Below are 57,671 nucleotides of genomic sequence, written 5' to 3'. Positions count from 1 at the left end.
AGCCTCCGTATCAGATAAGAATTTCAATAACGGAATTTTTACCTCTCCCGATCAATTGATACAGGGCAAAGTATCAGGTGTTCAAATAATAAACAATAATGGGCAACCTGGTGGGGCCATCACAGTTAAGATCAGGGGTAACTCCGCACTCTCCGGTACTGGTCAGCCTTTATATGTAGTAGATGGTGTTCCTTTAGATGGAAGATCCTTACAAGCCGGTAACAATCCGCTGAATTTTCTTAATCCTTCAGACATAGCGTCCATTGACGTTTTAAAGGATGCGTCCGCAACAGCGATATATGGGTCGAGGGCTGCATATGGTGTAATAATAATAAATACTAAAAAAGGTCAAACTGGTTCAACAAAACTTGATGTTGCTATTTCGGCAGGGGTTTCATCCGTTTTGAAAAAAATACGTGTATTAAATGCTGCGGAATACAGGGATGCTATTATTTATTATGGGGTTGACCCTTCTTTTAACAAAGGTGCAGACGTGGATGCCATGGATGAGATTTTGCGAAATGGCCTGCAACAAAATTATTCTATTGCCGGCAGTGGCGGAAATGAAAATGGAAAATATCGTTTTTCGGTAGGGTTTTTAAACCAGGATGGTATTGTGATCAATACAGGTTTTAAAAAATACAGTGCAGACATATCAACAAATTTAAAATTACTTACCAGTAAAAAGTTAGGATTAGATTTTCATTTAAACTCAAGTCAATATTTTCAGAATGTTTCAGCTCTTAATCTTAATACTGGTTACGACGGGATAATTGCAAAGGCCTTAACATGGAATCCTACAGATTCATTAAAAAATGCTGACGGATCTGTTAAAATAGTGCCGGGAGGTTCTGTTAATCCCCTTGTCTTGTCAAAATTCGAAAGAGACAATTTAAAAGTTACTACTCTGTTAGGAAGTATCTCCCCCTATTATAAATTTTCAGATTGGCTTGAATATAAATTACTCGTTAGCATTAATTATAGTTCCGGCATATCACGGTCTTCCGTTAACCAGGCACTTAATGTATATCCTTTTTTTCCGGGAACAGGTCTGGCAACTATAAAGCAAAGCGAACTTACAACTGAACAAATCACAAACACGCTGGACTTTAATAAAGAAATTTTTGAAGACCTCCATTTAAATGCAGTGGCTGGATATGAGTTTATGAAATTTATAAATAAGGGATTTGGTCTTAGCGGTAATGGAGCTCAGCCTGCAGGATTTGGCAATTATGGGCTGGATTATACTAATTATGTTCAATTTTCCGATGTAAATGGTCGCAGCATTTCTTCTTTCATAGATCCATCATCTGAATTAAGATCATTTTTTGGAAGGACCATATTTAATTATAAAGATAAATACCTGTTAACGGCAACATTCAGAGCAGATGGCTCCAGCAAATTTGGATCGAACAACAAGTACGGTTATTTTCCCTCTTTTGCCTTTGCGTGGAATATCAGTAAAGAAAAGTTTTTTAAAATTGACCTGATCAATTCTCTTAAGATGAGGGGTGGATGGGGTAAAACCGGCAACCAGGAATTCCCGCCAGGTTCTTCACAGGCATTATATGCTTTTCAAAATAATGGGAACATTATTCAAATAAATAACCCCAATCCTGATCTGAAGTGGCAATCGGACAGACAATATAATATTGGTATTGACTTTTCAATATTCAATAACAGGATCACGGGAACAATGGATTATTTTAGCAAAACAACTACCAACTTATTATTTCCGAGTCCTCCAATTCAGCCTGCACCTCCAAGCTCTACTGTCAGGTGGATCAATTTAGATGGTGAAATAATAAATAAGGGATTTGAAGTTTTGATAAATGCATCAGTTATCAGGAAAGAAAAATTCACATGGAACTTAGCAGTCAATGCAACGTTCCTTAAAAATAATGTTTCCGGTTTACCCACTTCAGTATACACAGGTGATGTTTCGGGTGTCCCGGTTGAAATAATACAAAACGGGCTTCCTATGGGCGCCTTTTATACCAGAAATTTTTTAGGACTTGATAAATCAACAGGGTTTTCGATTTACGAGGATAATGGTAATACTTTTTACTATGTTGGAGATCCAAATCCTAAAACCTTATTAGGCATCAGCTCAACTTTTCGTTATAAAAAGTTTTCACTAATAGCGAATATGAATGGAAGCTTTGGACATGATATTTACAATGCTACTCTTATGAACTTCCTGAATGTCGGAGGTATTAAGGGAGGAAATATCGCACTATCAGTATACCAGGATCCTGTAAAAGAAGACTTTGCTAATCCGTCACAATCACCTTCGTCAAGATATATTGAAAAAGGCAGTTATCTAAAAATGAGCAACCTGACGATTTCTTACGACGCAGGAGATCTGGCAAAAACCTTTAAAAGAACGAACGTGTACATAACAGCGCAGAACCTATTCCTGATAACGAAATATTCAGGATTTGATCCTGAGGTTAACATAGATAGAAAGATTAATGGAATACCCTCTTTTGGTATTGACTTTGCCCGTTATCCTTCGTCAAGATCATTCATTTTAGGAATAAACTTTTCTTTATAACCATGTTGAATAAAATGTATGAAAACCGGGAGATCAGCTTTTATCATATTCATTTCAATTGTATTCATATGTAGTTGTAAAAAACTAAATGAAACAGTTGGCGGGAATCTTACCATCGGGCAGGTGGCAAATAATTCTGCTGCTGAATTGTTGCGCGGTGTATATGGATCACTGGAACCCACCTTCACCGGTCACTTTGAAATATTTGCGTTATCCGATATTACAACAGATGAAGCAATAGTACCCACACGTGGCAACGATTGGGATGATAATGGAATGTGGCGTGCACTGCACCAGCATAAATGGGATCCAGGTCATGCTTCAATACGTGATTGTTTCAAAAGCCTGGGCGGAGTTGTTTTTGCTGCAACAGACATGCTTCAATATAATCCTACTACTCAGCAAAGGGCTGAAGCAAGATTTCTCCGGGCATTCGCCATGTACTGGCTGTTGGATCTGTTTGACCAGGTTCCTTACCGGGAATCGGGAGAGAATGTCATTCAGCCAGCTAAGGTTCGTATTGGGCTAGATGCGCTTACCTATATTATCAGTGAAATAAATGATGTACAGTCCGATCTGCCGGATTTTCCGCCCGCAGGTAAAGCAAATAAATATGCCGCAAAAGTGCTGTTGATGAAATGTTATCTTAACAAAGCTGTCTATAAAAACAGGGCCAATCCTTCATTTGAGCCAGCAGATATGAACAAAGTGATAAGCCTCGCAGATGAAATAATCAACAGCGGTAAATTTTCTTTCAGTGATAATTACTTTGATAATTTTTCTCCCGTTAATGGTATGAAGATCCATGAAAATATTTTTACACAATTAAGTAATGCCGATGGTGGCTATAAGCTGCAATTTGCATGGCATAATGCCCTCCATTATACACAGGGTGGTTTTAATGGCTATACCACCTTATCCAAGTTTTATAACAAATTTGAGTCCACCGATAAAAGAAGAGAAGCTGTTTATACATATCCTGGCTCTCCTGGTAATCCCGGTAACAGAGTTAATGTTGGATTTCTGATAGGCCAACAATACGATCTCTTCACAGGTGATTCACTTTCTGACGGGACTCTTCCGGTTATTTTTACTCCCGAGGTAAAAAATATTGAGCCGGGACCAAACCTGGATATGCCGGGCATCAGGCCAATAAAGTACGCACCGGACTATTTGAATTTCTTTTTTTGGGGCAGCCCCGCGAGGAATGAATTTGTTTATTTCCGTTTTCCCGACGTATTGTTGATGAAAGCTGAAGCCATATTGAGAGCAAGGCCGGGCGATGCTGATGCTGCACGTGCTATTGTAAATACGATCCGTACACATCCGTCAAGAAACGCCACTGCTCTTTCTTCGATAAACCTCGATGTTTTATTTGATGAACGCGGAATGGAACTGTGGTGGGAGAACTGGCGAAGGCAGGACATGATTCGCTTCGGTAAATATCTTAAGTCCTTCCAGGAAAAAGAGGATCCGAGCGAAACGAAATATTTATTGTTCCCAATTCCCTATGAACAATTAGCGGTTAATCATAACCTGGTACAAAATGATGGATATTAGAACAGGTGTCTGAATTTTAGATACCGGATTTGTTATTTCAATACCTGGTGTTTAAATCGAAGTAATATTGAAATTGTAGATTGATTTAAATGACAAGCAATGATTTTTTTTTATAAGTCTGGGATATTTTGCCTGTTTATACTTTTTAGTTTTAAACAAAGTAGCAATGCCCAAAACGAAAGTTTACGTTTTGAACATGTAGGTATTGAAGAAGGTCTTTCAAATAACAATGTATCGGCCATTTTGCAGGACAGCAAAGGATACATCTGGTTCGGTACAATGGATGGTTTAAATAAGTATGATGGGTATTCTTTTACGAAATACCAGTTTGATCCGTTTGATTCCAGTTCCCTTTCTCAAAATACTATATACACTATCTGGGAAGATAAATATGGTTTTATATGGGTTGGCACGTATGAAGGCCTGTGCAGGTTTGACAGATCTACTGAAAAATTTACTCGTTTTAAACCTGACCCAAATGCAAAATTTTCTGACCCAAATATTTCTGCGGTTAACGAAGACCGCGATGGAATGATATGGGCCGGAAGTTTTATGGGTGGCTTGTGCCGCTTAGATAGGCAAAAGGGAATTTTTGTGGATGAGCGTTTTGAAATACTTTGGGTGAACTGTATTTATAAAGACAAGGCTGGTACATTATGGGTAGGCAATCCAACAGGGCTGCACAGAATAAATTTAACTGCTAAAAAAGCTGGCAAACTTTCCGGAGTAAGTTTCACTCATTACCAATATGACCCAAGTAATCCGAATAGCTTAAGCAGTAATCATGTAAGATCCATTTTCGAAGACCATGAGGGTATAATGTGGCTTGCAACTGATAAGGGTTTAAATAGTTTCGACAAAAAGACAGGTTTATTTAAACGTTACCTGCATGATTTGAAAAATATTCATAACAAGATGGCCAATCTGATAAAAGAAGACCAGGAGGGAAATTTATGGATTGCTACAGATAAAGGGCTAAATAGGCTTAGCAGTGACCGCAGTGTTTTTACAACTTATTTGCATGATTCAAACGATAGCCATAGCTTAAGTTCTGATATTGTTATTTCATTACATATTGACAGCGCAGGAATTTTATATGCTGGTTCATGGGGAGGAAAACTTAGTAAAGCAAACCTGAATCCTAAACCTTTCGGGCTCATACGTCGGGATCCAAACAATTTAAACTCTTTAAGTAATAATGCAGTTACCTCAATAATAGAAGATTCATCCGGGATTATTTGGATAGCCACTTATGGTGGAGGATTGAATCGTTGGGATAGAAAAACCAATCGATTTGCTCATTTCAGGCGTAACCCCGCCAGCCCTAAAACAACATTGAAGTCTGATAGCATTACGGCCCTATTTGAAGACAGGCATGGACATCTTTGGGTATGCAATGGAGATGTGTTATCTCAATTAAATAAACAAACCGGCAAATTCATTCACTATAACACCAAAGACGAGCACACCCGATTTATTTTTTCTATTGCTGAAGACCGGGAGGGGTTCCTTTGGTTAGGAACAGCGAACGGCCTTAAGCGTTTTGATGAAAAAAAAGGTGAGTTTCTGCATCATTATTATGATCCTGCAAATACAACAAATGGTATTAGTGATGGAGCGGCTATAACTGTTTGTGCCGATTCAAGGGATAATATATGGGTTGGCAACGGCAGCAAGGCAACGGATAGATTTAATAAGCGAACCGGCCGCTTCGAGCATTATAGATATATTCCGGGGGATTCTACCAGCATCAGTCAAAATGTTGTGAAGACTATTTTCGAAGATTCAAAAGGAAATCTTTGGCTCGGAACTTTATCGGGAGGCTTGTGTTATTTCGATTATCAAAAAGAAAAATTTACAACCTTCACCGAAAAACACGGGCTTCCTGCTAATAATGTGTATTCCATTTTAACAGACAACAAAGGCCAGCTTTGGGTAGGTACTTCTAATGGTCTTTCACGATTTGATCCTGGTACAAAAATTTTTACCAATTATGACTACAAAGATGGCTTGCAAAGCAACGTTTTTGTCGCGGTTGATAAAACGACTATGAGTAAGGGTGCTTGCTTTAAAGCCAGCGACGGTACCTTATATTTCGGCGGTAACAATGGATTTAATTTTTTCGATCCCCTCCAGATTAAAGCGAATAGTTATGTAGCACCTATCGTTATTACCCAATTTAAACTTTTCGATACGCTGGTAAAAGGTGCTATCGAATTAACAGAAATTGTTTTGAAGCACAATCAAAATTATTTCTCTTTTGAATTCTCCTCTTTAAGCTATTACAATCCATCCAAAAACCAATATGCGTATAAACTGGAAGGGGTTGATAAAGATTGGATATATAGCGGATCGAGACGTTACGCAGCCTATACCAATATTGACCCGGGTACCTATACCTTTAGAGTAAAAGGAACCAACAATGATGGCGTTTGGAATGAAAACGGCACTTCGATTACCATTATAATTAAACCTCCATGGTGGAATACCTGGTTATTTAGAGTAGTTGCCACCCTTTGCCTGGTTGCTTCATACTATGGCTTAATTCGCTGGCGCATACATCAAAAATTCAAGCAGCGTTTGCAACAAAGCGAAAAAGAAAAACAAGTAGCAGAACTCCAACAACAAAAGACTGAATTAGAAATGCAGGCCCTTCGTGCCCAAATGAATCCACATTTTATTTTTAATTCACTTAATTCAATCAATCGTTTCATCCTTCAAAACAATAAAGCACGGGCATCGGAATATCTTACCAAATTTTCAAGATTAGTAAGATTGATTTTGCAAAATTCACAGCAAGCATTGATTTCTTTGGAAAGCGAATTGGAATCACTGCAATTGTATCTGGAACTGGAAGCACTACGATTTGATTATCATTTTGAATTTAAGATCACTATCGAAGATGAGCTTGATACTGACATCATTAAAATTCCTCCGCTGATCATTCAGCCTTATGCTGAAAATGCCATCTGGCATGGGCTGATGAATAAAGAAGAAAAAGGGCATTTGGAAATTAAATTGTTTCAGGAAGAAGATTCATTGTGTTGCCGGATCACGGATGATGGTATTGGCAGAAAAAAAGCTGCGGAATTGAAAAGTAAATCTGCATCCATCCATAAATCCATAGGAATGCAGATAACGGCCAGCCGGATAGAGATGCTGCAGCATAAAAAACAATTGGATACATCTATCAAAATAACTGACCTGGTACTGGCCGATGGCAGCGCAGATGGTACGGAAGTGATTATTAAAATGCCTTTGATGTATGAGGATATGTAATAAGCATCAATAATTTATAAACTGATATTATTTTGTTTCAATGATAAATAAAATATTTTTTTTGCCTCTTTTCTTTTCCCTTCTGCTATGCGCATGCGGCAGGCAGAAGAAACATCAAAGCAGTTTTGATTTCATTCCGCCTGAGGTTGTTGAAGCCAAAGGATACGTTGTATCTCAGGATAAAATGGCCCCACCTGAAATTACTCCTGCGAAAGAAATAAAAAGCAAAGCGGTTAGTAAACCAAAATTGACAAATATTAATTCAAACATATCTCCCGTAGGTAAACCACGAATTGTAGCGGCAGGTGCGCCAAAAATATGCACTCCGGGCCAGGCTGGTTTTGCATTGCCAACGATTGTACCTGCTATTGACAGCCCTTTTAAAGCAGGCATTCCCAAAGTAACGATTGCAGGAGTCCCTCAAACAAGAGAAAATAACCCTGCCAGCTTCAGTATATTGAAAGTAGAGCAGGGGCTTAAAAGCAATTGGATATTTCCCATCATCCAGGATAAGGCGGGTAATTTGTGGATTGCCTGCTATGAAGGTGGTGTATCTAAATACGACGGAAGATCATTTACTAATTATACCGCCGCCCAGGGATTGTGCAGTGATAATATCTGGAGCATACTGGAAGACAGCAAGGGAAATATTTGGTTTGGTGGTTTTGACGGCGGAGGTCTAACCAAATTCGACGGGAAATCTTTTACAAGCTACAAAAACACGCAGGGACTTAGTGATAGCTGTGTCATAAGTATATTGGAAGACAAAAAAGGAAATCTCTGGTTCGGTACGAGAAACGGCGGGGCCAATGAATACGATGGTAAAACATTTACCCACTATACAACCAAACAAGGACTATCCGGCAATGAAGTACGCAGTATAGTAGAAGACAGCTTAGGCAATCTTTGGTTTGGTACCCATAGCGGGTTAAGCAGATACGATAGAAAATCTTTTTCGAATTATACTACTGACCAGGGACTGAGTAATGCGGATATCATGTGCATATTGGAAGACCGCAAGGGAAATTTTTGGATTAGCACCTTTGGAGGTGGCGTTAATAAGTATGACGGAAGGGTTTTTGAACATTATGCGATTGAACAAGGTTTGCCTGGTAGTGCTCACGGAGTTAATAAGATTTTAGAGGACAAATCGGGAGATCTTTGGTTCACCTTGTATGGTGAAGGTGTTTTTAAGTATAATGGCGAATCCTTTACACACTTTAGTTTTGAGCAGGGACTGAGCAATAATAGGGTTCACAGCATCCGGGAAGATAAAAATGGAAATCTTTGGCTTGGCACTGATGATGGACTTTGCAGATATCATGGAAAAACCTTTACACATTTAAATTCAAGCCTGGGTTTTAGTGAAGGCAGTTACAATTGTATTGAAGAAGATGAGACGGGTAATCTTTGGGCGGGTATGAATGGAGGTGGCCTCAACAGGTTTGATGGAAAGTCAGTAGCACGTTATACTATTGACCAGGGTTTAAGCAGTAATCAGGTGATGTGTTTGCTGAACGATAGCAAAGGCAACCTTTGGGTTGGTACTAAGGGGGGTGGAATTAATAAATATGATGGAAACTCCTTTTCGCAATTTGAAACTGTCCAAGCCGCCGTGTGGTGCATACTGGAAGATAAAAAAGGAAATATTTGGTTCGGCACTTTTAAAGGTCTGTATAAATATGATGGAAAAAACTTTACGCATTTTGGAACTGCCCAGGGCCTTAGCTGGGAAAGTATTAACAGTATTTGTGAAGATAGAAATGGTAATCTTTGGTTGGGTACTGAGTATGATGGAGTGGTGAATAAACTGGACTTATCTGCTGCAGAAACGGGACGATATTCCTTTACTCATTATAATATTAACCATGGTACAAGTGTTTCACGTGTCTATAGCATCCTTGCAGATAAAAACAATAACCTGTGGTTTGGAATTAATGCCGAAGGCGTCATAAAATTTGATCGCAAATTCTTTACACGGTACACTACTGACCAGGGATTAAGCAGTAATAGTGTGAGCAGTATTGTGGAAGATAAAGAAGGGAATCTCTGGATCCTCACCAATAATGGATTGTGTAAGATGAAATCACCTGCAAATAATACAAGAGAAAAGCCAAACCCCGATCATACGCAAATCTCTTTATTCACTACCTGGTTATATGAGGATGGTTTTTTAGGCGTTGGGAGTCATCTTAACTCTATGATCCTGGGCCGCGATGGAAACATCTGGGCGGGGGCTGGCAATCGTCTTACCTGCTATCATCCCGAAGGAGATATCCCGGACACAATTCCTCCCACTATACAACTAAGCGGTGTGGCCCTGTTTGATGAAAACATTAACTGGCTTGATGTGAAAAAGAAGAAAGACAGTACCCTCATTTTGAGTAATGGTTCAAGGGTGAAGAATTTTAATTTTAGCGGTCTTACATCCTGGTACAATCAGCCTGAGAATTTACAATTAGCCCATAACAATAATTATATCACTTTTCAATTTATTGGTATCACAACAAACCGGCCCAAACAAGTACGATACAAATATTTCCTTGAAGGTCTTGATGCAAACTGGAGTTCAATTACAAACAAGCCGGAGGCAACGTACAGCAATCTGCCGAACGGCACATACACGTTTAAAGCCAAAGCGGTTAATAGTGAAGGATTCTGGAGCAAAGAGTTAGCCTATACATTTACCATTCTCCCTCCCTGGTGGAAAACCTGGTGGTTCAGGATAATTGCTGGTTTATTAATAGTTGTTGCATTTTATGGAATTATTCGCTGGCGTCTTCATCAGAAATTCAAACTTCAAGTAGAGCGGTCAGAAAAAGTAACGCAATTAGCAGAGATGAGGCAAAAAACAGCAGAACTGGAAATGCAGGCCCTTCGGGCACAAATGAATCCTCATTTTATATTTAATTCGCTTAATTCTATAAACAGGTTCATCCTGCAAAACAACAAAGCTCAGGCATCGGAATACCTCACCAAGTTTTCAAAACTGGTTAGAATGATATTGCAAAATTCACAAGCCTCTTTGATCACCTTGGAAAGCGAACTGGAAGCATTGGAATTATATCTTGACCTGGAGGCTCTTCGCTTTGAGCATCATTTCGATTATAAAATCGCTGTTCCAAAAGATTTGGATATTGAAGTGTTGAAAGTACCTCCATTAATAATTCAACCCTTTGTGGAAAATGCTATCTGGCACGGATTAATGCATAAAGAAGAAAAGGGGCAACTTGATATTGACATTTCACAGGAAGATGATCATTTAATTTTCAAAGTAACCGATGATGGCATAGGGAGAAAACAAGCGGCAATATTGGAAAGTAAATCAGCCACCCGCCACAAATCAATGGGATTAAAAATAACAGCCGACAGAATTACTATGCTTCACAAGCTGAATGGAAACGAATCACCCGTAACGATCAATGACCTTGTACATGCTGATGGCAGCCCCGCAGGAACAGAAGTAATTATTAAAATGCCGGTGACATATGCTTAATTACATCCACCGGCAATGAAGGTCAGGCAAGATAAATCCCGATTGGTCCGTACCAAATCTTTTTCAACTTAAAAACTTGAAAAAAGGAAAATTCCCGGCTATTTGGATTTCATCAGTTACTTGTAATTCCTTCCGTTGCCCTAAAGAGTACCTGTAAAAACATCATTAGTACCTGCGAGTTGTTTTCCTGAAACCGTCTTTTATTCATTCACTAAATAACAGGAGGTTTATTATGAAAAACAGAATTTTTATTTATATAAGCTTTTGTTTAGCGTTCATTATCCTGGGTTGCAGCAAGGACAACACCGAGGCAAAGCAGTTGCCTGCAGACGAGCCGGTATCTGTTTTAAACAGGGACGCCGGAGCAACGCAAATATCGGGGGTCGCCTTTTTTGACGCAACTGATGAATGTAACTCCCCAGGTCAAGGCGCCGCCTATGCCATCAGCATGACCGGGGATATTGAAGGTTGTCTGTACACATTCGTCGACGACTTCGAATGTTCGCCGAGCGGAACCTACCGGGAAGTGGGGAGAGAACACTTTGTTGGCACATACAACGGAGCGTCTGGCGAGTTCTGGACGACTTACAAATTCGAGGCGAAGTACGAGGGTTGCGCCGAAAACGGCTCCTATGTAGGCGCCGAAATTAAGGGACGTTGTCAACATCCTATTGTAGAGGGTAGCGGCACCGGTGTTTTCGAAGGTGTCACCGGGCGAATTGACTTTAAAGACGAAATTGAAGCGGGAAACTATCCCTATAGAGGCCATCTGCAGTTCTAAGGTTCGCCGGGGCCTAAATTCGTGTGTCAAACAACAAGAAGGGTTCCACACTTTACCTCACGCCGGGGTCTGTTCAAAGGTATGTCAGAGGCAGGGACCCCGGCGTCCTTTTCAATCCTGAACCTTTTTAAACTATACAAATGATATATCATCTACTTTCGTTTTATAAAACAGTGGCATGATCAGGGCAATCATTATAGATGATGAAGCACACTGCATTGATACGCTTTCCATGCTGCTGAAAGAATTTTGCCGGGATGTGCAAATTGTGGAGCAATGCCGTTCGGCGCAGAAAGGTCTGGAAGCAATTGCAAAACATAAACCCGACCTGGTATTTTTGGATATTGAAATGCCGGCCATGAATGGGTTTGAAATGCTGGAACAGTTTACTGAGATTCCTTTTGCCGTCATATTTACTACCAGCTATGATCAATATGCCATCAAAGCCATCCGCTTTAGTGCACTCGATTATTTACTCAAGCCTATTGATCCCAATGAACTAGTCAGCGCTGTAAAAAAAGTACAGGAGCAGCGTCATTTGCCAATGGCAGAGCAATTTCAAATACTGCTGAAACAAATACATGGCAAGAGCAGCGGCTTCAATAAAATTGCTGTGCCTACTTCTGAAGGATTTGAACTAATACCCGCCGACCAGGTGGTCTATTGCGAAGCCAATGATAACTACACCCATCTTTTCTTAAAAAATAAAAACAAGATCATCGCCTGCCGCACGTTAAAAGAAATGGAAGAACAATTACAGGATTTCATTTTTTTTATCCGTGTGCATCATTCTTATATGGTCAACCTGAATGAAGTAACTAAATATGTCCGCGGTGAAGGTGGCTATCTTGTTATGAGCGAAGGTAGCATCGTCAACGTATCCCGTAGCCGTAAGGAAGGATTGATGAAATGGTTCTAAACCTTTGTGCAAATCCTTACCAATTCTTTTTTTCCGCCGCCATTTTTTTAAAAATTGTTCCCTTCTTACCCTCCCATTCCGACCAATTACCGCTACCAGTCGTTAACTATTCATCCTTATTCGTAAATTGTACAGAAGCCATTTACTCTAGCCCCGACAAAACGAATACAAAAAAGATCATTGCTCAGGGCCCGATCTCAAACTGAGTAACCAACAAGATTGGTAAAATCTGCTCGTAAACAATAAGCTGCTCTTGCTTTTTACATTTTTGGTGCTGCCAAAGCCGGTTCCAGATTACGTTTCCGTGTATCACTCACTTTTTACAAAAGGACACCATTCTGTTTTATGCCAAATCCAGTTTAAAAAAATCAAAACAGGTTTCCTTCCCACTCTCTTATTTCGACCAATTACTGCCGGCAACCGTTAACTACTATCTCTCCCTATCCTTCAGCTTGCCTGTAACCTATTTTTGATTCATGATTAAACAAACCAATTTTAAAACATTAAACCTCTAAAAATGAAACACCAATTCTTTAATCTAATCGGCAGCGGCCTGGTCTCTATAGCTACAGTATTCAACTCTTTTTCCCAGGAAGGAACTATCAAAGAATTACCAGCTATCACCATCACTGCCAGTTCATCAAGCGCAGTTGTCAGTGCTAAAATTAACAAGGCATTTAACCAGTTTTTTGCTGGCGCTACCAACCTGAGATGGTATGAAATTGATAAAAAATTCCTCGTAAAATTCATCATGAACGACCAGGAAAACCGGGCACTGTTTACCAAAAATGGCCAGCTTGTTTACCACATTACTTATGGAACAGAAGATTTTCTTCCTAAGGATGTAAGGCATCTTGTAAAGACCAAATACTACGATCAAAAGATCACCCGGGTACTCAAGGTAAGCCAGGACGCCAGGAATATTTGGGTGATCAGCATGGAAGATGCAAAAGACATAATCATGGCAAGAGTAGAAGATATGGAATTAGAAGAAACGCAGCGAATGGCAAAAACGAAATAAGAGTCCCGAGCAGAATAAGTATTCGTTCTCCGGCCTCCCTTTCCAGGGGGGCTTTTGTTTGACATGTCGCTTAATTGTTATACCATTTGGACATAAATCTCATCTCATAAACCATTGGTATAATGTCCGACGATAAATGTCGGACTCAGACCAAAGCGTCGGAGCCGACAGACATTATGTGTTTTCAATAGTATTACTTTAATATCTCGTCGGTATTAGTTTCACGGTGCAAATTCCCGCTTGAAAATGTTTTCGCTGTTACTGTTATCACGACCAATTATGAAAGAAAGTTAACCGATGATATGAGAAAATATACCGCAGGTAAATTTAGTTCTGTTTATCATCGATAATCTTGTAGCTTTATATTATAAATTATCCTACTTAGGTACTGCACTACGAAAGGAGCAATTTTTCAGCCAGCTAGATATCCGCCAATTTGAAAATTGCATGATGATCAATTAAACCAACTGTCCGACAATAACCCTTTACCCTTTTCTCGCTTACCTGGAACAACACTCACAACCATGCTCCGTCACTTTGATTAGATGCCGGCACGCCGCACTGATGAAGATGCCACTGACTTTACCATAGGTTAAGGCCATTTAGTTCTGACAATCAACAGCTTTTTTCTGTCAAAACTTACTGTTATGAAAAATTATCTCCTCCCCTGTCTTGCAGGTATCATGCTCACCTGCATAAACAATACCAGCCATACACAAAGCACCACCGGTTTCGCAAAACTTAATGCGCAAACTTCGCTTGAAAAACTTATCCCTCCATCTAAGCAATTCAATTCATCCGGCAGTGCGGGTTTTATTTTTCGCAATGATATCTGTATTAAAGCGGTGCGAAATTTCATTAGAAGATATAGAGATATATCCGATGTTACCTGGCGCCAGTCGCAGAGTGGAGCTGCTGCTTACTTCACTGTGAATGATATCAGGATAAGTGTCTACTTTCATAAAAACGGGGATTATAGATGCATGATCCGATATTACACCGAAGACAAGTTGCCTCAATATATTCGTCGCCTGGTCAAAAGCCGTTACTACGATTACGCCATTTTTTCGATAGCAGAGCTTAATGAAAATGGCAAGACGATTTATGATGTGAAAATAGAAGATAAACTCTCTTATAAAACAATCAGGATAATCGACGGCGAAATGGAAGTAAAGGAAGAATTCTTTAAGGCCTGATTAATACAACGCCAAAACACAAGACTTCATTTCCGTACACCACCTGCTATAGCACTTTAATGCATTTCAGCAAAATGCTTATTCATCGTATATTTGCCAGCTAATTTTGAAAGTATGAGCCGTAAAGGGAAAGTGCTGGTAGCGATGAGCGGCGGTATCGATAGTACCGTTACCGCCCTGATGCTCAATGATGAAGGCTATGAAGTAGTGGGTATCACCATGAAAACATGGGACTATGCCGCCAGCGGTGGTAGCAAGAAAGAAACAGGCTGCTGCAATGTGGACAGCTTCAATGATGCAAGACAAGCCGCCGTGGAGCATGGGTTTGCACACTATATACTCGACATCCGGGAAGAATTTGGCGGTTTTGTGATTGAAAATTTTGTAGACGAATATCTCGCCGGCCGCACCCCCAATCCCTGCGTACTTTGCAACACGCATATCAAATGGCGGGCTTTGTTGAAAAGAGCAGACGCCTTGGGCTGTGATTATATCGCAACCGGTCATTATGCTAAGATTCGCCAACATGAAAATGGAAGATATGTTGTGAGCAAGGCCATTGATGATACCAAAGATCAGAGTTATGTTTTATGGGGATTGCAACAAGACCTGCTCAGCAGAACCTTATTGCCCTTAGCGCCCTATAAAAAAACAGAGATCAGGCAAATGGCATTGGACTATGGCTACCCTGAACTAGCAAAAAAAAGTGAGAGCTATGAAATTTGTTTTGTTCCGGATAATGACTACCGCGGCTTTCTAAAACGTCGTGTTGATGGCCTGGAAGAGCGGGTAGCCGGCGGAAATTTTGTAGACAAGGATGGAAAGATTTTAGGCCAGCATAAAGGCTATCCTTTTTACACAATCGGGCAACGTAAAGGTTTGGACATTGCTTTTGGTAAACCCGTATTTGTCACCCGCATAGATCCTGAAACCAACACAGTTGTTTTGGGAGATGAAAGTGATCTTGAACAAAATGAAATGACGGTTGCCAAATTAAACCTGATCAAGTACGACAGTATAACTCCCGGAATGGAAGCTGTCACCAAAATAAGGTACAAGGACAAAGGCGCCTTGTCCAATATCTATCCTCTCGAAACCGGCAATGCTGTTTCAGTACGATTTTATGAAAATGTAAAAGGTATTGCCCCGGGCCAAAGCGCTGTTTTTTATGAAGGTGATGATGTGATCGGCGGCGGTATCATTCAACGCGGAAATCTCACTCATTTTCCTGATTTATAAGGCAATAATACAAGTTGAAATACGTTTAAAAGCAGTGCAAAAAGCGCTGCTTTCGGTTTTTAAGAACAAATATTTCCATTTAAGTTTTTGAAAATTATCGCATTAGCTTTTATCGCCTTGTTCCCTATTTAACAGCAACCACTTATGAGATATCGATTAGGCCTTGTAGTTTTTGTTTTTGTATGCCTTTTCTCCTGTTCCGAAAAAGAAGAGCTTCCGCTTGAGCCATTGTCCGATTATCTCCCATTGGCACCCGGGAAATATATAACCTACCGGATTGACTCTTTATCGCTTACACTTTTTGGACGAGATTTTGAAACACACAGCTACCAGGTAAGACACCAGGTAGATACGCTCATTACAGATAATTTAGGCAGACCTTCGTATCGTATATACCGTTTTTTAAGAAATGCAGATGGCACCGGCGAGTGGACCAACAACGGATCTTATTTTGTAACGCCATTACAAGATCGTATCGAAGTAATAGAAGACAATCTCCGTTTTATAAAACTACACGCCCCGTTAAGAGAAGGATACAACTGGAAAGGAAATAGCTATTTAAATTTAGACCCATACGAATCACAAAGTTTTACATTGTTTGGATACATGAAAAACTGGGACTATAATTATGACTCCTTCGAATCTTCTTTCACCTATGACGGTCATGAATACAATGATGTATGGACTGTAGAAGAAGAAAATTCAGGAGAAAATTTCCCTGTTACAGCTCCTGCACGTCCGGGCGGTAGAATAAGAGCTGTTGAAAAGTATGCAAAAAACATTGGACTTGTCTACCGTGAGTACATGATTGCCGAATACGAACCCAATACATCCGGTCCTGACCCTTATTACCGTGGCTTTGGTATAACCATGTGGATGATCGATCACAATTAATTTTTTGATGGCTTAATTTTGAAAAGACAAAGCCATTTACATGAAGGCATTTCTTTTTTTTATTTTCTTCGTTTTTTTCCTGGCTAAGTCGGAAGCACAACCTACCCGCTATCTTGTACAGTTAAAAAATAAAGCCACTACCAATTTTTCGTTAAGCAGCCCTTCCGCTTATTTATCGCAAAGAGCTGTCGAAAGAAGAACCCGTTATAACATTCCCATTGACAGCACCGATCTGCCAGTTCCTTCTTCTTATATCTCACAAATAAAAAATATTGACGGCGTTGAAATACTAAATATTTCAAAATGGTTAAACGCTGTCGTAATCAGGACGACAGATGCAAATGCCATTGCGGCAATTAACTCGTTAAGCTTTGTCGAAGATGTGTCTTCCGTCGCCGCCCGGCCAATTGATAACACCGAAAATAAATTCAGGGAAAATATTTCGTTATCAGCTCCCACGGCTTCCCGCTCAAAACAGGCCGCATCAGATTACTATGATTATGGCGCTAATTCGTATAACGAAATACATTTACACAAAGGTGAATTCCTGCACAATATCGGTTTGCATGGCGAAGGCTTGCAAATAGCTATGCTGGACGGAGGTTTTTTCCAATACACCTCGCTAAAAGCATTTGACAGTGTCAATGCCAACGCCCAAATATTAAGCACCTGGGACTTTGTAACAGGTAATGCCAATGTTGTTGAAGACAATGCGCATGGCATGCAATGTTTTTCCACTATTGCTGCCAACATTCCGGGTCAATTTATTGGCAAAGCTCCCAAGGCTAATTTTCATTTGTTCAGAACAGAAGATGTAAGTTCAGAGTACCCGCTTGAAGAATTCACTTGGGCATGTGGAGCAGAGAGAGCCGATAGCATCGGCGCCGACATCATTTCTTCCTCATTAGGTTATGGTTATGGTTTTAATGATCCTTTTCCGGATTATTCCTATACTGATTTGAATGGTGATAAAACTTTATCAGCAAGGGCTGCTGACATGGCAGCAAAAAAAGGATTGATGATGTTTAATGCGGCCGGTAACTCAGGCAACGATTACTGGCAAATGATCACAACACCGGCAGATGGTGACAGCATTGTGGCCGTTGGCTCGGTTAATGCCTCGGGTGTTGTTGCAGCAAGTTCAAGCTATGGTCCTTCTGCCGATGGAAGAATAAAGCCAGATCTGGCATCAGTGGGTTTGGGTGCGATGATACAATTAGGAAATAATACTATCGGCGCCGGGAGTGGAACTTCTTTTGCATGCCCAAATATAGCAGGCTTGGCGACATGCTTGTGGCAAGCGTTCCCTGAATTTAATAATATGCGGATCATTCGTGCTTTAAAAGAAGCTGGCAGTATTTACACCAACCCTGATAATAGAATTGGATACGGTATTCCGGACATGAAAAAAGCTTTTTCTTCATTGCTCTCTGAATATGCTACCTCTTCAGTCATGATTAATAACAACTGCACTGCAACCATCAGTTGGACCAGTAAAGATGTGGCAGGCATGAAGTATATTATCGAAAGAAAACTGCCCGCTAATACTGATTTTTCGAAACTCGCTGAAATAAATGCAGAAAACAGTAGCAGCCTGCTGTCGAATCAATACCAGTATAGTGTGCCGGTGAATATTTCCGCCGGCACTTTCTATTTTCGGATCCGGCAGGTGATCGATACAAGCGCAGCAGGCCATACAGATGTTATTATTGACACTGCATCCCTGATTGTTTCTTCATCTTGCGAAACAAACAATACCAGTTCGCTGATCATAGCCCCTAATCCAGCCATAGGAAATGCCACCCTATTGATTGAAACAAATGACGCTATTCAAAACATCCTGATTTCGGTCTATGACATGAAAGGAAGCCTTGTCATGCAACAACTGACATCCAAAAACAGTGGAAGAAAATCCATTGACTTGCCAGTACAAAAACTGCCGGCAGGAAAATACCTTCTAAAAGTTAACAAGGGCAATGTAGAGATAGGTATCGTGAGCCTGCTAAAATTATGACGGCATCTTTAACAGGGCCGCAAACATCGTGTCTGCCTTAATATTGTATCCGTCTAAGATTTTTGATTCGACCAGCTCAAGCGAAAAATTATCCTTGATAAACTCAACCACTTCTTCGTTTTCCTTTTTAAATACGGAACAGGTGATATAAAGAAAATAGCCGTCAGGAGTTAATTGCTTTATTGCATTTGATACAATCCTTTTCTGCAATCCGGAATAGTAACTGATCTTTTCCTTTTCGAAGAAATATAGCTGCTCTGGTGTCCGGCTCCAGGTGCCGCTACCAGTGCAAGGAGCATCGCAAATGATTAAATCAAACCCCTCCCCGCTCCCTAAAGGGAGGGCATTAGTGTCTTTATTGGCAAGATCTGCCTTGAAACTTTTGTACTGATGAACACCTGCTTCAATAAATCTTTTTTTAAGATTGTGAAGAATTGAATCCCTGATATCAGAAACAGTAAGATCAACATTACCGAGTATATCTTTTGCCATGATGGATTTACCACCACTGGCTGCGCAACAATCCCACACCTCGAGTGAACCGGGTCTGACCGTCCCGGTCTGACCCATTTCTAAAAACTCTCCTACCCTTTGCGAACTATAATCCTGCACTACGGCGTCTTTATTCAATTCTATTACTTCATCAAGCTTTGATGAGTTGGATAAAACGAGGGAGGTATCACTTACTTGTTTAAAACTAATTCCTGCCCTCTCCAGTTTTTCCATTACCTTTTTTTCTTTGCCGGGCCTCAGTCGTAAAAACAGATCCGGTTGTTTGAAAAATGACGCACAAAATTCTTCATAAACAATGCCCGTACTTAACTCTTCACGCCACGGGAAAACGTCAGTTATTGAAACCCCTTCGACAGGATCACGGGAATTTAGCAATGCAATCTTCTCTTCTATACTTACATTAATTTGTTCATTCCAGCCGGGTTTTAGCTGTTGCAAAAATTCATTGGCAACATCCGAGCAAAGAAACAAGGCGGTCAATATTCTTTCCTCCATTGAAAGCCCTGTTCCCGCTTTTCCCAATCGAAAATAGCAATAGCAAAGATGACCGATTTGCTTGCGGTCCTTTGATCCATACTTCTTATTCAATGAAAAGTATTTTTTGAGAAAAGAAGAAAACGGTTCATCGCCTTTATAATGGTTTATAATTTTTACGGCGCTATTCAGATAAGAGAAATATCGGTTCATAAAGGATCAAATTTCGGCTTAATAGTTTTTAAAACATAAACTTTCGGCACAAGCCATCCGAGGCAACAACAAAAAATCACATGGAAATTGAATTTCATATATGCTTTATTTTGTAATTTAAAGTATGACTGTAGATAGCACTGCCAAACTCCGGTTGTTCATTTCCTATTCTCATGAAGATGAAAAAATGAAGAATGATTTGGACAAGCACTTGGTAATGTTAAAACGATCAGGGAAAATTGAGGTTTGGAATGACCGCAAACTTATAGCCGGAGAAGAATGGGACAGCGGAATAAAAAAAGAAATGCAAAGCGCTGACATAATCTTATTGCTTATCAGCGCAGACTTTAATAACTCAGAATATATCTGGAAAGAAGAATTGGCGCATGCAATGCAAAGGCATGAACAAGGCACTGCAAGAGTGGTGCCGGTAATTCTGAGAAAATGCGAATGGAAAGATATGCCTTATGCAAAACTCCAGGCCCTTCCAAGGGGAGCCCGGCCCGTCACCGATTTTACTGATAAGGACGATGCATTCACCGATATCGCTTCGGGTATCCGGGTACTGATCGATTCATTGATACTTAAGAAATAATTCAAAAAAGCTCCTGATTGTAGTATATCAATGGCCCTATTTTTTTAAAACTTAAAAAGGGTTTATCATGTCTACCATTCTTGAACTGCTCAATCAAAAGTATACTGTATTTGTGGGCAGCGATGCTGGAAACGATGTAGTATTCACTGATCCCGGTGTATCTCCGCGACACTGCCAGGTATCGAAAGTGGGAGATAACAACTTCTTAGTCGCCGATCTTGGATCCGCAACCGGCACCTTTGTCAACAATAAAAAAATTGACAAAGAGTTTATCAGCGAATCAGATTTTATTACAGTCGGCGAAAACATTTTTCAGCTTACCAAAAAAATATCTCCGCCAATAGCGGCCGCTTCAACAAGCCAGCAACAGCCGAAACCCCATCCTCCAGAATCTGCAAAGGAACCTTTGCCCCCTCAGCCAGAACCACAACCCATAAAAGAGGAAAAGCCGACATCTCAACGTAAAAGCCATATTGACGTATATTTTTTATCAGCGCCGGAAGATGAGAATATCTGCCGGTCTATTGATAAACATCTTTCGACCATTCGTTTCAATACCACTATCCCGATAGCAATAAAAGGCGACTTTAAAATAGGCGCCGGAGAAAATATTCATGAATACAGAGAACAATTATTTACTTCCGACATCGTATTGGTATTTGTAAGCGTCGACCTATTGAACAATGATGAATGTTACGAGCGGCTAAAAAAAGTAATTGCCAATCACAACAGCCGAAAGACAACGCTGTTGCCCATACTCGCCAGGAATTGCATGTGGAAAGCAACTCCATTCGCCAATCTGCCCCTGTTACCCAAAAATCAGCATCCGCTGAATGATAAACAATTTTGGAACAGCGAAGATGATGCATTGACTTCTGTTGTTGATGATATTTACAAAGCCATCAACGAACTTAACCTCGGTCAATCACCAGGAGAAGTCAAATCACAGGCGCAAACTGCTCCGATCAAGTCAAGCCTTGAAATCGATTGGAGAAAAAATTATTTATGGAAGGTATTTTGGAAAAGAGTTGCTGCCTCCTTGCTCGACGTATTGATAATTGGAATACCGTTGTATATTCTTTTTTACTTATTGGTTTTGAATAGTGCAATGGCGCAGTCGGATTATTACTATTACGATACGGGTTATGGAGCTCAGCAGGATAAACTGATGGAAATTGTTTTCTATTATATTCTGATTGCTTTTGCCCAAATAGTTATTTGCGCATTTATGGAATCTTCACGGTGGAGAGGTACTCCCGGCAAGCGAATAATGAAACTCCAGATCACTGATAATGCCGGCAATCCCTTAAGTTTTGGAAAAGCCTTTGTCCGAAATATCATCAAGTGGATCATCAGTGCCTTTACAAGTTTTGGCAATGGCATTTTACTGATTCTTTATATCATCGCCCAGGTCATCGCCTATTCTTATTCAAAAAAGTTCTTTCACGATCAGCTTTCCAATACGGTGATTGGGGAAAGATTGTCCTAAAGCAGGTAGATGCGGGAAATAGTCTTGCTTAGGTATAAATTTTCGGGCCTTTTTCATTCTATTATTTGGAAAAATAATTCTCGCTGAAAAACTTCAATATATGAACCATACAATCACCACAACTAACCGTAGGGAAGCTCTGCAACAAATGCTGGCCGTAACAATGGGCACTTCTTTATTGGGATTATCGTCCTGCAAGGACAGCTCAACGGAAGCAAAAACACAAACAACAGCTAATACAAAAACCATCATCCCCTGCAAGCCATTAAATATACCTCCGGAAGATAAGCCACTCGAAGCTCCCCGGAGGTTTGAATATGCGTATCAGGGTAAGATCAACACAAACCAGCAACCAGTTTGCCTGTGCCGAAGTACTGGTGATGCCAAAACAAATGGGCCCCTCACCACATCTTCATAAAGAGTTGGATGAAATAATGTTTGTGCAAAAAGGTATTGCATCTGTCATGGTGGGTGATGAAGTGCATGAAGTAAAAACCGGTGGCTGGCATATCAGGCCACGTAATGTTATACACACATTTTGGAATGCCTATGATGAGCCGCTTATATTTTTCGACATGTTTTTCAACCAAAATTTTGAAGATTTTTTGGAGGAGCTATTTAATAATATCAGGCGGGATATGGTAGAGCAAAAACTAACTCCTGCCGATCCCGGTATCGCCAAACGTATTGAGGCATTGAATACAAAATTTGGCATTGTCGTGTATCCAGACCAGCGACAACCGATTGTTGACAAATATGGATTAAAGGCATAAAAAAAAGCGGCTGTGAATCCACAGCCGCTTTTAAACTTCTAATTCTCTTATATAAAAAATTACACTTCTAAAAAGTCTTAACGGGATCTTTCCCTATCAATAAGTGTTCGGGATTCCCCTGCAATTCTTTTATTCTTACCAGGAAGCTAACCGACTTCCATCTTTTACCAATGCTTTTTGTGACGGCTAAAATATAGTTGAGATAGTTGGCAAAGGCTTTCTTCCATCATGAGCTCTCAGCGATACAACAGTGGTGTTCAGGTGAGCCAGATGGCGGATATCGGTAAAAGTGCCAGCCCTTAACAATCAACAACATTTTCCTGATCGAACGTCCATTGCAAAAACGGTGTGCTTGCTGCACACCGTTTTCAGCATTGTTTTACATGACTGATTGTGTAAAAAGGTTATTTAAACGCCTTAGCCTCATTCAGGGTATCATATATATCCCTGAACCGGGTAATCCTGCCTTCATCATCAAATTCAAAAATCATGCACCAGGGAGATTCTGTTGTCTTTCCTGTTTTCAATACCCTTCCTTTAGCATTGCCGGTAACCACTACAAGATCTTTTCCATTGGATGATTTTTCAAAGAAATGATCGGGCTCCATTTCCGAATATTCAATGTGTTTGGCCATTTCAGAAAAAAAACGCCGCACTTCATTGGTTCCTTTGTACTGGCCAGCATACGGGATATCTGGCGCCCCCATCACCTTAAAATCCACCTTGGGGTGCATTTTCGCAATAATGGCTTCAATGTCGCCGCGGTTAAAGGCTTCATACATTTCTCTAACCTTAAGGTCGTTATGCACTAATAGTTCCATAAGAAATAATTTTTTAGTGAATAAACAATTACTCATTCTCACAAAGTAGGTTAACCAACCAATTGTTTTTTAAGGAAACGGCAGAACTAAAAGATAAATCCCGGTAAGCTGAGGAATGGATTGTGCGATTTCAAATACTGCCTGTATGTAGTCGTAATCAATTGAAAATTTCCGATTTTTTTCTTAAATGCAGAAATCTTTCTACGCACATATTCAGCGAAAACAGTTGCCAATGACACTAAAAAAGCGATTGTGGTTTTACCGCAATCGCTTCTGCATTTTTTTGGGGACGATGGCTGTTATACTTCCAGCAAAGTCTTCACCGGGTCTTTCCCGACTAGTAACTGTTCGGGATTCTCCAGCAATTCTTTTACTCTCACCAGGAAGCTTACAGATTCACGACCATCGATAATTCGGTGATCATAACTTAATGCGAGATACATCATCGGTTTGATAACCACCTGGCCGTTGATCGCCATCGGCCGCTCCTGGATCTTGTGCATACCCAGGATGGCACTTTGTGGGATGTTAATAATAGGCGTACTCATCAAAGAACCAAATACACCGCCATTGGTGATAGTGAAGGTTCCTCCGGTCAATTCTTCGGCTGTCAATTTGCTATCTCTTGCTTTACCGGCGAGTTCAATTACTTTCCTTTCTACGTCAGCCATGCTCATGCTTTCAACATTTCGCATTACCGGCACCGTCAACCCTCTTGGTGTACTTACTGCAATACTGATATCAGCATAGTCATGATAAATTAACTGGTCGCCATCAATATAAGCATTCACGGAAGGCCACTCAGCCAAAGCCACCGCACAGGCCTTTGCAAAGAAGCTCATAAAGCCAAGACCAACTCCATGTATCTCTTTAAACTTGTCCTTGTATTTGGTACGAATCTCCATGATACGGCTCATATCCACTTCATTAAAAGTGGTAAGCATCGCCGTTGTGTTTTTTGCTTCTACCAATCTCCTTGAAATTGTTTTACGGAGATTGCTCATTTTTTCTGTGCGTACATTCCGGCTATATAATTCAGTACCTGCAAATGCTTTCTTGCCGGGGCTACTCAAGGCAGCTAATACATCATCCTTCAGGATTTTTCCCTGGAAGCCAGAAGGAGTAACGGTTTTTGGATCTACTTTTTTATCAGCAATAATAGCGGAAGCGACTGGCGTAGCTTTTAAGCCCCCATCCCCTGAAGGGGGGTGTGGAAGCGTCGTCTGAGCGACAGTTTCCTTCTTTACACCAGTTCCATTCGAAGATACTTCAGGCTTCTCACTTTTCACTTCTGACTTCTGACTTCCCGCTTCCGGCTTCGTTGCTGCTTCATCAATACTCGCCAGCAGATCGCCAATTTTTAACGTATCACCTTCGTGTGCGGCAGTTTTCAACACACCGGCTTTTTCTGCATTTACTTCAAATGTAGCTTTCTCACTTTCGAGCTCTGCAATCACTTCATCCCTATCAACATAATCCCCGTCTTTTTTGGTCCATTTTAATAAGGTGACCTCACTGATAGACTCTCCTACTGTTGGTACTTTTATATCGATCATATTATTTGTTTCTATTTTGTAGTTCGGGTTTTGGTTGGGTTTTAGTGATGATCAAACATCTTTTTATATTCATGTTATATAGAAAATGCAGTTTCAATTATTTCTTCCTGCTCCTGTTTGTGCACCTTGGCGTATCCTGTCGCCGTTGATGCACTTGGCTGACGGCTGATCACTCCATAGTTGATCGTCTTCAGGTTCATTTGCAGGAATGAAGCAGCTCCCATATTCAGTGGCTCTTCCTGTACCCAGAACCAGGTAGCACGGTTGTATTTTTTATATAACTCTTCTAATTGCTTTACCGGCAATGGATACAATTGTTCTACCCTGATAATAGCAACGTCTTTTTTATTTTCTTTTTGTTGCCGCTCTGCCAGGTCAAAATAAATTTTACCTGAACAGAATAATACTTTCTTCACTGCATTACTATCAGCAAAAGGATCATCAAGCACTTCTTTAAAACTACCGCTTAAAAACTCTTCTTTGGCAGAGTAGCTACCGGGATGGCGAAGATTAGCCTTCGGTGAGAAATTGATCAATGGTTTACGGAAAGGCCATGCCTGTTGTCTTCTTAAGGCATGGAAAAAATTAGCCGCTGTCGTGATATTGGTGATCACCATATTCAATTCTGCGCAGGCTTGTAAAAATCTTTCCAGTCTTGCACTGCTATGCTCCGGACCCTGTCCTTCATAGCCGTGCGGCAACAACATCGTGAGGCCATTCATCCGGTTCCATTTTTGCTCACCCGCTGATATGAACTGATCAATCATGGTTTGAGCTCCATTGACAAAATCACCAAACTGGGCTTCCCAAATAACCAATGCATTTGGATTAGCAAGACTATAGCCATACTCAAAACCCAACACCCCATATTCACTCAATAGCGAATTGAAAATGCGGTATTTTCCCTTTGCACCTTCTATCCTGTCCAACCTGTTGTAGGCTTCATCCGTATTTTCATCACGAAGCACCGCATGACGATGTGAAAATGTACCCCGGCGAATATCCTGGCCACTCATTCTCACGTCTTTTTCATCTACCAACAAACTTCCATATGCCAACAATTCACCAGTAGCCCAATCAAGCTTCCCTTCTGTTTCAAACAATTTTACTTTATCCTGTATAATCTTTTCTACTTTTCGTAATGGTTTAAATGTATCAGGCCATTTCATCATGGCATCAAACACTTTATCAAAAACCTCTGAACTGATGGCGGTCACAGGTGACTTATCAAAATCCTGATCCGTTGCTTTTCGCAGGTTTTTCCACCAGATCTCCGGCTGTTGATAATGATAAGGCAAGGGTTTTTGTTTTACTTCATCCAAACGTTCCTGCAAATCATCCCAGAATTTTTTCTCCATTTGCTTTGCCAATTCCTGGGCATCTGCCTCACCATGATCCAATAAGTATTTTACATACACTTCTCTTGGATTAGCATGCTTATCGATCAGGGCATATAAATGCGGTTGTGTAAATTTTGGATCATCCCCCTCGTTGTGACCATGGCGACGATAACACACCATATCAATGAAGACATCACTATTAAACTCCTGGCGATAACGTGTCGCAATTTCAGCACACTTTAGTACAGCTTCGGGATCATCACCGTTCACATGAAAGACCGGAGCCTGTATAGCTGCCGCCAATGAAGTACAATAATCAGAGCTTCTTGCTTCGTCAAAGTCAGTTGTAAATCCAATTTGGTTGTTAATTACAAAATGGATCGTTCCTCCCACATAATAACCCCCAAGGTTACTCATTTGTGTTACTTCATATACAATTCCCTGGCCTGCTACGGACGCATCACCATGGATAAGGATAGGAAGTATTTTATCATAATTACTTTCATATAATACATCAGCCTTGGCTCTTGCAAAACCAATCACTACCGGGTCTACAGCTTCCAGGTGCGAAGGATTCGGCATCAATTTCAGGTGGATCGTTTTGTCGTTCACCGTTTTTACTTCACTTCCAAAACCCATATGGTATTTCACATCACCGCTTCCCATGGTTTGATCAACCTTGGCTGTGCCTTCAAACTCGCTAAAGATCTGCTCATAGGTCTTACCCATGATATTTGCCAGTATATTCAATCGTCCGCGATGTGCCATGCCGATTACCACTTCCTGTACATCATGATCCGCAGCTGTATTGATAATAGCATCCAAAGCCGCAATGGTAGTCTCTCCTCCTTCCAATGAAAATCTTTTTTGCCCCACATATTTGGTATGCAAAAATTTTTCAAACATCACGCCCTGATTCAGCTTTTCCAGAATGCGTTTTTTCTTTTCCAGCGGAACGGGGTCAGAAAACTTCCGCTCCATTTCCTCAGCCAGCCAATTCACTTTTTTCTGGTTGCTGATATATTTAAATTCAATACCGACATGTCCTGCATATACTTTTTCTAAATGATCCCAGATATTCTTTAGCGAAGTGGCGCCTAACCCAATTCTCTCACCCACCTGGAAAGTTTTGTCCAAGTCAGCCTCTTCCAAACCAAAAAAGGCAAGGGTGAGATTGGCGTCACGGTCCTTGCGGGCCCGGATAGGATTTGTTTTGGCTATCAGGTGGCCTTTATTGCGGTAACCCAGGATCATCCGGTAGGCTCCTAACTCTTTTCTCCAGCCAAGACTACTGATCAATCCTTCCGCTGGAGCCACATCAGAAGATTTCACGGCAGCTCCATTACCGTTGGTTTTCACCGCACCGCTATCCACTGCAAAGTCAAATCCCTCAAAAAATTTCTTCATTTCAGGATCGACACTATTGGGGTTCTTTACAAACTCCAAATACATATTTTCAATAAACGCAGGGGATGAATTAGTTATATAAGAAAAATCCTTCATCTGAGGCAGATTTGATAGTGAATTTTAAGGGCTGACAAATATCGTTTAAAAAACTGATAATCCGTTTGCGATGCCCTCCACTTTCAGCGTCATGACACAAACAACTGTTTGCCAAATCAGGGTCTGTTTATCTCCTTTCTGCTTTTTCAGAATAAACCTTATAATATTTGGCTGATAAAAGTCTCAGCCTTACCTTTGCCCTCCTTAAAATTGATAGGAATGGCTAATCACAAAGCAACAAAGAAAGATGTACGTCAGGCTGCTAAACGCCGCGAAAGAAATAAATATTACGGAAAAACAACCCGTAATGCTATCCGCGATCTGAAAGCTGCCAGTGGGAAAGAAGCAGGAGAACAATTTCCTTCTGTTGCCAGTATGATTGATAAATTGGCAAAACGTGGTGTAATCCATAAGAAAAAAGCGGCTAACCTTAAAAGCAAATTGGCTAAAAAAGTAGCGGCTGAAAAATTGGCTAAGTAAGTTATCCCAAAATAGTTTGAAAGGCATTCGCTGTTGCGGATGCCTTTTTGTTTTTGTAGCAGCGGAAGAAGTAGGCTCATAGAATGCTTTATATTTATCGCTTTAAATTGTATTATGCGAAAAATATTGCTGCTGGCTTCTATACTCCCCGTAATTGTATCGTATTCTCAAAACATCACTACAAAATTTGAATTATCCGGTGGTAAAGAAACTCCTGTTTACAATGAAATAATCGATTGGTGGAAAAGACTGGATGAGAGATCGGGTAAAGTGAAACTGTTTACCATGGGAATGACGGACGCCGGCTTTCCACTCCACCTTATTGTTGTTTCCAATAACGGTGATAACAACTTCACCAACATCCGGAAAAATAATAAACGAATCATCCTCATCAACAATGGTATTCATCCGGGTGAGCCAGATGGCATCGATGCAAGCATGCTTATGGTGAGGGACATCGTAACTAATAAATATAAAATTCCGGACAATATTGTTTTAGCAATCATCCCGGTTTATAACATCGGTGGTTGTCTTAACCGCAGCGTTAATTATCGGATTGATCAAAATGGCCCGGTGGAAAAAGGATTTAGAGGTAACTCCCAGAACCTGGACCTCAACCGCGATTTTATCAAATGCGACTCAAAGGATGCGAGGGCTTTCACCGAAATATTTCATCTAACTGATCCGGATGTTTTTGTGGACAACCATGTAAGCAATGGCGCCGATTACCAGCATATAATGACTTTGCTTACATCGCAACATAATAAGTTAGGCGGCGTAATGGGTGAATTTATCAATAAGCTATTTGAACCTGCCCTTTACTCCTTGATGAAAGAAAAGAAGTATGACCTGGTTCCTTATGTAAATGTATGGGGCGAAACACCAGATAAAGGCTGGTCGCAGTTTTGGGATAGTCCCCGCTATGGAAGCGGCTATGCTTCTCTGTGGAATACATTTGCGTTCGTTCCTGAAACACACATGTTGAAACCCTACGATCAACGGGTGAAAGCAACCTATGCATTGATGCAATGCTTTATTGATTTTACCAGCAAGAACAGCATTATCATCAAACAAACAAGAGAGCAGGCGAAACAAGCGGTAAAAACGCAGGCACAATTTCCTTTGAATTGGAAACTTGATAAATCAAAATTTACAACCATCGGCTACAAGGGATATACGGCAGGATACAAACCAAGTGAAGTTTCAGGACATCCTCGTTTATATTATGACCGCGGCAAACCCTATGAAATGCAGGTTCCTTTTTATAATTATTATGAGCCGAAAGAATTTATTCAGAAACCAAAAGCCTACATCATTCCGCAGGGTTGGTGGAGAGTCATCGACCTCCTAAAGTTGAGCAAGGTAGAGATGCTACAGTTGAAAAAGGATACAACGATTGAAGTAGAAGTGTATCGTATTGAGGATTATAAAACCGCAGCCCGTCAGTATGAAATGCATCATCCGAACAGTGAAGTGAAGATCAGCAGCCAGATGCAAAAAATGAATTTTCGCAAAGGCGATTATTATATTCCTATGAACCAGGAAGCGAACCGGTTCTTAATTGAAACTCTGGAGCCGCAAATGGAAGATTCTTATTTCGCCTGGAATTATTTTGATGCGATACTTGGACAAAAAGAAGGCTACTCGGCTTATGCATTTGAAGATATAGCTGCCGAATATTTAAAAACAAATCCAGAACTGAAGACAAAGCTGGAACAAAAAAGATTGGCTGATACAAGTTTTGCAAAAAGTGGTTCGGCTCAATTAAATTTCGTTTATCAAAACTCTTCTTACTTTGAACCTGTGAATATGCGCTATCCTGTATACCGGATTAAATGACCAGTAAGTCAATTATAAACTACTCACTCCTTTTACTTTTTCGATCCGGAAATTGTTGGCTTTGGCAAATTTTTGTTGGGCTTCCTGCAATTCTTTTGTCACCTGGTCTTTTTGACCCACCATGCGGGCCAGCTTTTGACGTTCATTCTCCTTTTCCGCTTCGTCCGAGGCCATTGTAAATTTTTTAAACGAGGAATAAACTGCCTTCAGGTAAACGAAATATTGAACAGCGGCTTTTTTAAAATTTTCTCCTTCCTCCACATTAGGAGCCTCCAGCTTTTGAATTTCTTTCAGCTTGTTATCGGCCAACTCCTCCATGTGCTGACTTACCAGGATGGCACTGTCAGTCTGGTTATTGTCCAAAAATGTTCCCGCCTTTTCATCAGCAATGGCAATGGCGGATGAAAGTTCAGTTTCCATTTGAACAATTCGTTGACTATAATCGAACGCTGATTTGGATTGGCAACCAAAAAGAGTGGCAGTAAGTAGTAACAGTAAAAGTATATTTCTCATAGCAATTGGACTTGTTGATGAATAACGTACATCAAAACAAAAAATTTAGTAGCAGACCCAAAAAAGCAGTGGCAATAGGACTTTTACCTGTCGATTATACTATCTGGCTGAATGATTGCATCCTTTTTATCCATACCGGAGAAGAGATAACGTCCTAATAACAGGCTTGCGACCAAGACAAGTATACTTATATAACCCAGCCATTCGTAATGTTGTATTTTTCCCGCCTTGTCTTTTAATACGATAAATCCTGCAACCATCGATGCGATGCTGGTACCCAATTGCTGAACACTTCCATTAAAACTCATAAAGCTGCCCCGCTGCTCAGGCTTTACCACTTCGCTGATCATCGCCTGTGCCGTCACCGCCCGGCCCGTTGCTACCACAAACCAGATGGCAAAAAATATCAGAACGACCGTAAAAGGAACTGTCGGCATTCGGGTAATTATTATTACCATAAACAAAGAAAAGAAGACAGAAATGCTAAAGACTGGCAGTTTACCTTTTTTATCAGCAATACGTCCTAAATATATAGCGGCAACCAAAGAAGCAATACCTCCTACCAAATAAATCATTGGAGTAAGATCTTTTGAAAATCCTTTGTTGAATTCAAGATAAGGATTGATAAAAGGAATGATCAGGAAATGCCCCATCATCAACAGGCAGGAGAAGAGTAATGCGGAACGCTGAGCAGGAGTTTGCAAAACTGTTCCCAATATCATCATTGGCTGCTCCTTCTTTTCTGACCGCTGTATATGATCCTTCATTGGTGGAATAAACTTTATGAGCAGCGGTACCAAAGCGATACCAACACCACCAACCAGCAAAAAAGGAATATGCCAATCATCTTGAAAAAGATTAGTGAGATACAATGAAAAAGGTACTCCCAGAATGGAAGCAATGGCAAATGCGCTCATCACTGATCCCATAGCAGCGCCTCTTCTTTCATACGTAAAAAGATCTGCAATGATTGAAAATACCTGGGCACCAATAACACCTCCAAAAATTCCCGCTAAGATCCTTGATGCAAACAAAAAATTATAGGTTGGAGAAAAACCGCAGGCCAGTGTTCCAAGGAGAAAGCCAATATATGATAATACCAGGATTTTCTTCCTGTCAAACTGGTCCACGATAAAAGCAGCAGCAAATCCCGATACAGCAGCACTTATAGAATACGCACTAACTAAAAAACTAAACTGCTTTGGGTTAATATCAAAATATGGCATCAGGTAATTACCCAATGGCATCATGATCATAAAGTCCAGGATATGCGTAAAATTAAGCCCTGCTAATATGAATACAATTATTCTTTCTGTTCTGGTCATTGATTGAAGATGGGCAAAGGTCGGGAATCCTCAATTAAATCAAAGCAAAATATAATCAGGCAATTATTGATCAATAAAGGATACTACCTTTTATGGAGTCAAAAGATGCCCAAATCGTTTACTCATCGTATCCGCAACTTTTCCATCTGTTGTTCTGTAAATGAAATGAGCAGCCAGGTCTTTTTTCTTGTCAACAAAAGCCAATGCTTTTTCAAGCCCCATTACCATCAGCGCATTATCATATGCATCGGCCGTCATGGCATCTTTCGCATATACTGTAGCACTGATCATCTCATTTTGCAGCGTATAACCAGTCTTCGGATTTAAAAGATGGGTAATTTTCTTACCATTACTTTCATAATATCGCCGGTAGTTGCCGGAAGTAGTAATTGCTCCATGATCGAGGTATACAATTTTTTCAATCATGGTAAAATCGGCATCATCACCAGGAGCTTCAATACCAATTGACATTTTTTCATTACCAGGTTTTCGGCCACCTATTCTTATTTCGCCACCTAATTCTATAATATAATTTCTGACTCCCTGCCGTTCAAAAAAATCAGCAAGAACATCCACGCTATATCCTTGCGCTATGCCATTGGGATCTAACTGAACACACGATTTTCTTTTTACAATTCTATTTTTCTTTTTATACAACAAACGGGAATCGACGCAAGGCAGAATCTTTTTTATCGCGGCTGAATCAGGCAAAGAGCTTCTTTTTTGCGGCCCAAAGCCCCAGGCATCCGTCAACGGGAATACGGTAATGTCAAACAAACCTTTTGTCTTCCTGTAAACTTCAAGGGCTTTTGTTACCACCTTCATTAAATGTTGATCAGCTGTTATTCCGCTGGCGGATTGATTAAACTGATTAACCAGTGAGTAAGATTTGTACAGTGAAAGTGAGCTATCGATTTTATTTAAAACGCTGTCTATTTGCTTTTTTATAATAAAACTATCCTGCGCATAGTAAGTGATATGATAGGTAGTTCCCTGCGCAGTTCCGTTGATCTGAATCTTTTTTAACTCTGGATATCCGGCAAAAGACAAATTGAAGAAGCACAAAACTATAAGACATAAACTTTTCATGCTGCAAATCTATTTCAACAAACAAAAGAATGGAGATATTGTAAAACAAAAAAGCCTCTCAGAAATAAATCTGAAAGGCTTTTTTAATAAATATGGCAGCTACCTACTCTCCCGCATTGTTGTGCAGTACCATGGGCCATGAGGGACTTAACTTCTCTGTTCGGTATGGGAAGAGGTGAACACCCTCGGCAAAACCACCATAAAAAATTGAGTTGACAAAATCAACTGTAATAAATTACATATTGGGAGTGTTAGAAAAGTATTTAAAAAAATTAAAGCTTACGGGCAATTAGTACTACTCGGCTTTGATGTTACCACCTTTACACCTGTAGCCTATCAACGTCATAGTCTTTGACGGCCCTTAAAAGTAAACTCATCTTAAGGAAGGTTTCACGCTTAGATGCTTTCAGCGTTTATCCTGTCCGTACATAGCTACTCAGCATTGCACCTGGCGGCACAACTGATACACCAGCGGTACGTACGACCCGGTCCTCTCGTACTAAGGTCATGTCCTCTCAATTTACTTGCGCCCACCACAGATAGGGACCGAACTGTCTTGCGACGTTCTGAACCCAGTTCACGTGCCACTTTAATCGGCGAACAGCCGAACCCTTGGGACCTTCTCCAGCCCCAGGATGTGACGAACCGACATCGAGGTGCCAAACCTCCCCGTCGATATGAGCTCTTGGGGGAGATCAGCCTGTTATCCCCGGAGTACCTTTTATCCTTTGAGCGACGGCCCTTCCATACAGAACCGCCGGATCACTTTAGCCGACTTTCGTCCCTGCTCGGCTTGTGTGCCTCACAGTCAAGCACCCTTATACTAATGCGCTCTTCGTACGATTACCAACCGTACTGAGGGTACCTTTGCAAGCCTCCGTTACTCTTTAGGAGGCGACCACCCCAGTCAAACTACCCACCATGCACTGTTTCCCGCAAGGGATTAGACTCTAAATCAAAGAAGGTTGGTATTTCAACGACCGCTCCACAATGGCTAGCGCCACTGCTTCAAAGCGTCCCAACTATTCTACACATCCGTAATTCAAAATCAATGCAAAGTTGTAGTGAAGGTTCACGGGGTCTTTCCGTCCCGTGGCGGGTAACCGGCATCTTCACCGATACTACAATTTCACCGGGCTCGTGGAGGAGACAGCGTTCAACTCATTAGACCATTCGTGCAGGTCGGAACTTACCCGACAAGGAATTTCGCTACCTTAGGACCGTTATAGTTACGGCCGCCGTTTACTGGGGCTTCAGTCAGGAGCTTTGACTTGCGTCGAACACCCTTCCTTAACCTTCCAGCACCGGGCAGGTATCAGGCTCTATACGTCATCTTTCGATTTTGCAGGGCCCTGTGTTTTTGTTAAACAGTTGGTTGAACCATTTTACTGAGACCATCCGAAGATGGTACGCTTTATCCCGAAGTTACAGCGTCAATTTGCCTAGTTCCTTCTCCACGGCTCACCCGAGCGCCTTAGAATACTCATCCCGTCTACCTGTGTCGGTTTGCGGTACTGGCTGCTATACTCGCTTTTCTTGGAAGAACTTTTATCACTTCGCTTTGTCCGAAGACTCCACTCAGGCGTACATATCCGTCAGTACGCAGTGACCACGGCTCTCCGTCACTTTCATTGTATAGCAGGTGCTGGAATATTAACCAGCTTTCCATCATCTACCCCTTTCGGGTTTGACTAAGGACCAGACTAACCCTGATCCGATTAACGTTGATCAGGAACCCTTAGACTTTCGGCGAAGGAGTTTTTCACTCCTTTTATCGTTACTTATGCCTACATTTTCTTTTCAAACCGCTCCAGCAACCGTCGCCGGTCACCTTCGATGCAGTTTGAATGCTCCCCTACCGATCATCCGCTTAGCGGCGATCATAGAGCTTCGGTTCATAGTTTGATGCCCGATTATTTTCCGTGCAAGACCTCTCGACCAGTGAGCTGTTACGCACTCTTTAAATGAATTGCTGCTTCCAAGCAAACATCCTGGCTGTTATAGAAGTCTCACCTCGTTTGATCAACTTAACTATGTATTAGGGACCTTAGCTGCTATTCTGGGTTATTTCCCTCTCGGCCACGGATCTTAGCACCCGTAGCCTCACTCCCGGAGAATATCTGTTAGCATTCGGAGTTTGTCAGGGTTTGGTAGGCGGTGAAGCCCCCTAGCCCAATCAGTAGCTCTACCTCTAACAGACTTCATAATCCGAGGCTGTTCCTAAAAACATTTCGGGGAGAACGAGCTATCTCTCAGTTTGATTGGCCTTTCACCCCTATCCACAGGTCATCCCAAGACTTTTCAACGTCAACGGGTTCGGTCCTCCAGTTAGTTTTACCTAACCTTCAACCTGCCCATGGATAGATCACAAAGTTTCGCGTCTGCCCCCACTGACTAGTCGCCCTATTTGGACTCGCTTTCGCTACGGCTCCGTTAATAAAGAACTTAACCTCGCCAGTGAGGAGCAACTCGTAGGCTCATTATGCAAAAGGCACGCCGTCACATATTGCTATGCTCCGACCGCTTGTAGGCACACGGTTTCAGGTACTATTTCACTCCCTTGTTTAGGGTGCTTTTCACCTTTCCCTTACGGTACTGGTTCACTATCGGTGTCTGAGGAGTATTTAGCCTTACCAGATGGTGCTGGCAGATTCAAGCAGGATTTCTCCGGTCCCGCCCTACTCAGGATACTGCTCGTCCTTGTCAATTTGTGCTTACGGGGCTATCACCGTCTATGGCTCAACTTTCCAGAAGATTCAACTTGATGACAATTTCTAAATGCAGTCCTACAACCCTCTAACGGCACGCCGTCAAAGTTTAGGCTCTTCCCTTTTCGCTCGCCACTACTCGGGGAATCATTATTATTTTCTTTTCCTCTCCCTACTTAGATGTTTCAGTTCAGGAGGTTGGCTCTCTTTCGAGTACTATACCTTCAGTATAGTGGGTTGTCCCATTCGGAGATCCAGGGATATAATGCTTGTGTGCAGCTTTCCCTGGCTTATCGCAGCTTACCACGTCCTTCATCGCCTCTCAGACCCAAGGCATCCACCATGTGCCCTTAATTGCTTTAAAAAAATTAAAACTAGAATTTCTCAATTCTTGAAGTGGTGTTTCTTATAATCAAATAAGAAACATTATTAAATACATATTCTAACAACTTTTCCCAATATGTCAAAGAGCTTATTCTGATAAATCAGAACGTGTCGATGTGTTGGACTTGAACCAAACGATTCGCCTGAACGAATCACATCAAATAAAGAACTTTTGTGGAGGATATCGGAGTCGAACCGATGACCCTCTGCGTGCAAGGCAGATGCTCTAGCCAACTGAGCTAACCCCCCGGTTAAGGTTGATTAGTTTATTAGTCAATCAGTTGATAGGTTAAACCTAATCAACCAGTCAACAAATCAACTAACTACCAGTATTAGTAGACCCGAGCAGATTTGAACTGCTGACCCCTACATTATCAGTGTAGTGCTCTAACCAGGCTGAGCTACGGATCTGTTTTGTAGCCCCCGTGTTATCGGGTTACTTTTTAAAAAGAACTAAAATTGAAAGTTGTGGGAAACAATAGCAAGTAAGTGCTTGCTCTAAAAAGGAGGTATTCCAGCCGCACCTTCCGATACGGCTACCTTGTTACGACTTAGCCCCAGTCACCAGTTTTACCCTAGGCGGCTCCTTACGGTTACCGACTTTAGGTACACCCGGCTTCCATGGCTTGACGGGCGGTGTGTGCAAGGTCCGGGAACGTATTCACCGTATCATTGCTGATATACGATTACTAGCGATTCCAGCTTCATGGAGTCGAGTTGCAGACTCCAATCTGAACTGAGAAGAGGTTTTTGGGATTAGCTTCATATCACTATGTTGCAGCCCTTTGTCCTCCCCATTGTAGCACGTGTGTAGCCCTGGGCATAAAGGCCATGATGACTTGACATCATCCCCTCCTTCCTCACGTCTTACGACGGCAGTTTCACTAGAGTTCCCAGCGTTACCTGATGGCAACTAGTGATGGGGGTTGCGCTCGTTGCGGGACTTAACCCAACACCTCACGGCACGAGCTGACGACAGCCATGCAGCACCTTACTGGCAGTGTATTGCTACAAAGTGAGCTTTCACCCACGGTCTCCCAGCATTCTAGCCCAGGTAAGGTTCCTCGCGTATCATCGAATTAAACCACATGCTCCACCGCTTGTGCGGACCCCCGCCAATTCCTTTGAGTTTCAATCTTGCGATCGTACTTCCCAGGTGGGATACTTAATGCTTTCGCTCAGACACCAACAGTGTATCGCTGATGTCGAGTATCCATAGTTTAGGGCGTGGACTACCAGGGTATCTAATCCTGTTTGATCCCCACGCTTTCGTGCCTCAGTGTCAATATTCGTGTAGCCAGCTGCCTTCGCAATTGGTGTTCTATGTCATATCTAAGCATTTCACCGCTACATGACATATTCCGCTAACCTCCACGATATTCAAGACTGATAGTATCAATGGCAGTTCCCAAGTTAAGCTCGGGGATTTCACCACTGACTTACCAACCCACCTACGCACCCTTTAAACCCAGTGAATCCGGATAACGCTTGCACCCTCCGTATTACCGCGGCTGCTGGCACGGAGTTAGCCGGTGCTTATTCATATGGTACCGTCAGACGACTTAGAAAAGCCTTTTTTCGTCCCATATAAAAGAAGTTTACAATCCAGAGGACCTTCATCCTCCACGCGGCATGGCTGGTTCAGACTTTCGTCCATTGACCAATATTCCTTACTGCTGCCTCCCGTAGGAGTCGGGCCCGTGTCTCAGTGCCCGTGTGACTGGTCGTGCTCTCACACCAGTTACTGATCGTAGGCTTGGTGGGCCGTTACCCCGCCAACTACCTAATCAGCCGCACACCCATCTTTAAGTGATAAATCTTTAATAAGAGTTAGATGCCTAACCTATATACTATGGGGTATTAATCCAAATTTCTCTGGGCTATTCCCCGCTTAAAGGAAGGTTGTGTACGTGTTCCGCACCCGTTTGCCGGTCGCCATCAGTGTATTGCTACACCATGCTGCCCCTCGACTTGCATGTATTAAGCCTGCCGCTAGCGTTCATCCTGAGCCAGGATCAAACTCTCCATTGTAAATGATGTTTGATACTGACAGTAGAATTCTCAATAGAAAATTAAACGTGTCAAATCTAAATTGTGTTTAGCTTGACTTACCTATTGTTTTTGACGTTCCGAAGAACTGTCAAAGTGCTATTGTTTCCCAACTTTCAAAGATCTTTTGGCTTTATTTTGCCATCCCTTTTGTTACTCAGACTAGCTCAGTATTTTTGGGAGTGCAAAGGTAGGAGCCTTTTTATTTCTACCAAATTTTTCTTCATTTTTTTTGAAAAAATTTCAGAAGCATTGGTTTGATAATCAATTTGTTTTGTGAAGAACTTTCCGTTTTTTAATGACGGACTGCAAAGGTAAGCGTTCAATATTTACCGGCAAATTTTTTTGTAAACTTTTGTTCACATTTGCCACGCAGTGTTTTTCACAATCTCAGAGAACTAATCCCGTTTTTAAGCGGGGTGCAAAACTAAGGGTTTGAGTATTACTACCAAACTTTATTTCCTGATTTTTTTGCTTGTAGTTTTCTTAAAACCAAATGATGTTATTCAGAGAACTAATCCGTTTTTAAGCGGGGTGCAAAACTAAGGGTTTGAGTGTTACTACCAAACTTTATTTCCTGATTTTTTTGCTTGTAGTTTTCCTAAAATCAAATGATGTTATTCAGAGAACTAGTCCGTTTTTAAGCGGGGTGCAAAACTAAGGGTTTGAGTATTACTACCAAACTTTATTTCCTGATTTTTTTGCTTGTAGTTTTCTTAAAATCAAATGATACTATTCAGAGAACTAGCCCGTTTTTTAAAGCGGGGTGCAAAGATAGGAGTGAAATTATTCTCACCAAATCTTTTTTAAAACTAAACCCGCCAATCGCCTAAAATATAGACCCACAGGAAATAAAATCAGGCTTCGATCAGCGGAAATTTAACCGCCACCAGGAATAAGCCATGTGCAGGGACTGCAAAACTTGCTTTTGTACAATCTCTTGCCTCGATTATCCGCCTGAATTCGGGCAGATCGATTTTTCCTCTTCCGACCTGTAACATAGTGGCTGTCAAAGCTCTTACCATTCCTCTAAGGAAACGATTGGCTTCGACATGGTAAATCAAACAACCATTTTCCCAAAACCACTCACTTTGGCTAACCTGGCATTGAAAGGTTTTAACCTGCGTATTTCTCTTTGAAAAAGAAGTGAAATCATGGTATTCCTGCACCACTGAAGCGGCTTCCCGCAATTTATCAAAATCGAGCTTATAGGGAAAATAATAAGCTCTACCCATCAGGAATGGATCCTTTTGCCGGTAGATAAAGTATTTGTATTCACGGCTTATTGCATCAAACCTGCAGTGAGCTCCTGGTGAAACCTGGGAAACAGACCTTACCACAATTTGAGGCGGCAATATCGCATTGATCTTATAAACAAACTTTGGATTTAACGGCTGCTGAAAGTCGAAGTGAAAAAAATTTTGCAATGCATGTACCCCGGCATCCGTTCTTGATGAGCCGGTCATTGCTACTTCTTCCCTTTGTAATATTTTAAATGCTTTTTCAATTTCTGCCTGGATGGTATTGGCATTTTCCTGGGATTGAAAACCACTGTACTGAGAGCCATTGTACGATACTTCGAGAAAATAACGGGGCATGAGTTAGCAACGATTGACTAGAAAGGCCTTTTAAACCAAGAGGCTTATTTAATCATGTTTTTAAACCGATGAATAAAATAGGGGTCTTTAAATTCGTTTTGTAATGCTACGAAACTAGCCGGATCGCTGCTATAAGGATAGGCGGCCTCATAAAATTGAAACTTACCGGGTTCATTCAAAAAAAGAGCACCGAGATTTTTTACCTGTTCGCTGGAAAAACATCTGAGCTTAAACTCCTTTTTAGCTTCAGTTAACATCGCCTCATCATCTTTTTGACCAGCCATTTTCTTTCTTAGTTTGAGAAAGTCGTTTTGAGAAGCAACAGCCTTGCAATTAGTCTTATTTACAGCCAGAGATGACATATTTTCTTTCGAATCATCAATATTCAAAAACTTCTTTTCATTAACAGGTGATGTATTTTCAGTTCCGAAAAGCGGAGCTGTACTGGGAATTAATATACTGATTGTATCTTTCTCACCCCCCGGATACTGATCTATAAACACCAACCCCAAACCTTCTAAGCTAGAACTTTCTGATTTTTTTAGTACAACTGATCTTCTATAAGCTGTTTGCGGTTGAGTATTTTCTTTCTGCGATGTTGGTGATCTTTCTAATGCAATTGTTTTATTAGCCGTGTCGGTTTTTGTTTCTTCTAAAGCAACTATTTTGTTTGTCGTTTCAGCTTTAGTGTCCTCAACATTTTTCAACATCGAAGAGGCGTTGATAGAATCTTTCTTTTCTAACTCCTTGTCCTTTACCGCTACTTGTGGTTGTACACTGTCCTGCGGTAATTTCGAAATCTCTTCTTTCTGAGATACTATTTTTGGAGTTTCTGCTTTGGGTTCGTCGCTTTCGACAATTCCAGTTGTTTTGCTGCTATCAATGGTTGCAGCTGGCTTCGCCTCTAGCTTCGGTTGAAGTTCTTTTTCTTTAACAGGAGCATCTTGCTGCCTGGCAACCACATCCTGACTGATTGATTTTTCTTCCTTCACCACAGCGAATACTGGCTTTTCCCGTAGGGAAGGATCGTTGGCCGCTTTGGATAAAACTTCAGTAAATAGCGAAACTGCCTGTGGCTCTGTTTTGATTTTGGCGATTTCCTTTTTCCCCGCCATTACAACATTTAGTGTCTGCAAATCAAATAGCCCCCACCCTCTTTCATTAAAATTCTTTAATAAAAAGCCATGGTCGTTAGATTTCATTGCAATTGAAAAATCCTGCTCGGGCCATTTATTTTGCGGAAATCCTACCTTGAAATTATAAGTACTGTCCTTCAGTTGTGATAAAATAACATACCCGGATGGGGATGAACTTATATTTTTATCATTCATCTTCACAAAAAAAGGTTGCTCCGCTTCAGACTGTATGTAAACGAAAAAAGTCTTTTGAGAAAAACTTATGCCACTCAATACCAGAAAAGAAATGCTACAAATAAGCCGGTTCATTCAGAAGATGCTTTCATCAAAATTAATTCAATTAAGTCTATAAACAGTTGCGCAAAGAATGACTTATAATTTTATTATATATTAGTTTGAGCTGGTTTGAAAGGAAGGCCTGTATGCGGATACTGTCATCTGCTGACACGCAGGCGATTTATCAATAAACACCAATAATTTTTATTACTTTTTACCAGCTTCCACTTGCTCCGCCTCCGCCGCCACTTCCACCACCAAATCCACCAAAGCCTCCGCCGCCTGACCAACCCCCGCCTCCTCCGCCACCAGACCAGCCGCCGCCGCCTCCGGTCCAGCCACCAGTTGGCAACCACCATCCCCTGTAACCACGACGGGATACATATCCACCACCGCGTCCGCCCCCGGCGCCACTGAAGAGAATAACAAGAATAATAATGATAAAAATAATAGTGCCCAAACCCGGCCCTTTACTACCCTTCCTTTTTGCATACCCTTCCGGAGCCTTGTATTCCCCGGCAGCAGCCTTGAATATTGCATTGGTTCCTTCATCAAGACCGCGATAGTAATTATTCTCACGGAAATTGGGAACAATTTCATGGTCGATGATCGAAGCAGCAATCAGATCGGGGATAGCGCCTTCTAAACCATAGCCAACTTCTATCCGAACTTTGCGATCATCTTTTGCAACCAATACAACAATTCCGTTGTTTGCACTTTTACCCCCTACACCCCAGCGCCTCAAAATTTGCAAGGCCACATCTTCTATTGGGTAATCACCGGTGGTTGGAATAATAACTACCGCAACCTGGCTGGAAGTACTGTCATCGTAGGCGACAAGTTTACTTTCCAGAGCTTGTATTTGTTCCGGCGTAAGCGATTGTGTAAAATCATTTACCAGCTTTGGCGGGGAGGGTCGCTGCGGAACATATTTATCTATTTGAGCATAGGCACAAACAGAAGAAAGAAAAAATAGGAAAAGAAAAAATTTCTTCATGAATATTATTTACCAAATACGACCTCGTCCGGCAATTCATTTTTATCTGTATCGTTATCAAATGGGAAGTGGGTATGCAGGGCTTCACCGACATCAATTACACATTGACGAATTCCCTCTGCATAGTTATCCCTGTTAAAGGAGCTGATCATTTGTTGTACTTCGCGATCCCAGTATTGTTGCCCCACTTTATTGTGAATGCCGGCATCACCATAAATCGCCAATTGATGATCTTTCAACGCAGCATATATGATCACAGCGTTACGATCCGCTGTTTTTTGCATTTGCAGTTTAAAGAAAATCTGTTCAGCCCTGTCGATGGCATCCATGTAAGGGCAACGGCTTTCGATAAATACACGTACTTCTCCACTTGTTCGCCTTTCTGCATTGCGCACTGCTTCAACAATAAGTTGCTTTTCTTCAGGGGTGAAGAACTCGTTCTTTCTCTGCCAGGGGAAAATTTTCAACCACATTATTTTATCGGGTAATCAGAATTTTACTTCGGGAGCTTTCTGTGCTCCTTCATCGGCCTTAAAACCCTCTCTCACTTTAAAGCCAAACATTCCTGCAAAAAAGTTCATGGGAAAAGATCGAACTCTTGTATTATATTCATTAACGGTCCCGTTAAAATCATTTCTTGCCACATTGATCCTGTTTTCTGTTCCGGCCAATTCAGCCTGTAAAGCACGGAACCCTTCATTTGCCTTTAAATTCGGATAGTTTTCAACTACTACCATTAAACGGCTTAAAGCGCTGCTCAATTCGCCCTGAGCGGCCTGGAATTTCGCGATGTTTTCATCGGTGAGATTAGCCGGATCCACTTTTACGCTATTCAGATTTTTATATCTCGCCTCGATTGTTTGAATCAAAGTCTGTTGTTCAAAATTGGCCTCACCTTTTACCGTATTTACCAGGTTAGGAATAAGATCAGCTCTCCGCTGATAAGAGCTTTGCACATTGTTCCACGAATTTTTTACCGTCTCATCTTGCTTTACCAATCCGTTATAACCATTACAACCCATTACACCAACAATAAGAACGATTGCAAGAATAATTATCAAGGTGAGGTTTTTTGTCCCTTTCATGGTAGATAGTTTTTGTGTGGCACTAAAATTAGTGCTTTTAGTATTTCAACAAGATAAATTTTCCCTTCATCAAGATTTATACAGGAGTTGATATTTTATAACGAACTATGGGCATGATTTTGGCCGTTATGTTTATACAACTGGCAGATATGAATTTTCTAAAAAATTCTTTTCTCCTCTTTATCATTTTATCGCTGCATGTATTGCAGTGCAAAAAAGAAAATAAGAACATTGAACCGCCCGGGGCGGTTGAGATAAAGGACAGTGCAATTGTCAGCAGCCTGCGTTTACCCTGGGAAATTTTGTGGGGCCCTGATGACCATATCTGGATGACTGAAAGAAACGGGAAAGTAAGCCGTGTCAATCCATCCACAGGTGCTGTAACAACTATTTTAACAATTGATGAGGTGGTATCAATCGGGGAAGGAGGACTTTTAGGTATGACGCTGCATCCCAATTTTGCTGCAACCCCACATGTTTTTGTAGTTTATAATTATAATAGCGGTTCGGGCTACACTGAAAAAGTAATTCGCTATACGTACAATGGAACTCTCTTAACCGAGCCAAAAATCATTATCGATAACATTGAGGCCGCCAATTTCCATAATGGCAGTCGTTTGCTAATCATCGGTGAAAAACTATTTATTTCAACCGGCGATGCTTCCAATCAATCTTTGGCGCAAAATAAATCATCGTTGAACGGGAAAATCCTGAGATTGAACCTGGATGGCAGTGTTCCTGCGGATAATCCTGTCGCCGGAAATCCTTATTGGTCTTTTGGTCATCGTAACCCGCAAGGCCTTGTATTTGCCAACAACAAACTTTATAGTTCTGAACACGGCCCCAGCGATAACGACGAAATTAACATTATTGAAAAAGGCAGAAATTATGGCTGGCCAGATGTGCATGGCCTTTGTAATACGCAGAACGAACAAGACTTTTGTTCAGATAACAATGTCGTAGAACCTATCCAGGCGTGGACGCCGACTATCGCCACCTGCGGTCTTGATTATTACAATAGTGACCTGATACCGCAATGGAAAAACTCTTTATTACTGGTGGCGCTCAAAAACTCAAGACTATATCAAATGAAACTGGATGAAACATTTTCTAAAATAATCAGCACCAACGAATATTTCACCAATAAATACGGCCGAATGCGGGACCTATGCATCTCACCCCAGGGAAAAGTTTATATCTGCACCAGTAATGGGAGTAATGATAAAGTGATAGAGATTAGTAAAAAATAAGCTCCTACTTTTTCAATCTTATTACTTGAGTTGCATCAACTATAACCTGGGCATTGTATCCATTTATTATTTGGACCGTATTGTATTTAATTGGAGATGTTAATACAAGAACGTCGTTCTCCCAGCTAATTTTAAAATCTTGTGGTATTGTCTGGTTCGAAGCGCCTCCACCGCCAGCTGCAGGGTCAAAAGCAACAAGACCACTTTCCAGGTGAATTGAATCTGTACCGACTGTTTTATAAGTAGTGGATGCACTTGACACAGGCATATCACCTTCAAAAGGTGAGTCATCTGAAAAGTCGAGAACACCTCCTACATAAAACTGTGTTTTGACGTTCGTTTTAAAAGAGTAGCTTAACCCACTGGTTTTAATATTCTTAGAATCGATGGTAACGGTTCCCTTGGGGTTTTGCGCAACAATTGGGTAGGATGTTATCATTTTTTCCTGATCAACTCCAGTGCCGGCAGTTATTGAACTTTTCACGGAAGCCGTCATACCTATGAAATTCCAGGTACCAAATAATTTGTCATTCGTATTTTCCTGGGGTGGATCGGAATCTTTTTGACAGGAGGTTAAGAATAATCCCAAGGTAAGTATTACCAGCAGTGCTTTAGTTGCTTTCATTTTTATGGTGGTGTTTTAATAGGTGGCCAAAATAATATAAAAATTCAACACCCCATAGCCCTATTGCTGTACCGCCGCTATTCCCGGCAAAACTTTTCCTTCAAAATATTCCAGCATCGCACCACCACCCGTAGAAACATAACTTACCTTGTCAGCATAGCCAAACTGGTTTACTGCAGCTACAGAATCACCACCGCCTACAAGGGAGAAAGCGCCTTTTTGTGTAGCTTCTGCTACTGCAGTTGCAATAGCTTTGGTTCCATGTTGAAATTTTTCCATTTCAAACACTCCCATCGGGCCGTTCCATAAAATGGTTTTGGAACGATGAATCACATTTACAAATTGCTTAATAGCGTTTGGACCTATATCGAGTCCCATCCAGCCGTCCGGGATATTATTACTTGGTGCATTGGAGGTTTCAGCGTCTGCAGCAAACTTATCAGCGATAATAGAATCGGACGGCAAATGAATACATACACCCTTTTGATTTGCTTTTTCCAATAATTCTTTTGCCGTGTCGAGCCTATCGTCCTCACATAAAGATTTACCAATCTTTCCCCCTTCTGCTTTCATAAAAGTATAGGCCATGCCGCCACCAATAATGATGTCCGTGGCTCTTTCAAGCAGGTTTTCGATGATTAAAATCTTGTCAGACACTTTCGCACCGCCAATGATGGCCAGAAAAGGCTTTTCGGACCCATGTAAAACTTTTTCCGCACTGCTCACCTCTCCTTCCATCAATAGCCCAAACATTCTTTTATCTGCAGGGAAAAATTTAGCTATCACTGCTGTCGATGCATGTGCCCTATGCGCCGTTCCAAAAGCGTCATTTACCCAAACATCTCCGAGTTTCGACAGTTTTTCGGCAAATTTCTCATCGCCCTTTTCTTCTTCTTTATAAAATCGCAGGTTTTCCAAAAGAAGCACTTCCCCCGGCTTCATCATGCTGGCGGTTGAAAATGCCTGCTCACCAATGCAGTCATCAGCAAATAAAACCGTGGCGCCGCCAAGCAGCTCACTTAAATGCTTAACCAGGTGTTTTAAGGAATACCTTTCTTCTGGTCCTCCTTTGGGGCGACCGAAATGCGACATTAATATCGCAATGCCACCATCTCCGGTAATTTTTTTAATGGTAGGAACAGCGGCTTTCATCCTCGTATCGTCGGTAATCTCGTATTTATCATTCAATGGAACATTGAAGTCAACTCTAACCAATGCCTTTTGGCCTTCAAAATTGTGATCCGAAAATTTTGACATAAAAGTCATTTTTAAAATTTTATAATCCCTTCGCGCTATTCGTTTCCTTAAATAATAAGTACCCGTCAATCACATCCATCACTTCATCGGTAACATCTTTTCCTCCTTTTAAATTAGTACGTATAGCGCCGCAGGTATATTTTGGTCCCCAGGGAATTCCCCACCACCCAAAAAAGAAGGAAATGGCAGTAAATAAAAAACTTCTTTTGATTGTACTCTCACCTGACCTGATCAGGTAAACACCAGAAACATCCCTGAAAGTAACAACAATTAAAGATAGGGTATATGCAAAATAAACAAACCTCCCGCCCTCTTCCACCTGCTGCTGAAGATCAATAGCAGAGAGGTCGTCAATGTTTTTTATCTTCATAAACCGTCCCGGCGAGAATGAAAACCGCAATGTTAACAACAAAAATGTTCTGTTGTATTCATTGCGGTTTCTAAAACTATTTCCTTATTTACTGATCAGCTTTGCAAAATAATGCACCGTGCGAACCAACTGGCTGACATAGCTCATCTCATTATCATACCAGCTCACTGTTCTTACCAGTTGTGTATCCCCAACTGTCTGTACTCTCGTTTGCGTAGCATCAAACAATGAACCATAAGTAATGCCGATAATGTCACTGCTCACAATTTCATCCTCTGTATAACCAAAGCTTTCATTAGCCGCAGCTTTCATTGCTGCATTTACCTCGTCCGTAGTGGTTTTTTTGTTAAGGATAGCTGTTACTTCTGTTAATGACCCGGTCAAAGTAGGAACCCGTTGGGCACTTCCATCTAACTTTCCTTTCAGGTTGGGTAATACAAGACCAATGGCTTTTGCGGCTCCGGTGCTATTAGGCACAATGTTGTGTGCGGCGGCCCTGGCACGGCGAAGATCTCCTTTCGGGTGAGGAGCATCCTGTGTGTTCTGATCGTTGGTGAAGGCGTGGATGGTTGTCATCAATCCGTTGACAATGCCAAATTTCTCATCCAGTACCTGCGCCATCGGGGCCAGACAGTTTGTGGTGCAGGAAGCGCAGCTGATGATAGTTTCACTACCATCCAAAATATTATGATTAACGTTAAACACAATTGTCTTAAGGTCACCAGTGGCCGGAGCTGATATCACTACTCTTTTTGCGCCAGCCGTTAAGTGTGCAGCCGCTTTGTCCTTATCAGTAAAGAACCCGGTACATTCCAGCACCACATCTACATCGTGGCTTTTCCATGCTATTTCTGCCGGATTTTTTTGCGCATATATTTTTACCTCATCTCCATTTACGATAATCGAGTTTTCAGTAGCCTTTACATCCGCGTCAAAACGGCCCTGAGCTGTATCGTATTTCAGCAGGTGTGCCAGTACTTTGGGACTTGTAAGGTCATTGATTGCAACGATATCAATTCCATCCATTTTATAGATCTGGCGATAAACGAGGCGGCCAATTCTTCCAAAACCATTGATGGCTACTTTAACTGTACTCATAGTTGTAAAAAAATTTTAGTTTTTAAAATTGCCGGGCGAAGTTAAGAAACCGTTTTTGGTTTCTGATTTTCTGTGTAATTGTTTTTGGGATGGGGTCACGCCGTTCTATTGAACGTTTGTTGCAATACTTATCTGCCGGCGGAAGTCGATTTTAAAAAAGTCATTTTTTTTTGGCTGTAAACTATTGCACTCCTATCTTTGCCGTCCCTTAAAACGGCCCGTTCGTCTAAGGGCTAGGACACCACCCTTTCACGGTGGTGATACGGGTTCGAATCCCGTACGGGCTACAAGAACAAATTCAGTACAACCCAGTACGACACGAAATCCCCGCAATGTCAATACCAGCGGGGATTTTTAGTTTCAATACACCCCACTAAAAAACAGTTTCCGTAAAATTTTGGTTCACCAGTTTGTCACCAAAACAAACAATTTCACCAAAAATTAAAAATATGAAGGCGACTGTCACCTTTTTTCCAAACACTACCAAGAAAAGCAAGAAGAATGGCAAGGTGCCAATGTACATGAGAATCTCTTACAAAGGCCTAAAAACTGAGAGCAGGCTGAATGTCGAATTAACCCAAGATGAAATACGCAAGTGGGATCCATTTACTATGCGATTCTCCGAAAGAAATTTTCCCGCTAACCACATTTTGAATAGGCTGGATCAAAAATTCACGGATTTTCTTATCCTGAATTCTACAGAGCTATCAAGATATAATCCTGTAGATATAAAAAACTTCGTCATAGGAGTCGAAACAAAATCCAGTTCGATAGCACTGCTAGACTTTATTGACAATTATTTCAAAAACGAAGTGGCAGCTAACATCAACAAAACGCCTGGCACTGTTAAAACATACCGACGAGCCATCAACCACATGCACGGGTTCCTCTCATACAGAAATCAAAGGTCATTAACTGTTCAACAACTAACATTCGAAATAGCCAACGACTTCAAAAATTACCTTACTAACTCCAACCCGCAATTAAACCGTGCAGGAATGACCGAAGTGTCCGCTGCCGGTGTTATCAAGAAATTCAGGACAATGTTTACACGAGCTGTTGACAGAGGGTTGTTGCCTTCCAACCATTTTAAGGCAGTCAAAATCAAAACAAAGTCCCCAAGGAGGGAAAGACTAACAAGTTTTCAAATCAGTCAATTATACAACCTAACGACACAGCTATTGCCACATCTGCATTTGTACAAGGATATTTTTTTATTTTCGGTATATACAGGACTGGCTTATCATGATGCCATGTCCTTGACTCAAAAAGACATTGAGAAGCGGCCTGATGATAGCCAAAAGCTTTTAATCAATAGAAAAAAAACAGGGGTAATTACCGAATGTTTTTTACCGGAAGAAGCAATACAGATTGTCAATAAATATGGCGCCTTTGCAGACTGTATAATTACAGGTAAATTATTACCCTATAGATCGAATAAGGAAGTCAATGCGCAGTTAAAGATCATTGCAAATTGCGCCGGAATCAAAATTCCGCTGTCAACCCATATCGCCAGACACAGTTTCCGTCAGCTTCTGTCTGAAGCCGGCATAACTGACTATGGGGTAATAAAAAGATTGATGGGGCAAACAAGAAGTGGGGATGTTGATGAAGTTTACTATTCGATTACCGAAAAAAGCCTCTGGCTAGCCAAAAAAAAGATTGACTTACATTTAAAAGAATTTGTATGCACACCGATTTAAACGGCTACGTAACACACATTGAAGAAGAGTATTTGAAAGCAATTGAAGAAATTAAGCATAGAGGTAAAATCAGAAAAATCGAATTTTTTGCGGCCGATTTGAAACTTGCTAAGGACGCTGCTTACCGAAAAAGAAGACCTGATCCAACCTTTTTTACAACTATTAGTCGCTATTATTATGATCTGTGTTTTGAGGCAGATAAAGCAGTTAAAGACCGGTTTATCTTTTGGGGGATTCCCGAAACGGCATTGAAATGGATGATACCACTCGATGACATCTTAAAATCCATAAAGGCAATTGAAATTGACAATAATGCATTATTTCTCAAAAACGTGGCTCTTCAAATTATTCAGTGCCATATAGAAATCAAAACAAAATTTGAAATTTTTTCTTGGGCTGACACAGCGACAAGAAAAAAGCACAGAGAATTATCGCAACATAAATACTTCCATAATTTTTTCAGAAGATTTGATGAGGGCCATGGAAAATTTAAAAGAAAAAGCAACAGATTTGAGATCCTTATGGAATCACTCTTACAAGAAATTGCTAAAATTGCGAAGGATAAAAAGGAAAAACGAGCGTTGTTTATTGACCAATTAAAAGGTGAGAGCAGGATTAGTTTGGAGATTTTACCAGCCCTATTTTTTAATGAACCAGAAATTTCTGAAAGCAAAAGGCTGCTGGCGTTATTTGACATATTGAATTTAATATGCAAGGACAAACATTGGTTAACTGAATTGGAATTTGACAGAATTAAAGCCCGCAAAAATGTCGAAGACAAATCTTTCTATGATGGGACGTACAATATTTATTTGATAAATTCAATAAAAAAATATCTTTATAAGACTTAGACAATCAACCTAATACAAACTTTCCGTAAGAATTTTAGTTTATCATTCAAAGGTTTCTTGATCCATCTTGGGGGCTATAAATCAAGAAACACATGGATTCGAATGAAATTATCATCACCATCTGCGAGGAACTAATAGAAGTCAAGAAAACTCTTCTTTCACTATCACTCACAAATCCCGTTTCCGAGAAATGGGTGCCACGTGCGGCACTCATGGAATTCCTTCAATACGGCAATACCCAAATTGCTGCATTAATTCAAAAAGAGCGTTTAATAACAACAAAAGTTGGCAAGAGGATTTTTATTCTCCGCGAGTCAATTGAAGCAATGCTTGACCGAAACGCTTCGCAAGGGTCAACCACAATCACTGCCAACGAAGATCAACCCAGCACCAGTAATAGATTAAAAAAAGTATTGTAAGGTAAATATCGTGATGCCACCATTAGCTTTAGATATAACCCCTCTCTCCTACCCCAAAGACGTCCGTGTGCTCACACGGTCACCGGAGTTTTTGGTAGCGAGACGGGATACCTACGGTGTCGGTAATAAGTATCAAACAAACCGGCAAATCAAATATTGGTCAACCTGGTTTCTTCTTAAAGCCTTAACCACGTCGGGCAAGATTCAGGCATGGACAAAACAAAAGGAGTACATACTGAAGTGGATTCGCCTTTGTGAAAAAACATTCAAATCTCAACTAAGCTGGTTGCAGTCGCAAGGCCTACTAACCGTGGATACCAAGACCAATCTAATTAGCCTGGCAAGCTTTCGGAAGGCCGCCGCAATACTCGGCATCCCTTATACCGGCACCTATACAATCGGATACAAACCAAAAAATGAAAATGCTAAACAAAATTTTCGACTCCTGCTGATAGCAGAAGAATTCAAACAGAATCAAAATATGCAAGCAAAGGCCATCATGTCCAAACTGGAACGAAATCCCACATCACGTCAAGACTTGATCTTTCTGCTCACAGCACATGGCTGCGATGAAAAGCGCCTGCTGTTAGACAGCAGATACTTTATCGAACGACTATTGCAATTACAGATCAGGCTTTTCCAAAAGGGGTCAGAGTTTACATCAAGGGCCATGATCGTCAGGGCGGACATTAACCGGGGCGCAAAGAAGATACAAGAGCATCACCGTTACCGTTCAGCACAATCCGTTAGCTATTTGAAAAGGAAAATGCTTGAAGCAGGAATTATGCAGGCTAAGAAAATCGTCGTTCACAGCGAAAATCGAGGCAGGATTAATTACTCAACACCGGATGGCTCGATAAAAGATGGCTATAAATGGGTTCCAAGAATTAAAAATACTGTTTGGTTTCTTACGGATCAATTAATCTTTAATGTGACACATGACTAGTCATATCTTAAATAAAACTTCAGTGGAAAAAATTGTTCATTACATAAATGATCGTAGAACTTATATACCATTACTAAGTGTTTTTAGTACTAAGAATATTTCAGAAAAATACTTAAGAATATCTAAAATCAAATTTTAAATGAGTAAAATTAGCAACAGCGAATTTATTGCTCAAAAAGCAAAATCGACCAACCAAATACACCTATTGCTACTGGATTACTTCCTTTTCAGGAGTTACATAATATTTACGAGCGGAAAAAAAATCCATATGTATGGCTTCGAGCACCAGTGTACCTACAACCAAGTATTTAGTGGCAAAATTTCTTCGATTATCCTGGATCGAAAGAAGGGATGGAATTTCCTTGTAAACTATATAAGGGATAAAAGCATACAAATCAACACTGCTAAAATCTATATGAGGGATGAGGTGAAAAAACCATTTGACAAGCTTTGCATTTCTTATTACCAGGGCAGCTGGCAGGAAGATTTTATTCCAACAATAGCTGAAGAAAAACGATTCCTGGAATTAAAAAGTACCGTTTCAGATGGACGTGTTATCATCAATAATGATGACCACTATCAGGAGATAGATTGGAGGAAAGAGGTTGAATCAAGGCTGGGTCAACCTAATCGTTAATCCCAACTGTCAGATTAATTCTTAGCTTTTACATAACTAGTCTTGGCTTTACACAGCTCTCGCTCACACCGCCTTCTTTGCTTCAACTGTCCGCCACCGGCCACTGGGGCTTTGATTATTTTCTGAGATTTTAATTTGCTATCTGCTATGAGTAAATCCTTCTTAGGTCGCACACTTCGCGGTTCGGGGTTCTGCTGAGCGAAATATTTTTCAAATTAAACTTACAATCCGATTGCCTAGTTTTTCCGCGACTTTGTATGCATAAAGTTGATTTAATCCATCGTAACGAACTTGTCGAAACGTGAGCATAAAAAGTGCAATTAAATAGTCAAGCTTATTACTTTCATCGCTGATAAATTGATTAGAAAGTTGCCTAATTACAGCAATCAAATGAAAGGGTTTAGTTAAGTCACTTCTTTTTATGGAATTATATCGAAATTCGGTACTAAATGACGAGGGTGACAAAAGATCATCTTCAATCTTATCTAAAACATCCAATTCAATATAGAATGGAATATGTCGGAATTTAATCGAGCATTCAAGAGTTACATAATCAATAACCGAATGATGCTTATTTGTATCGCCAAAATCGATTAAAAAGACGTTTTCCTTTTCATCAATAAAAAAATTTTCAGTATGCAGATCACCGTGACAAACTTTCGTTTTTACTGACATCTTGTGGTCTGAGATTTTCTTGAAATTCTCTAACAATGGAAGACTATTGACCTTGTCCACCGAAATATCTTGAATTCTTGAAATAACCTTTTTTATTTTCTCAAGATTAATATAACTCGTGTACAAATCTCCCATTCTAAGATTATGATGTTTATTGAGTCTAACATCCCAATTACTTTTAAAAAGGGTTATATCAAAGAGTTTTCTAACAATGACTTCAAAGTCAGCAACTCCCTTAGCTGGGTTTTCATAGAAACTTGCGAATGACTTAGATTGGATTTTACTATCGGTGGATGCATAATTGTATTTAATTGCAATATGCGTATCAGTTTTTTCTGGGTCTATTGTATATAAGGTGTCAAGACCTTCAATAAACTGCTTGAAGTTTTTTAGCTCTCCTTCGATTTTTGCTTTTCTTTCCTTGCTTGTGATATTGTCAATTTTCACAACATATTTTGCCGAGTTACCATATTCTTTAAAAGGTGTCACCTCAATAACTTTAGACCCGCTAAAACCTGAGCTTAGAACCTTATATTCTAGTGTATGATAATAGTTTTTTGAAAATAATTTCTTCAATATTTTTTCTTCAAATGGATTTAATTCTTGGTTAATTACATCGATTTCAGTTAAATATCTTACCTCTCTTCTAATTTCTTCAAAGTTTTTATTTAATGAATTGAAATCCTTACTTAGGTCGTCAATTTGAGTTACATTGATCTGTTCGATGTTGTTAAAATACCCGCTTAAAGTGTCTAAAAATTCTTCTCCCTCTTGAGCGGACGAATTTGGAGAAAAAATTAGAAGCGCCAAGTAAAATTTTTTTAACCTCACCGTACTTTCTTTTAAGTCAGAAAGAAACTCATTGAACTGAATCATCTCACAGTCATCACCTAGAAGATTGCTTGCTTTATCAAGTAATGGGTTTTTAGAATAGGAATCATGAAGTAATAGGATATCAGTTTTTAGATTTTCTTCTCCGAATTTTAGGATTACAAATCTTCGCAAATGATTGTATTCATCTTTAATGCAGTTCAGTAGACATTGAAGCTTATGATCCAAATCATCTATGCGTTCTTGTGTTTTGATTGGTGTGGTTGTTTCTTGAATCTTAAATGCATCAGGATTAAATTCTTTTAGCTTTACTCCTTTTTTGAATAATTTTTCTCCAAGTTGTTTGTGATATGCTTCAAACTGAGCTCGGTCTTTTGCCGGTATTTTATAAATTGAAGAAAGTATTTCTTTTACAAGTGCTATTGTAGGGTAATTTTCAGAGAAAGCCAAAGCTTCTTTATGCTCAATTTCTTTTTTTAATATTTCTAATTCTGTAGTATTCATTTTCTAGCCTTTTTAATACCCATAAATGTTTTTTCTCTTTAAAAAGGCTTCCTCACCACCCTCCAATAACTTGATAATATTTTCCTTTACTTCATCAACGCTCCCATCCTTTTCAATTTTAGCTAGATTATCAAAAGTTAGGAATATATTATACTCGGCTTCTGATAAAACGGGAATGTTTGGATTGTGAGTTATAAAAATTAACTGTCTGTCAGCTTTTTGATCTCTTATTATTTCATGAATGTTCCCTGATATGTATTTGTTGTCTAGATTATCTTCAGGTTGATCTATCACTAACGGATTATTTGAAACTGCAAAAACTATTGGCAAGACGGTAGTACAACGTTGTCCCATCGATAGTTCATCAGACTTCCGATAAGTTTCAGATTCAAGCTCGCCGACTGTTCTTACTTTCAATAAAAATTCTGGTAGGTCTGGGCAATACAATCCTTCAATTGAGTATATAGCATCAGTTTCATGCAAGGCGTTGACTAATGCCTCAGATCTAACTGCATCTATTCCCGTAATTGTTTTTAAACTTTCAATGTCTCTGTTGTGTACCAGCTTGGCGAATTCATCAGGGTTAAATTTTTGTATAATTTTTGGTATCAACTCATTATATCTTAATCCTGAACCTTTTAATGCACTTCTTAATCTTTCTTCGTATTCATCAACAATACCACCAAAAGTCAAACTAATTTTTATTTCTCCTTTAAACTTCTCATTTAATTCAATTATACATCCGAGTCTTTTATTGAAAAGGGTTTGCTTATATTCATTTAGCTTTTTTACAAGTTGTTCTCGTCTCTGTTTTATTTTTTGTCTTTTAGACTGTTTTTCCTCTTTATCCTTTAAGAGAGCAGCTTTTTCATCCAGAGTTTTGGTTAATCTGTTGTATTTGTTAATATATTCTTTGTGGTCATCAAACTTCTGCTTAAGCTTAACAAACTCTGCTTGTTGAAGGTCATGATTATCTTTCAGGGATGATGACTTTGAAACTAGAGCTGAGAGAAAACTTTCAATTACTTCTTTGGATTTAGAATAGTTAATTTTAATTACTTCTAAAACATCTTTTGTGTCTTTAAGTATTATATTGATTAGCTCTTTATTTAAAAAATTATCGGCATTTTCAGGAATATTGGTTCTTTCAAAGTCTTTTATTTCATCAAGCCTAGCATCCGACTCATCCTTAATTTGGGTTAATTCACTTGTAATTCTGTCAACAAGCCGTCTCTCTCCGTTTCTTGTCTTTTCACTTGAATCGGCAATTTCAAATTCTCTCTGTTCTTCTTCTTTAATACCACTGGGTTGTCTCTCCTTATGTTCCATTAATTCCGCCTCTATATTCTCATAGCCTCTTAGCTTTTCGTCTATTTGAAGAAATCTTGCATTAATTGTTTTTATCTCCTGTGAATTTGATTCAAGGTCAATTTGAATTGTTTCTATTTCTTGAGCCAGTTCTGCCACATCAGATAAAATCTTTTTGTCTAATAACTTCAGTCTGTCCTGGCTATTTCTTCCTATTTGTTCAATAGCTCCGGCTTCGTAAATATCACATTCAACGTCACTAATTATCCTATCTATTGATATAAAAACGCCATCTGATGTCTTAAATGGTTGAGGTTCGTCATTAAAACTCTTCGTAATTCTGTAACTGGAATCTTTATCAACTTCAATTTCAACTATCACTTGACCATTGCCCAAATTATTTTTCAAAATATTAAACGCAGAAGATTCATCTTTTGACAAGGCCGTTTTTAAAAAATATAGTAACGTGGTTTTCCCAGTTCCTCTGCCACCCATTATACAATTTAATTTTTCCGAAAAGTCAATTTTTATATCCTCAAAAAAAGTAGAATTTTTTATCTCTATTGATTTTATCTTTTTCATTACTTTTTGGTTTTTTAAGCAATTAATCTTTTTGTCAATTCCATAATCTGCTCCACTTCATCTTCTAAATGTTCCCCGATTCTTCGTATCGCTTCCACCTGGTAAGAGCGGATGATAATGCTTTCTTTGATCTTCACGAAAGAAAGCGGTTGCCGGTTTTGTTTCAGGAATAACAGGCGTTCCAAATCTCCTTTTGTAAAAAATCCCGCAACAGGCCGGTCAGGATAATCCAGGGAATCCCAGAACCAGATATCATCACAATTGGTCAGAAATCCAAATGGACGAAATGACTGCTTCTTCTCAATTTTTGTGTTGTATTGATACAGTTGTTCTTTGCCTACACGGGCATCTCGTCTTGTACGTTTAGCCTCGATCACAGTCAGTACTTCGCCGTTATCACAGAATAAACAGTAACCGGTAATACCATTTATGGGAGCAGCGTCATAGCCATCAACGGGAATTTCAAAACCAATAGACCGGCGGTCGGCAATATCCCAGCCGGCTTTCTTTACAAGTGGATCGATGACATTGTACCGTGTTTCTGATTCGCTGAATTGGTTTTGGTTGAGCATGCAGGTTTAATGGCTGTAATCCAATAAAAATAATCATTATTGTCCGACAAAAATCGGGTTCAAAAATGCTGTAACACTTTGCTGTTAAAGGTTACAGGCTAAAAAATCATTGTTGCAAAACAGGGGGGAGCACCCCTGGTTTTTTTATGTTGTAAAAGCAAAAGAGGCATTATATGTTTTCCTCCATGCTTTATACGTGTCTTTGATAAACTCCAGCAAGGCTACATAACTCATCAGGTGAAGCCGTATAACAGTAATCATATTGGCAAATGATTTCTTTGTAGCAGCCTTTTTTCTTATTACCACCATTAGTAACTGCGCTATCAGCACG

The 57,671-nt window shown here is 40.4% G+C and carries 43 protein-coding genes, 3 tRNA genes and 3 rRNA genes (1 of these 49 running past the window's edge); 24 read left to right on the top strand and 25 right to left on the bottom strand.

Going from position 1 to position 57,671, the window contains the following annotated elements; translation table 11 throughout:
- From P2W73_RS06780 to P2W73_RS06730, 11 genes are all read left to right on the top strand, one after another.
- Positions 1-2,557 carry the 3' portion of a SusC/RagA family TonB-linked outer membrane protein gene (locus P2W73_RS06780; protein WP_276501247.1) on the top strand. The gene continues 383 nt to the left of window position 1, outside the view, so the window shows 2,557 of its 2,940 coding nt (coding positions 384-2,940); the start codon falls outside the window, past its left edge; the stop codon is at positions 2,555-2,557.
- An 18-nt stretch (positions 2,558-2,575) separates the two neighbouring features.
- Complete coding sequence (locus P2W73_RS06775; protein ID WP_276501246.1) at positions 2,576-4,117, top strand: RagB/SusD family nutrient uptake outer membrane protein; 1,542 nt, start codon at positions 2,576-2,578, stop codon at positions 4,115-4,117.
- Positions 4,118-4,216: 99 nt separating this feature from the next.
- Positions 4,217-7,396, top strand: a complete 3,180-nt coding sequence (locus tag P2W73_RS06770; RefSeq protein WP_276501245.1) for a sensor histidine kinase — start codon at positions 4,217-4,219, stop codon at positions 7,394-7,396.
- Positions 7,397-7,436: 40 nt separating this feature from the next.
- Positions 7,437-10,892: a two-component regulator propeller domain-containing protein gene (locus tag P2W73_RS06765; protein ID WP_276501244.1), complete on the top strand. Its 3,456-nt coding sequence runs from the start codon at positions 7,437-7,439 to the stop codon at positions 10,890-10,892.
- A gap of 232 nt (positions 10,893-11,124) precedes the next feature.
- Positions 11,125-11,673: a hypothetical protein gene (locus tag P2W73_RS06760; RefSeq protein WP_276501243.1), complete on the top strand. Its 549-nt coding sequence runs from the start codon at positions 11,125-11,127 to the stop codon at positions 11,671-11,673.
- A gap of 178 nt (positions 11,674-11,851) precedes the next feature.
- Positions 11,852-12,592, top strand: a complete 741-nt coding sequence (locus tag P2W73_RS06755; protein WP_276501242.1) for a LytR/AlgR family response regulator transcription factor — start codon at positions 11,852-11,854, stop codon at positions 12,590-12,592.
- Positions 12,593-13,109: 517 nt separating this feature from the next.
- On the top strand, positions 13,110-13,613 hold the full coding sequence (locus P2W73_RS06750) for a hypothetical protein (RefSeq protein WP_276501241.1): 504 nt from the start codon (positions 13,110-13,112) through the stop codon (positions 13,611-13,613).
- Between the two features lie 647 nt (positions 13,614-14,260).
- Complete coding sequence (locus P2W73_RS06745; protein ID WP_276501240.1) at positions 14,261-14,809, top strand: hypothetical protein; 549 nt, start codon at positions 14,261-14,263, stop codon at positions 14,807-14,809.
- A gap of 114 nt (positions 14,810-14,923) precedes the next feature.
- A complete protein-coding gene (mnmA, locus tag P2W73_RS06740; protein ID WP_276501239.1) occupies positions 14,924-16,048 on the top strand; it encodes a tRNA 2-thiouridine(34) synthase MnmA in 1,125 nt (374 codons plus the stop codon).
- Between the two features lie 144 nt (positions 16,049-16,192).
- Positions 16,193-16,942, top strand: coding sequence for a hypothetical protein (locus P2W73_RS06735; protein WP_276501238.1), 750 nt, complete (start codon positions 16,193-16,195; stop codon positions 16,940-16,942).
- Between the two features lie 40 nt (positions 16,943-16,982).
- Complete coding sequence (locus P2W73_RS06730; protein ID WP_276501237.1) at positions 16,983-18,956, top strand: S8 family serine peptidase; 1,974 nt, start codon at positions 16,983-16,985, stop codon at positions 18,954-18,956.
- On the opposite strand, the gene P2W73_RS06725 is transcribed toward P2W73_RS06730, so the two are convergent.
- Positions 18,951-20,156: an RsmB/NOP family class I SAM-dependent RNA methyltransferase gene (locus tag P2W73_RS06725; RefSeq protein ID WP_276501236.1), complete on the bottom strand. Its 1,206-nt coding sequence runs from the start codon at positions 20,154-20,156 to the stop codon at positions 18,951-18,953. The two genes, P2W73_RS06730 and P2W73_RS06725, sit on opposite strands and share 6 nt — an antisense overlap.
- 124 nt (positions 20,157-20,280) lie before the next feature.
- Between P2W73_RS06725 and P2W73_RS06720 the strand changes: the two genes are divergently transcribed.
- From P2W73_RS06720 to P2W73_RS06705, 4 genes are all read left to right on the top strand, one after another.
- On the top strand, positions 20,281-20,751 hold the full coding sequence (locus P2W73_RS06720) for a toll/interleukin-1 receptor domain-containing protein (protein WP_276501235.1): 471 nt from the start codon (positions 20,281-20,283) through the stop codon (positions 20,749-20,751).
- A 67-nt stretch (positions 20,752-20,818) separates the two neighbouring features.
- Positions 20,819-22,240: an RDD family protein gene (locus P2W73_RS06715; RefSeq protein ID WP_276501234.1), complete on the top strand. Its 1,422-nt coding sequence runs from the start codon at positions 20,819-20,821 to the stop codon at positions 22,238-22,240.
- A gap of 100 nt (positions 22,241-22,340) precedes the next feature.
- Positions 22,341-22,658, top strand: a complete 318-nt coding sequence (locus P2W73_RS06710; RefSeq protein ID WP_276501233.1) for a hypothetical protein — start codon at positions 22,341-22,343, stop codon at positions 22,656-22,658.
- The gene (locus P2W73_RS06705) at positions 22,621-23,013 is read left to right on the top strand and encodes a cupin domain-containing protein (RefSeq protein ID WP_276501232.1); all 393 of its coding nucleotides are present in this window, start codon (positions 22,621-22,623) and stop codon (positions 23,011-23,013) included. Before P2W73_RS06710 ends, P2W73_RS06705 begins: the two co-directional genes overlap by 38 nt.
- A gap of 404 nt (positions 23,014-23,417) precedes the next feature.
- On the opposite strand, the gene P2W73_RS06700 is transcribed toward P2W73_RS06705, so the two are convergent.
- The 3 genes from P2W73_RS06700 to P2W73_RS06690 all read right to left on the bottom strand — a co-directional run bounded on the left by P2W73_RS06700 (position 23,418) and on the right by P2W73_RS06690 (position 28,233).
- Positions 23,418-23,834: a nuclear transport factor 2 family protein gene (locus P2W73_RS06700; RefSeq protein ID WP_276501231.1), complete on the bottom strand. Its 417-nt coding sequence runs from the start codon at positions 23,832-23,834 to the stop codon at positions 23,418-23,420.
- Positions 23,835-24,133: 299 nt separating this feature from the next.
- A complete protein-coding gene (gene odhB / locus P2W73_RS06695; protein ID WP_276501230.1) occupies positions 24,134-25,390 on the bottom strand; it encodes a 2-oxoglutarate dehydrogenase complex dihydrolipoyllysine-residue succinyltransferase in 1,257 nt (418 codons plus the stop codon).
- Positions 25,391-25,464: 74 nt separating this feature from the next.
- Complete coding sequence (locus tag P2W73_RS06690; RefSeq protein ID WP_276501229.1) at positions 25,465-28,233, bottom strand: 2-oxoglutarate dehydrogenase E1 component; 2,769 nt, start codon at positions 28,231-28,233, stop codon at positions 25,465-25,467.
- 219 nt (positions 28,234-28,452) lie between these two features.
- Here P2W73_RS06690 and rpsT point away from each other — a divergent pair, with 219 nt between their 5' ends.
- Positions 28,453-28,713 (top strand): 30S ribosomal protein S20, encoded by a 261-nt coding sequence (rpsT, locus tag P2W73_RS06685; protein WP_276501228.1) that lies wholly within the window; start codon positions 28,453-28,455, stop codon positions 28,711-28,713.
- A 114-nt stretch (positions 28,714-28,827) separates the two neighbouring features.
- Positions 28,828-30,552 (top strand): M14 family metallopeptidase, encoded by a 1,725-nt coding sequence (locus P2W73_RS06680; RefSeq protein WP_276501227.1) that lies wholly within the window; start codon positions 28,828-28,830, stop codon positions 30,550-30,552.
- Positions 30,553-30,564: 12 nt separating this feature from the next.
- Here P2W73_RS06680 and P2W73_RS06675 read toward each other — a convergent pair whose 3' ends face one another.
- From P2W73_RS06675 to P2W73_RS06615, 13 genes are all read right to left on the bottom strand, one after another.
- Positions 30,565-31,065 (bottom strand): hypothetical protein, encoded by a 501-nt coding sequence (locus P2W73_RS06675; protein ID WP_276501226.1) that lies wholly within the window; start codon positions 31,063-31,065, stop codon positions 30,565-30,567.
- A gap of 83 nt (positions 31,066-31,148) precedes the next feature.
- Positions 31,149-32,390, bottom strand: a complete 1,242-nt coding sequence (locus P2W73_RS06670; RefSeq protein WP_276501225.1) for an MFS transporter — start codon at positions 32,388-32,390, stop codon at positions 31,149-31,151.
- A gap of 90 nt (positions 32,391-32,480) precedes the next feature.
- Positions 32,481-33,479: an FAD:protein FMN transferase gene (locus P2W73_RS06665; protein ID WP_276501224.1), complete on the bottom strand. Its 999-nt coding sequence runs from the start codon at positions 33,477-33,479 to the stop codon at positions 32,481-32,483.
- Positions 33,480-33,569: 90 nt separating this feature from the next.
- Positions 33,570-33,681, bottom strand: a 5S ribosomal RNA gene (gene rrf / locus P2W73_RS06660).
- A gap of 67 nt (positions 33,682-33,748) precedes the next feature.
- A 23S ribosomal RNA gene (locus P2W73_RS06655) occupies positions 33,749-36,551 on the bottom strand.
- 195 nt (positions 36,552-36,746) lie between these two features.
- Positions 36,747-36,820, bottom strand: a tRNA-Ala gene (locus P2W73_RS06650).
- Positions 36,821-36,907: 87 nt separating this feature from the next.
- Positions 36,908-36,982: transfer RNA gene (locus P2W73_RS06645), tRNA-Ile, on the bottom strand.
- Positions 36,983-37,073: 91 nt separating this feature from the next.
- Positions 37,074-38,602, bottom strand: a 16S ribosomal RNA gene (locus P2W73_RS06640).
- Together the 16S, 23S and 5S rRNA genes with 2 tRNA genes alongside form the textbook arrangement of a ribosomal RNA operon.
- Positions 38,603-39,477: 875 nt before the next feature.
- On the bottom strand, positions 39,478-40,218 hold the full coding sequence (truA, locus tag P2W73_RS06635) for a tRNA pseudouridine(38-40) synthase TruA (protein ID WP_276501223.1): 741 nt from the start codon (positions 40,216-40,218) through the stop codon (positions 39,478-39,480).
- Positions 40,219-40,262: 44 nt separating this feature from the next.
- Positions 40,263-41,549 (bottom strand): hypothetical protein, encoded by a 1,287-nt coding sequence (locus P2W73_RS06630; RefSeq protein WP_276501222.1) that lies wholly within the window; start codon positions 41,547-41,549, stop codon positions 40,263-40,265.
- A gap of 295 nt (positions 41,550-41,844) precedes the next feature.
- Positions 41,845-42,627, bottom strand: a complete 783-nt coding sequence (locus P2W73_RS06625) for a TPM domain-containing protein (RefSeq protein WP_276501221.1) — start codon at positions 42,625-42,627, stop codon at positions 41,845-41,847.
- 5 nt (positions 42,628-42,632) lie between these two features.
- The gene (locus tag P2W73_RS06620; RefSeq protein WP_276501220.1) at positions 42,633-43,100 is read right to left on the bottom strand and encodes a TPM domain-containing protein; all 468 of its coding nucleotides are present in this window, start codon (positions 43,098-43,100) and stop codon (positions 42,633-42,635) included.
- 15 nt (positions 43,101-43,115) lie between these two features.
- Positions 43,116-43,712: a LemA family protein gene (locus P2W73_RS06615; protein ID WP_276501219.1), complete on the bottom strand. Its 597-nt coding sequence runs from the start codon at positions 43,710-43,712 to the stop codon at positions 43,116-43,118.
- A gap of 149 nt (positions 43,713-43,861) precedes the next feature.
- On the opposite strand from P2W73_RS06615, the gene P2W73_RS06610 reads away from it, so the two are divergent.
- On the top strand, positions 43,862-44,962 hold the full coding sequence (locus P2W73_RS06610) for a PQQ-dependent sugar dehydrogenase (RefSeq protein ID WP_276501218.1): 1,101 nt from the start codon (positions 43,862-43,864) through the stop codon (positions 44,960-44,962).
- 4 nt (positions 44,963-44,966) lie between these two features.
- Here P2W73_RS06610 and P2W73_RS06605 read toward each other — a convergent pair whose 3' ends face one another.
- The 4 genes from P2W73_RS06605 to gap form a co-directional block, all read right to left on the bottom strand.
- Positions 44,967-45,587 carry a hypothetical protein gene (locus tag P2W73_RS06605; protein WP_276501217.1) on the bottom strand — a complete coding sequence of 207 codons (621 nt, stop codon included), beginning with the start codon at positions 45,585-45,587 and terminating at the stop codon, positions 44,967-44,969.
- A 60-nt stretch (positions 45,588-45,647) separates the two neighbouring features.
- Entirely contained in the window at positions 45,648-46,844 is a 1,197-nt protein-coding gene (locus tag P2W73_RS06600) for a phosphoglycerate kinase (RefSeq protein WP_276501216.1), read from the bottom strand.
- Positions 46,845-46,863: 19 nt separating this feature from the next.
- Entirely contained in the window at positions 46,864-47,214 is a 351-nt protein-coding gene (locus tag P2W73_RS06595) for a hypothetical protein (protein ID WP_276501215.1), read from the bottom strand.
- 84 nt (positions 47,215-47,298) lie between these two features.
- Entirely contained in the window at positions 47,299-48,312 is a 1,014-nt protein-coding gene (gene gap / locus P2W73_RS06590; RefSeq protein ID WP_276501214.1) for a type I glyceraldehyde-3-phosphate dehydrogenase, read from the bottom strand.
- A 215-nt stretch (positions 48,313-48,527) separates the two neighbouring features.
- Between gap and P2W73_RS06585 the strand changes: the two genes are divergently transcribed.
- From P2W73_RS06585 to P2W73_RS06560, 6 genes are all read left to right on the top strand, one after another.
- Positions 48,528-48,599 (top strand) — tRNA-Glu (locus tag P2W73_RS06585).
- A 162-nt stretch (positions 48,600-48,761) separates the two neighbouring features.
- Entirely contained in the window at positions 48,762-50,015 is a 1,254-nt protein-coding gene (locus P2W73_RS06580; RefSeq protein WP_276501213.1) for a tyrosine-type recombinase/integrase, read from the top strand.
- A complete protein-coding gene (locus P2W73_RS06575; protein ID WP_276501212.1) occupies positions 50,000-50,866 on the top strand; it encodes a hypothetical protein in 867 nt (288 codons plus the stop codon). Before P2W73_RS06580 ends, P2W73_RS06575 begins: the two co-directional genes overlap by 16 nt.
- Positions 50,867-50,958: 92 nt before the next feature.
- Entirely contained in the window at positions 50,959-51,285 is a 327-nt protein-coding gene (locus P2W73_RS06570; RefSeq protein ID WP_276501211.1) for a hypothetical protein, read from the top strand.
- Between the two features lie 13 nt (positions 51,286-51,298).
- Positions 51,299-52,231, top strand: coding sequence for a hypothetical protein (locus P2W73_RS06565; protein ID WP_276501210.1), 933 nt, complete (start codon positions 51,299-51,301; stop codon positions 52,229-52,231).
- 139 nt (positions 52,232-52,370) lie between these two features.
- Positions 52,371-52,868, top strand: coding sequence for a hypothetical protein (locus P2W73_RS06560; protein ID WP_276501209.1), 498 nt, complete (start codon positions 52,371-52,373; stop codon positions 52,866-52,868).
- Positions 52,869-53,078: 210 nt separating this feature from the next.
- Here P2W73_RS06560 and P2W73_RS06555 read toward each other — a convergent pair whose 3' ends face one another.
- From P2W73_RS06555 to P2W73_RS06540, 4 genes are all read right to left on the bottom strand, one after another.
- Complete coding sequence (locus P2W73_RS06555; protein ID WP_276501208.1) at positions 53,079-54,878, bottom strand: phosphotransferase; 1,800 nt, start codon at positions 54,876-54,878, stop codon at positions 53,079-53,081.
- Positions 54,879-54,890: 12 nt separating this feature from the next.
- On the bottom strand, positions 54,891-56,768 hold the full coding sequence (locus P2W73_RS06550) for an AAA family ATPase (protein ID WP_276501207.1): 1,878 nt from the start codon (positions 56,766-56,768) through the stop codon (positions 54,891-54,893).
- A gap of 14 nt (positions 56,769-56,782) precedes the next feature.
- Positions 56,783-57,340: a type I restriction endonuclease gene (locus tag P2W73_RS06545; protein ID WP_276501206.1), complete on the bottom strand. Its 558-nt coding sequence runs from the start codon at positions 57,338-57,340 to the stop codon at positions 56,783-56,785.
- 144 nt (positions 57,341-57,484) lie between these two features.
- Positions 57,485-57,671, bottom strand: a 187-nt coding sequence (locus tag P2W73_RS06540; protein WP_276501205.1) for a hypothetical protein, incomplete at its 5' end; no start/stop codon positions are given.

Source organism: Terrimonas pollutisoli (genome assembly GCF_029360765.1).
GTDB classification, from domain to species: domain Bacteria; phylum Bacteroidota; class Bacteroidia; order Chitinophagales; family Chitinophagaceae; genus Terrimonas_B; species Terrimonas_B pollutisoli.
This window is presented reverse-complemented; position numbering and strand designations above follow the sequence as displayed.

What these genes read in the sequence shown, in the direction of transcription:
- P2W73_RS06775 (WP_276501246.1), top strand. Translation starts at nt 2,576, where the DNA reads ATGAAAACCGGGAGATCAGCTTTTATCATATTCATTTCAATTGTATTC.
- P2W73_RS06770 (WP_276501245.1), top strand. Translation starts at nt 4,217, where the DNA reads ATGATTTTTTTTTATAAGTCTGGGATATTTTGCCTGTTTATACTTTTT.
- P2W73_RS06765 (WP_276501244.1), top strand. Translation starts at nt 7,437, where the DNA reads ATGATAAATAAAATATTTTTTTTGCCTCTTTTCTTTTCCCTTCTGCTA.
- P2W73_RS06760 (WP_276501243.1), top strand. Translation starts at nt 11,125, where the DNA reads ATGAAAAACAGAATTTTTATTTATATAAGCTTTTGTTTAGCGTTCATT.
- P2W73_RS06755 (WP_276501242.1), top strand. Translation starts at nt 11,852, where the DNA reads ATGATCAGGGCAATCATTATAGATGATGAAGCACACTGCATTGATACG.
- P2W73_RS06750 (WP_276501241.1), top strand. Translation starts at nt 13,110, where the DNA reads ATGAAACACCAATTCTTTAATCTAATCGGCAGCGGCCTGGTCTCTATA.
- P2W73_RS06745 (WP_276501240.1), top strand. Translation starts at nt 14,261, where the DNA reads ATGAAAAATTATCTCCTCCCCTGTCTTGCAGGTATCATGCTCACCTGC.
- mnmA (WP_276501239.1), top strand. Translation starts at nt 14,924, where the DNA reads ATGAGCCGTAAAGGGAAAGTGCTGGTAGCGATGAGCGGCGGTATCGAT.
- P2W73_RS06735 (WP_276501238.1), top strand. Translation starts at nt 16,193, where the DNA reads ATGAGATATCGATTAGGCCTTGTAGTTTTTGTTTTTGTATGCCTTTTC.
- P2W73_RS06730 (WP_276501237.1), top strand. Translation starts at nt 16,983, where the DNA reads ATGAAGGCATTTCTTTTTTTTATTTTCTTCGTTTTTTTCCTGGCTAAG.
- P2W73_RS06725 (WP_276501236.1), bottom strand. Translation starts at nt 20,156, where the DNA reads ATGAACCGATATTTCTCTTATCTGAATAGCGCCGTAAAAATTATAAAC.
- P2W73_RS06720 (WP_276501235.1), top strand. Translation starts at nt 20,281, where the DNA reads ATGACTGTAGATAGCACTGCCAAACTCCGGTTGTTCATTTCCTATTCT.
- P2W73_RS06715 (WP_276501234.1), top strand. Translation starts at nt 20,819, where the DNA reads ATGTCTACCATTCTTGAACTGCTCAATCAAAAGTATACTGTATTTGTG.
- P2W73_RS06710 (WP_276501233.1), top strand. Translation starts at nt 22,341, where the DNA reads ATGAACCATACAATCACCACAACTAACCGTAGGGAAGCTCTGCAACAA.
- P2W73_RS06705 (WP_276501232.1), top strand. Translation starts at nt 22,621, where the DNA reads ATGCCAAAACAAATGGGCCCCTCACCACATCTTCATAAAGAGTTGGAT.
- P2W73_RS06700 (WP_276501231.1), bottom strand. Translation starts at nt 23,834, where the DNA reads ATGGAACTATTAGTGCATAACGACCTTAAGGTTAGAGAAATGTATGAA.
- odhB (WP_276501230.1), bottom strand. Translation starts at nt 25,390, where the DNA reads ATGATCGATATAAAAGTACCAACAGTAGGAGAGTCTATCAGTGAGGTC.
- P2W73_RS06690 (WP_276501229.1), bottom strand. Translation starts at nt 28,233, where the DNA reads ATGAAGGATTTTTCTTATATAACTAATTCATCCCCTGCGTTTATTGAA.
- rpsT (WP_276501228.1), top strand. Translation starts at nt 28,453, where the DNA reads ATGGCTAATCACAAAGCAACAAAGAAAGATGTACGTCAGGCTGCTAAA.
- P2W73_RS06680 (WP_276501227.1), top strand. Translation starts at nt 28,828, where the DNA reads ATGCGAAAAATATTGCTGCTGGCTTCTATACTCCCCGTAATTGTATCG.
- P2W73_RS06675 (WP_276501226.1), bottom strand. Translation starts at nt 31,065, where the DNA reads ATGAGAAATATACTTTTACTGTTACTACTTACTGCCACTCTTTTTGGT.
- P2W73_RS06670 (WP_276501225.1), bottom strand. Translation starts at nt 32,390, where the DNA reads ATGACCAGAACAGAAAGAATAATTGTATTCATATTAGCAGGGCTTAAT.
- P2W73_RS06665 (WP_276501224.1), bottom strand. Translation starts at nt 33,479, where the DNA reads ATGAAAAGTTTATGTCTTATAGTTTTGTGCTTCTTCAATTTGTCTTTT.
- truA (WP_276501223.1), bottom strand. Translation starts at nt 40,218, where the DNA reads ATGCCCCGTTATTTTCTCGAAGTATCGTACAATGGCTCTCAGTACAGT.
- P2W73_RS06630 (WP_276501222.1), bottom strand. Translation starts at nt 41,549, where the DNA reads ATGAATGATAAAAATATAAGTTCATCCCCATCCGGGTATGTTATTTTA.
- P2W73_RS06625 (WP_276501221.1), bottom strand. Translation starts at nt 42,627, where the DNA reads ATGAAGAAATTTTTTCTTTTCCTATTTTTTCTTTCTTCTGTTTGTGCC.
- P2W73_RS06620 (WP_276501220.1), bottom strand. Translation starts at nt 43,100, where the DNA reads ATGTGGTTGAAAATTTTCCCCTGGCAGAGAAAGAACGAGTTCTTCACC.
- P2W73_RS06615 (WP_276501219.1), bottom strand. Translation starts at nt 43,712, where the DNA reads ATGAAAGGGACAAAAAACCTCACCTTGATAATTATTCTTGCAATCGTT.
- P2W73_RS06610 (WP_276501218.1), top strand. Translation starts at nt 43,862, where the DNA reads ATGAATTTTCTAAAAAATTCTTTTCTCCTCTTTATCATTTTATCGCTG.
- P2W73_RS06605 (WP_276501217.1), bottom strand. Translation starts at nt 45,587, where the DNA reads ATGAAAGCAACTAAAGCACTGCTGGTAATACTTACCTTGGGATTATTC.
- P2W73_RS06600 (WP_276501216.1), bottom strand. Translation starts at nt 46,844, where the DNA reads ATGTCAAAATTTTCGGATCACAATTTTGAAGGCCAAAAGGCATTGGTT.
- P2W73_RS06595 (WP_276501215.1), bottom strand. Translation starts at nt 47,214, where the DNA reads ATGAAGATAAAAAACATTGACGACCTCTCTGCTATTGATCTTCAGCAG.
- gap (WP_276501214.1), bottom strand. Translation starts at nt 48,312, where the DNA reads ATGAGTACAGTTAAAGTAGCCATCAATGGTTTTGGAAGAATTGGCCGC.
- P2W73_RS06580 (WP_276501213.1), top strand. Translation starts at nt 48,762, where the DNA reads ATGAAGGCGACTGTCACCTTTTTTCCAAACACTACCAAGAAAAGCAAG.
- P2W73_RS06575 (WP_276501212.1), top strand. Translation starts at nt 50,000, where the DNA reads ATGCACACCGATTTAAACGGCTACGTAACACACATTGAAGAAGAGTAT.
- P2W73_RS06570 (WP_276501211.1), top strand. Translation starts at nt 50,959, where the DNA reads ATGGATTCGAATGAAATTATCATCACCATCTGCGAGGAACTAATAGAA.
- P2W73_RS06565 (WP_276501210.1), top strand. Translation starts at nt 51,299, where the DNA reads ATGCCACCATTAGCTTTAGATATAACCCCTCTCTCCTACCCCAAAGAC.
- P2W73_RS06560 (WP_276501209.1), top strand. Translation starts at nt 52,371, where the DNA reads ATGAGTAAAATTAGCAACAGCGAATTTATTGCTCAAAAAGCAAAATCG.
- P2W73_RS06555 (WP_276501208.1), bottom strand. Translation starts at nt 54,878, where the DNA reads ATGAATACTACAGAATTAGAAATATTAAAAAAAGAAATTGAGCATAAA.
- P2W73_RS06550 (WP_276501207.1), bottom strand. Translation starts at nt 56,768, where the DNA reads ATGAAAAAGATAAAATCAATAGAGATAAAAAATTCTACTTTTTTTGAG.
- P2W73_RS06545 (WP_276501206.1), bottom strand. Translation starts at nt 57,340, where the DNA reads ATGCTCAACCAAAACCAATTCAGCGAATCAGAAACACGGTACAATGTC.